A 57,671-nucleotide genomic window follows, 5' to 3' on the forward strand; every position below is an offset into this window, starting at 1 on the left:
TCTATCTTGATTTGTAGAGAAATTGGGATTTTTTATTTAGGGATTTCCAAATCGTTGCAAATCTACAGTTTGCTGATGCTACTCCAATATCAAATAATATATAAAATGAAATTAGTTAACATATGACGGATTATCGGAAGCATTAAAGTTATGAAATGCAGAAATGCAGAAAAGGAAGAAGGTACATTGAAAAGTACCTTCTTCCTTTTTGTTATCAGGTGCCTACATCAGAAAAATTGATGTTCCAATTTCCTTCTAATCCACATTTTTAATGATTTTAGAGCGTAAGAGATAGATAGTGGCGATTACAAGAATCAGCATACCGCACAGCAGCATGACATCGGAAATGGTGAACTGCATAACAAGAGCCAGCGATACAAACGCATAAGATAAAGGGACCAGCCCATTCGATGAGGCATTGACCAAGCTCATAACACGCCCAATTTTATTCGGGTCGGATTGTGCCTGTATCGTTGAAATCAGTGTGACATTGATAAAAGAAGAAAGGATGCCCATCAGCGAAAGCAATAGAATCCCTTGCCATAGAAAACCAATTTGGCCCAGAAAAGTTAAACAAATCCCGAGTACGCCGATCATCACCAGCATGGTCAATCCGCGTTTTTTCCGCAGATTCAGAATGCCTACCAGAATGGCTCCGGCTAGCATCCCTCCTTGATATGAACTTTGCAGGAAACTTAAATCCAGCACTTCCCCTTTGAGGACACTATCCACTAGCAACGGAATGCCCATCAGCAGCGGACCGAAAAAGAAGAAGTTGATAAAGATTAGAATCACTAACATGTTTTTTAGGAAGGGCATTCCCCATACATACGAAAATCCTTCCTTCAACTCCGATTTCGTGGAGGATCGGTCAGCAATTACGGACCTTTTTTCTTCTTTGATGAGGGAAGAGAACAGAAACGTCAGCAGCAAAAAGCCGGCAATGACTCCGAATAACAGGCTGAAAGACCCGAAAGAAAGAACCCATCCGCCTAACATCGGACCGGAAAAAAGAGCGATTTGATTGGAACTTTGAATAAAGGAATTCGACCGGGGAAGCGACTCTTTCGCCACAACCGATGGTAGAAGTGATGTATTTGCCGGTGAAAAGAATGCATCAACGATTCCAAAGCACAAAGCAAAAAGAATAAGTGGCCATAGTTCCAGTAAGCTAAGCTGAAGTAGTAAAATCATGCTCAGCACCAACAGGCAGCGCACCAAACTGGATATTAGCATGATGCGCGAACGACGGAATCGGTCGGCCCAGACACCGCCAATTGTCATGAACAAGACCCGTGGAACCATAGTCGCCATCATAACGATTCCCAACAGGCTCTCTTTTTCCAGAACGGTGATGATATACCACTGTTCAGCAAACAGGTATGTCGATAAAGCCAGAAAAGATGCGGTACTGGAAAGCCAGAGGAAAATAAACGAACGGTTGCTGAACAAACTTGGAACCGATTTTTCCTGTACAGGTACTTCTGTTACTTGGTCGAATGCCATGGAATTCCTTCTTTCACAAGTCTACTTATCCTTCTTAAACAGTAACTCTTCGATCTGGAAAGCTGTGGACATCAGGTAATAATGCTGTTTGTCGGGATGATCGTCCTCTTCTTTCAACGTCTCCAAGAGTTCGCGGTATTTTTGGGTGAATTCCACAAATTTTTTCTGGCTCACCGTAAATTCGGTTTGAAGCGACAGGTTGTTCCAATCTTCCACGTTGGAGGAATGCAGTTCGAATGATTCATCTGGAGCTGTCAATACTCGGGTTTTCGCTCGGTCGATGACTTCCAGATACGATTGGCGCGTAGCTTCCTTGGATTCGACATACGTGAGCAGATGGTCGGCCGGAATAAATCCTCTGGCGACCGCCTGATAGAATTTCAGGATATTTCCTCCACGTTCTTCTTTTCGGACCAGCTGAATGATTCCGTACTTCTCTAATTCTCGGAGATGATAGAGAACTTTAGCACGTGAAAGGTTGAGTTCCTGAGCTAGCATTTGTCCCGTATGAGGCTGTTCCACTAAATAAATGAGCATTTTGGTGCGCAGCGGATCGCTGATAACTTTCAGTTGTTCGTACGTTTCTAGAATGAAAATCGATTGTTGGTTCATTTATAAAACTCCTTTCTTAACCGGTTAACTTTTGTTAACTAGATTATACACATAGATACTTTATAAGTGCAACTTCTCTAAAGATAGTTATTAATTATCGACCATATTTTAATTAATTTGGGTTAACATATGACCATTATCGGAAGCTGCATAAATAGAAAGGAGAGTAGCTGCATTTTTGATTCGCCTCTACTCTACCTTTTGTCTACAAAAGTGTACTTTTACGAAGGGTGTTCTGAGAGAATCTGCTAACAGAAATATAATGAAGTAAGATTTCAGAAAGTTCTATTTATAATAGAAAGAGGATGGATATTATTGGTATAATGATAGAAGTCAATAAATCTACTACTTGAAAAGGGTTGGATCACTCATGGAGATATCTTTAAATTTATTACAAGAAGTCGATGCAGAAGCGTTATTTAAGTTTGAGTCTGAAAATCGGTGGTTTTTTGAAGAAATGGTTCCAAGTCGAGGAGACGATTACTATACTTTCGAAACATTTTTAAGAAGACATCAAGAATTGCTGAAGGAACAAAAGAATGGCCTTTCTTATTTTTACTTGATTACCAATGATGCTGGAGAAATTTTAGGAAGAATCAACTTGGTTGATAAGAAAGATAACATTGCAGACATAGGATTTAGAGTAGGGGCTACACACGTGGGAAAGGGAATCGGAAATCAGGCATTAAATCTACTATTGAAAACTGATTTAAGTGTGAAACAAATACGTGGGAAAACGACGACTGTTAACCATGCATCGCAAAAGGTGTTAGAAAGAAATGGGTTTAAGCAAGTTCGAGTAGGCGATGAAGAATTCGAAATGAACGGGGAAATAATGAGGTTTACACATTATTTGTGGGAAAATGAAAACCCTCGTTTGTAAAAGAGAATGAATCGATTTTATTGCTACTCAATTTATGAAAAAAATTAAGAAAGTCTGCCTTACGTTTCAATCAGATTCGAACCTGCTTATTAAAAGTTTGAGACTGGTATAAGGTTAAGAGATTTGCCTAATTGAATGTAACAAAATGCAGTTAAGTTACATTCGCTAATGAAAAACATATTCTTCAAAGTAATAAATAATACAATTCATTAAATTTGAAATGGGGTATTTTAGTGAAAGTTGCTTTTTTTGATCGAGATGGAACAATTATCGAAGATTATCCAGATGCCAAATGGACGTTTATAGATAACCCTTCTTTTTTAGAGGGAGCTGTAGAAACTTTAAAAACTGTAATTAGCAAAGGCTATAGAGTTATTATCATCACAAATCAATATCTTATAAACGAGGAATTTATAACCTTAAATCAATACAATGACATCACAAACAAAATGCTCCATATATTACACAACCATGGCATTGAGATACTCGATATTTTTTACTGTCCTCACTCAAAAAAAGAAGAATGCAGATGCTTTAAACCTAAAACAGGAATGATCGACCAGGCTTTAAAAAAATACGCAGCTATCAATATGGCTGAATCATTTATGATAGGGGATTCACTAGTTGATGTTGAATTAGCAGCTAATGCAAAAATTAAGGGATTTGGAATCGGAGTCGAAAAAACTTCTGAAGACGAGAAAATTTATCAATTAACTTCAATTAAGGATTTACCGCAGCATATTTAACTTTTCTGAAATCGTTTTAAACTTACATTCAAATATTGAAAAATCTTGTCACTAGATATTTAATCACGACAAAGCTAAAGGGATGGGACGATGCTAAAAAATGAATTAGATATTATACGACTGATCCAAAAAGATGAGTGGATGATGGAGCTATTAAAAGCTGTAAAATTAGTAGACCTTCCTGATTGGTGGATATGTGCAGGGTTTGTTCGGTCAAAAATCTGGGATACGTTACATGGGTTTGAAAAGAGAACCCACCTTCCCGATATTGATGTCATTTATTACGATGATAATAATATTTGTGAAGAAGAAGAGAAAATAATGGAAGGTAGACTCAAAGATCTTCTTCCTGACATCCCGTGGTCTGTAAAAAATGAGGCAAGAATGCATATAAGAAATAGCGTGGCAGCTTACACTTCCTCTGTTGATGCAATAGCTAAGTTTCCAGAGACTGCAACAGCGTTAGGAATTAAACTGGACAGTCATAATAACTTGATTTTATCGGCTCCTCATGGAATCCAGGATGTGATTAATTTACAAGTTAAACCAACTCCCTATTTTGCAGTAAATGAAAAGCGGATAGAAGTTTATGAAGAAAGGGTTACAAAGAAAAATTGGGAATTGACTTGGAATCAGCTCAAGGTAACCCGCATAAAAAATTAATCTCAAAAAGTGAAGTACTATCGCATAGGAAAAGCCAAAAACCATCTGATCGTTGTATAGGGTGAAAGAAATGAAATAAGTCCAGTAAAGTTAAAGTAGAAGAAGGGGAAGAATAATGGATAAGTTTATACAAGAACTAGCAAACACAATGAAGGTGACGGACAAAAAACTCATTATTGGAGTATCTGGCCATGGTGCTGCTGGAAAAACTACGTTTACAAACAGGCTCATAAACCTATTGGGTAAAAACGAAATCAATTATATAAACACAGATCCATATATTATAGATTCAGGGGTCCGTAATCATGCAACAATCGATTATATATACCAAAACGAAAATCATAGGTATAAGATGACAGCTTGTCACCCTTCTGCACATCATTTACCTTCTTTGGAAAGAGACGTTCAGATGGTTAGAGAAGGTTTGAATTTCTGTACAATAGATACACACTACATGAGAAGTGAATTGATTTCTTCTGAAAAAAACATAACAATTGTAGAAGGGATGAGCGTCGCTTTTATTGATTCGGCCTTATTTGATTTAACGATTTATTTCTATACCGATGGAGAAACGGAGTTAAGGAGAAGATCTACTCGTGATATTGATGAAAGAGGAAGAAAAATAAATGAGCTTCGGCAGTCTCACGAAGAACGACGCATTCAGTATGAAGTTTTTATGCATCCATATAGTCAAAATTTCGATGTTATTGTCAAAATGGTTAATGAACAGGTTATCTTTGAGAAAGTTAGTTTTGATATTAAGTAAAAACAATCAAATGTTAGTTTACATATCATGAGCTATTGGAAGTAAAGAAGCTTGGCTGTAAGTTTCTTTCCTTCCTTTTAGTTTGTGAAACTATACTCTCACGAATGATCTTAATTGAAATTTAATATGCGTTGAAATCTAGATAGTCAGATTTTTGGATATTTCTGGTGTAATAATATAAGAAGGGATGTGTAGTTTTGAGTAATTATAAAGCCATGATTTTTGATTTAGATGATACCTTACTTGATAGAAACCAAGCAGTAAATAATCTGTTTTCAATTCTTATTGAAGATTTTTATGAAAACGTTAAAGAAATAAATAAAAAAGAGATGCTAAAGAAATTTAAAGAATACGATAAGCGAAACTACGGAAATGGGGATAAAACAAGAGTTTTGGAACCATTCTTTGATGAATTTCCAACAGAGTCTAGATTGCATCGCAATGATATGCTAGATTTTTGGAATACTAATTTTCCTAATTGTTTTTCTGCCAATCAGAATACAATAGATATTGTGAATACGATCAAGAAGCAGGTTAAAATAGCCATTATAACCAACGGTGCTACGAAGAGACAAAAAGCTAAAATGAGCAAGTCGAAGCTGGATAGATGTTTCGATAAAGTTATTATTTCTGAAGAAGTAGGTTTTAGTAAGCCCGACGAACAGATATTTGAAATGGCACTAAAAAATTTGAATGTTAAACCTGAAGAAGCATTATTTGTTGGAGATGACCTTGTAAAAGATATTGGAGGTTGTCAAAACGTAAATATTAAAGGCATATGGTTCAATCCTCAAAGTATCAAGAACAATACAGCTATAAAACCATATGGTGAAATCAACTCTCTTGATAGATTACTAAGCTATCTTACCTAACAAAAAAGTATTGAAAAAGGAAAACTTATTATGAAGGATTTTCATTTTTACTACAAAAGATTAGAGTAGAAGAAAATTAGTTTACATATGACACCTTATCGGAAGCTACTTATTGCGAAAAGGAGAGAAGAGGCTGTACGTAGCGCATCTTTTCTCCTTACTGTTCGTGATACTCCTATTTTACGAACGATTATTCTGCATACTTTTTAGCAGAGGAGTGAAGCAGGAGTTTATTCTTCCTCAAGAGAATTAACTAGATAGTGAACTTACATAAATAAGGCGGTGAATTATGGAACTGAAAAGTAAAGTTAAAGAGTTTATTGATAACCAGTACAGGACGCCAAAGGGCTTAATTGGGACCTATATTGGCGAAAAGATGGTACGGCAACATAAACATGAAACACTATGGACGATTGAATTACTAAATCTGCAACCAGGGGAAAGTGTATTGGAGCTTGGATGTGGTTCAGGTTACGCAATGAAACTTATTTTAGAAAAAAATGTGGTCAAAGAAATAGTAGGTCTGGATCTTTCTCTTGCTGTTATTCGGTCAGCTACGATTAGAAACAAAAAAGCACTGCAAGATAAAAAAGCGAAATTGATACAAGGAAATGTGAAAAGTCTGCCTTGTAGAGACGATCAATTTGAAAAAGTATTCAGTATTCACACCATATATTTTTGGGATGACTTACCTGCCACAATAAAAGAAATATTTAGGGTCTTAAAACCTGGCGGTGATTGTATAATTACGCTTTGTAATGGGAAGAATGAGGAAAAGTGGGATGGAATAACTAGCTTAATCGATAATCAGTTAATTCCGCTTATGAAAGACAATGGATTTTTTGACGTAGCATTCGTAGAGGGTCCAAATTCAAGAGGGTTTCATACGGTGGCAGTCTCCGGTACAAAGAGTCTTTAGTCAATAGCCAACATATTTTTTAAAAACCGCAGATAGGATCAAGCTTTTTTGAAGCAATCAGATTCTCAAAAAAGGTTTACATATTCCGGATTATCAGAAGTAGTAATTATTCTAATAGCAACATACAAAGGGGGTAGAGCGCTGCTAATCAGCAAGGCTTTTCCCCTTTAGTCTGCAAAAGTGTACTTTTACGAACGCTTATCATAAGCAAATGGAAATGAGATATCCAATTTCCTATATCTAGAATATACTTGTTTTATTCTTTCAAATGAGGTGAATGGAATGTCTTATCCGATTGTTCGAAGTAATTAGTTCTCGGGCTGGAAAAAAACGCGTACCAGCTATCAAGGGGGTAGTGTGTGGATTTTTAGCAGAGAAGCTTTACTTAGAACGAAATCGATAAGCATTTCTAAATTTGAAAGGTGGAAACACAATGACTGAGTGGGATTATGAGGAATTTTATGAGAACGTTGGGAATTTAAACGGATGGGACTTTAGCCAAATACAAGTTGTAGTTGATGAACCAGAATGGAATTTTTACGATGAAGTAAAGAAAAAATCCAAAAAAACCGACGTCCTTTTGGATATTGGAACAGGCGGAGGAGAAAACGTCTTAACCGTCGCTTCTTCAGTTCTTTTTACAGTTGGAATTGATCTGTCACACAGGATGATTAAAACAGCAAAAGAAAACCTTGAAAAATCCAACATACCTAATGTGAGGGTTTTTCAAATGTCTTCAGAGAACTTACAATTTCCTGCTGGTTTTTTTGATATTGTATTGAGTCGCCATGCACCATTCGATGCAATAGAAGTGGCCAACGTTTTGAAGACGGATGGCGTGTTTTTGACTCAGCAAGTCAGTGAAGCCGATAAATTGAATATTAAAACTGCATTTGGACGAGGGCAATCCTTTGAAGAAGTGGATGGCACATCAAAAGAAAAGTACGTGCGCGAACTACAAAAAGCTGGATTTTCCAATGTACAGGCTTATGAATACAACGTTATGGAATATTATCGAAGCCCGGAAGATGTAATCTTCTTGCTGCAACACACGCCTATTATTCCAAATTTCGGGAAGGAACAAGAGGACTTCTCCCGTTTGGTCACTTTTATTGAAAACAACCAGACTCCCAAAGGGATTTGCACAAATTCGAAACGATTTTTGATTATAGCAAAAAAATAATGCCTTTCTATAAACTTAAAGCGAGCGAAACCGTCTATTCTAAGATGGTTTCTTTTTCTATAAAGGAGTACTTTTACGAACGGTTATCCATTATTAAAATTTCGGATTCACTAATGGGGATTATTGATATGATAAAAGCAGATATGAAATAGGAACTGGAATTCATTATGAGGAGGAAGCATACTATTGAATGAACAAAGCGGAATTAATAAAAGTGCTTGGGAATATCGTGCCTATGAATTTTGGAATAAGCGAGATGGTTCTCCCAAAAATAAGGCGAAGGAAATTTTGGGAAATCCAAAAGCGAGTTTGAAGAAACACTAAGAATATTTTAATGAAATTGATGGAATGACTGTGGCAAATATCTGCGGATCAAATGGTAGAAAAGCTGTTCCCCTATCTTTATTAGGTGCCGATGTCACAGTTTTTGATATATCAGAGGAAAATAGAAGATACGCTTTAGAATTAGCCAATTGCGCAAACACGGTTATCAACTACATCGTGGGAGATGTCTATGATATTGATGTAAATAAATACAGAAATCATTTTGATATTCTTTATTTGGAAGGCGGAGTTTTGCACTATTTTAATGATATTGATAAATTGCTGGGGATTTTTTTTCAATGCTGAAGAATGGGGGCAGAATGATTTTAAGTGATTATCATCCCGTAAAAAGATGTATAAGTGAGGATCTCAAATACATCCCTAACTATTTTGATAAAGAACTGCAAAATGAAAACATATCTTATAAACAATTCTTTAATGAACAAGAACAACACGATTTCCCCGACGTATCGCTTAGGTTCTACACATTAAGCGAAATCATCAATTCCGTTATTTCAACTGGTTTTAATTTTGATCGATTTGACGAACATCGCGGTTGGAGTGGTGAAAATATCCCTTGGGAGTTCACTTTATTGGCTTCTAAATAACAGTTATTCAGTGGCAGCTGTAATTCTCTACTTAAAGCCTGGATTCACGTATCAGGAATTATAGAAAGATACAGGTGAAATGCTGCTGCTGGATTATATGCAAGTAGAAGATGTGAAAATAGTTTGGAGGGTAATATCATGGAAGAAGCCAGAAAACCTACGGTAATTGCAATCGCCAGTATTTCAGGGGGAGGAAAGACAACGGTAACTGAAAAGTTGAATGAGGTTTTGCCCAATTCTAAGGCACTTTTCTTCGATGATTACGATTTAGAAGGTCCTGAAGATGTCGTGGATTGGTTGAACCGAGGAAATAACTATAATGAATGGAATCTAAATCCTTTTGTGAAGGATTTAGAAGAATTGCTTAGCGAATCTCTTGAATATGTCCTTTTGGATTTTCCATTTTCCTACAAGCATGACCAAACAAGCGCTTATATAAACTTTTCCATCTTTATTAATACGCCATTGGATATTGCATTAGCCCGTCGAATAATCAGAGATTTTCAAGATGAATCTGCAGCCAATATCGTTGAAAATATGAAATACTATAATTCGCATGGAAGAAGGGCTTATCTTGAAATGCTGCATACCATCCAACCAAATTCCGATTTCATTGTAGATGGCTCTTTACCCGTAGCTAAAATCGTAAATACCATTCTAGAAAAAGTGCAATGAATTTTTCTTAGGCAAAACTAGTTTACATATCATAACTTATCGGAAGAGAAGAAGCTCAAGTATGAGTTTCTTTTTTTGTATTTGCAAGAGTGTATTTTTACAAAAGGTTATTTAATTGAGAAATGTTCTATCTGATATCGTTTTTATCTAAGTAGCAGTTGTTGACAAATATTCTATAATAATTTAATCTTTATTTACATATTCAAACGATTATTAGAGTGTTATTTGGAAAGTTAAAAAATAAAAGTGCTGTTCCAATTATGAAGTAGATTAAATCGATTTTTTATCAGTAATTTTATGACTTCTAACAACTGAAAAATAGAGATCTTATCATTTCGTATGGGTACTAAATTTCTCTTTCAATGAGAAGAAGCAGATAGGAGAGATGGAATGAAAGTTACAGAAAAACAAGCAGAGACAAGCTGTTGTACAGACACTTCTTGTACAAGTTCAAAACAATCGATGACAGTTCTGGAAAAAAATATTCCATGTTGTGAAACTGATAATGATAGGATCAATAACATAGGAACCGAACCGAAAGAACAAAAGCCGACTGAACAATCAATTGAAACATTTACGTATCTGGTCCAGGGAATGGATTGTCCCTCTTGTGCGGCAACCATTGAAAAGAGCCTCAATACTGTAAAAGGGATTGAGACGGTAAATATTAATTACAGTGCTGGAAAAATGAGGGTTGGTGTAAGCGATTCTTCAATTGCCGATCAAATTCCAATGCAAGTGAAAAAATTAGGTTTTGAGACAAATATAGTTGAAACGAAAAAAAATGGACAGGTCTATCGAGTAGATGGGATGGACTGTGGAGCTTGTGCTGTGACGATTGAAAAGCATCTTACAAGGAACCCGGCAGTCCAGGAAGTGAAGGTGAATTTCTCTACCGGAAAAATGCAAATTCTTCACACCGCCCAGGACAAAGAAATTATCAAAGAAGTTGAAAGAGCCGGTTTCCATGCCTCTCTAGTTTCAAAAGAAAGAAAAATCGAAGAAAAGAACAAAAACAGAATAACCACTGCAACCCTATCAGGTTTGCTTTTAGCTATTGGTTTCTTTGGTTCTCTTGCTGGCGTTTCTGAAACACTGGTTATCATACTATATGCTGTAACCATTATCATTGGAGGCTATAAGCCGGCCAGAAGTGCTTTTTATGCTGTGAAAAGTAAATCTCTGGATATGAATGTTTTAATGGTTTCTGCAGCTATCGGGGCAGCTTTAATTGGAGAATGGTTCGAAGGTGCAACGGTTGTTTGGCTTTTTGCTTTAGGGAACGCGTTGCAAAATCGTTCGATTGAACGGACAAGAGAATCAATCCGGAATTTAATCAATCTGGCTCCTTCTGAAGCGCTAGTAAAAGTAGGAAGTCAGCTGATTTCCAAACCGGTAGAAGAAGTGGCTATTGGGGATGCCATCGTTGTCAAGCCAGGTGAAAAAATTCCACTTGATGGAGAGATTATTTCAGGCGCTTCAAGTGTCAATCAAGCGCCAATCACAGGGGAATCAATGCCGGTTGATAAAGAAAAAGACGATCCTGTATATGCCGGAACGATCAATGAAAGTGGTTCCTTGGAAGTTCGGGTTACAAAACTTGTCGAAGATACGACCATCGCAAAAATAATTCATCTAGTCGAGGAGGCGCAAGAACAAAAAGCGCCCACGCAAGACTTTGTAGATCGGTTTGCACGTATTTACACACCGATTGTTTTTGTCCTTGCGCTAGTAATTATGGTAGTGCCTCCTCTAGCTGGTTTTGGGACATGGGAAGAATGGCTTTATAAAGGACTGACTTTATTGGTAGTTGCTTGTCCTTGCGCACTTGTCATCTCGACACCCGTTGCTATTGTATCGGCTATCGGAAATGCAGCTAAAAATGGCGTGTTGATCAAGGGAGGAACGTTCCTTGAGAAAGCTGGGGCGATAAATGCCATTGCCTTTGATAAGACCGGTACGTTAACAGAGGGGAAACCGAAAGTTTCAGAAATAGTCGCGGTAAACGGAACCGAGACTGAATTGATCAGCATTGCACGGACTATTGAAGAACACTCAATCCATCCAATTGCCAAAGCCATTATCTCGTATGCCGATGAACAACAGATTTCCGTGAAAACCGGAGAGTCGTTCAAAGCAATCCCTGGAAAAGGCGCACAGGCGACCATCAATGGAGTAGAATATTTCGCGGGCAATCCCAAGTTGTATCAGGAAATGGGCGTCTCATTGTCATCTGTGACAGATCGTATTCAGACCTTGCAAAACGAAGGACATACGCTAATTGTCATTGGAACTTGTTCAGAAATTATAGGGGTGATTGGGGTAGCTGATACAATTCGGTCTATTACTGTTACAGCTATTCAGAAGCTTAAAAGTGTTGGCATGGAAGAAATGGTCATGTTGACGGGCGATAATAATGGAACAGCGAAAAAAATTGCAGCCCAAACCGGTGTAGATCGGTACTTTGCTGAATTGATGCCTGAAGATAAAGTTAAGGCAGTTAAAAAACTGCAGCAAGAGGGAAGAAAAGTAGCAATGGTCGGGGACGGGATTAATGATGCTCCGGCACTCGCAACGGCAGATCTCGGAATAGCCATGGGCGGTGCAGGAACAGATACGGCAATGGAGACAGCCGATATTGTCTTAATGGCCGACAACTTAGAGAAGCTTCCACATACCATTAACTTAAGTAGAAAAGCACTAACTATCATCAAACAGAACGTCTGGTTTTCGCTCCTTACGAAAGTGGTTGCTTTGCTCTTAATTTTCCCAGGACTTTTAACCTTATGGATGGCCGTCTTGGCTGACACAGGTGCTGCTTTATTGGTCATACTCAATAGCATGAGATTACTAAGACAAAAGTAGCCGAAGGTTCTTCTTTAGTAAGTGCATCACTTAACTGGTGGTTAAATGAAATCAGGATAGATAAAAAATAAGAGAGTAATTGATTGAGCACTGGAAATACAGCTGTTAATAGTAATAGTAAACAAGCCTTTTCTTAAATCGAAAAGGCTTGTTTACTAATTAAAGGCACTTAAATTGTGAAAGATAGATCTGCTTTGAAGACAAAGTAAATCCATGCAAATTGCTGACTTGTGGCTTCATCGCTTTTATTTTTACTGGCCTGCCATGTTATATTCTGCTGCTAGTTGCACCAGTTTACGAATATGGTCATGTGGCAAAGAGTAAAATACCAGCTTCCCTCGTTTTTCATATTTTGCTAGTCCCATATTTCGCAAATAACGCAGATGATGGGAAGCAGTAGCAGTGGTAGTGTTTAAAATGTTGGCAACATCGCATACACAGAGCTCTTCTTCCAAAGTCAAAGCGTAGGCAACCTTCAAACGGGTAGCATCAGACAGCGCTTTAAAAATCAATTCGGCTCCGCCAATATTTTCAAGTGTAGGCTGCACTCTCTCTACGACTTCTTCGTCGTAACAAAACGTCTGGCACGTATCCATCTTTTTGGTGGATTCAACTTCGATCATGTTCTCACCTCTTTTATGAATTTGTTGATTAAACTTAGTGTAGGGAGAATTCAAAAAGTTGTCAATTCTTATATTCAAATGACTATGTTAATGTTGGAGTTAACTGTTAGGATAAAGTGGTCATGCATTTACTTTATCAATAAAAGAAAGAGGGTTCTTATGAAGAATAAAAACAACAAATCAGGGATGAAATTTGTGGTTCTCCTGACAACTTTAGCAGTTATAATTTTGGTCGCGATTGTGATTTTTACTAATCAACAGGAAACACCGGCAGTGGAAACAGCAGAAATTAATACCAGTGGACAGCCGACGCTAGGCGAAGAAGAAGCTCCGGTAACTGTCGTGGAATTTGGGGACTTTAAATGTCCGTCTTGCAAAGTATGGGGAGAAACGGTTTATTCACAATTGGTTGAAGATTACATCGATAAAGGAGATGTGAAGTTTTCTTATATCAATGTTCTTTTTCATGGAGAGGAATCCACGTTAGCTTCCTTAGCGGCAGAATCCGTCTATCAGCAAAGCCCGGAGGCGTATTGGGATTTTCATAAAGCTTTATTTGCCGCACAGCCAGAAGTAAACCATGATGCAGCTTGGGTCACACCGAAAAAAGTTTTAGAAGTGGCAGCAGCTTATCCATCAATCGATCAAACGAAATTGAAAGAAGATATGGAACAGCAAGCCACAATGGACGCTGTGGAAATTGATACGGCTTTAGTGGAAGAAGCTGGAGTTGCGCAAACACCGACCATTGTTATCAATGGGCAGACAGTAGAAGATCCGTTTGACTATGAAGCGATTAAAGAGTTGATTGAGCAAGAATTGACGGGTAAACAGTAATGGAAAATGGAAGAAAGCAATCCAGTCAAAATGCGATTTTGTTGTACGGTGCTTGGTTTTTAGCATTAATTGCGACGCTTGGCAGCCTATACTTCAGTGAAATCCGAGGATTCGTCCCTTGTGAACTTTGTTGGTATCAACGAATTGCCGTATATCCGCTGATTCTGATTTTAGGAATTGCAACATTCCGTAACGATATAAAGGTATTTATCTACGTCCTGCCTTTATCGCTCTTAGGAGGAATTATCTCAATTCTCCACTATCTAGAGCAGAAAGTGCCAGGATTTGCAGGAATAAAACCCTGTGTCAGTGGTATTCCATGCAGTTCAGAGTACATCAACTGGATAGGATTTGTGACGATTCCTTTCTTAGCGTTCATTGCTTTTGCGTTGATTTCAATTTTAATGATCGTATTAATGGTCAAAAATAAGTAATAGGTTTTCTTGCTTCGGTTTATCTAGTAAATTCTCTAGAAACTAGTATTGAGTATGAAATTTTAAACTGGAGTGTATCCTAAGAAGTTATCCACGTGGCAGAAGTCAGTTTATTTCTTGCGTTTGGCGCAGGACTGTTATCATTTATTTCTCCCTGTTCCTTACCGCTGTATCCAGCGTTTCTGTCGTATATTACCGGTGTGTCGGTAAATGACTTGAAAACCCGGAAAGGCGTGATGAGGCGCAATGCGTTGATTCACACCATTCTCTTCTCAATTGGCTTTTCTATTATCTTTTTAGCATTAGGATTATCCACTTCGTTCATGGGGTCATTTTTCTTGGGAAATCAGGCTCTTTTATGACAATTGGGAGCAATTCTGATGGTGTTTTTTGGTTTGGTACTAACCAGAATTTTGAAGTTTGATTTTTTACTATCAGATAAAAAAGTCTATTTTCAAAAAAGACCTTCTGGATATGCCGGTTCTGTGCTCATTGGCATTGGAATTGCGGGAGGCTGGACGCCTTGTACCGGATCGATTTTGGCACGGGTCATTGTACTTGGCGTAGCCGATTCAGATAGAGGGCTCCTCTATATGTTGTTTTATGTGCTAGGTTTTGCGATTCTCTTTCTTGTGATATCCCTGTTTATAGAGAAAATGAGCTTTCTAAAGAAAAAAGTGCGCTTTTCATGTCAATTGGTGGCTCCTTGATGATTCTGATGGGTGTTTTATTGTATTTTGATATAATGACAGAAATTATCGCGTTCCTTTCCTAATTCACTGGCGGATTTACAGGCTTCTAACGAGATAGATAGAAATGGAAGTATTTTATGTGGCAGTAAAACAGAAAAATCGAACGTCTATGCGGGTAGCTATCTTACTAGTGATGATAGAAGCCATCATCTTTACGATTTATAACAGCTTTGTAGGTGAAAAAATGAACTACTGCAAGTCGGAGATGAAGCTCAAGACTCTACCTTAGTGGACCTTAAAGGTAACAAACATCCATTATCGGAATACCGAGGCCAATGCGTGTTTGTGAACATCTGGGGAACCTGGTGCAAACCGTGTGAAAAAGAATTTCCGTTGATGGAAGACCACTATTAGGTGTACAAGGAACAAGGCGTTCAAATTTTGGCCGCTAACATTGCCTAGTCTGATTACGAAGTAAGACAGTTTGCGGAACAACGGAATTTAACGTTTCCGATTGTGATTGATAAAACCAAGAGTGTGATGGAAGCTTATAATATTCGTCCTCTATCTACTACGTTACTGGTTAATTCTGAAGAAAAGATTATAAAAATTATTACTGGTGAGATGTCTGAAGAGGACATTGCTAGTTATATACAGCAAATTAAAACAAGTTAAGAATGGGATGAATCGAGCTAAAATCCAATGGATTCCTCTCACAGTTGCCATTACATGAAACAAATGTGTGTAGAGAGGCTATAGAATAACGTTGAATAGAAAAGTTGACTCGAAAAGAAAAAAGTAGTAGTGGGTTTCATTGGAAAAGTAAAAAGATTTCAGGTTTACATGTCATAAGTTATCGGAAGAGAAGAAGCTAAGATAGCGGTTCTCTTTTGGAGGTTTGCGTAAGCATGCTTTTGTGAACGGAAGGTAAAGGGCGAAGAACAGTTAACTAAAACATAAAAAAAGCGCTACCTAAAGGCAGCGTCACTAAATATCTTCATTCATTTCTGCAAGTAAGTCATCCTTATCTAGAAATTGCAGCTTCTCAATTTTTCCTTCTTCAGAAGCAATGGCTTCACCTTCGAAAGAGTAGGACTGGACTTCTCCGTTTGCGTTTTCATAGTCCACTTGAAAAGTGAATTGAAACATGTTCAAATTGTTTTTATTCTGGCTGATGTTAATATCCGAAGCTGTCAGGTTGTAGTCGCCATCAAAATCACTGTATATAAAAGCAGGTGTTGCGGTTAAAAAAAGGTCATAGCCATTCTCGGTGAAATAAGAAGCGTACGTATCGACCATATAGTCCGTATAGTCTTGCCATATGGGTGTTTCCTGCAAAGCATCAAACTCTTCTTGAGTTTCTATATTGTTTTGGGCTTCCATGGCAGCTTCCGATAATTCTTTATACTTCTTGTCTGGTCCGTTGAACTCTTCTTCTATAACTGCTTGAATGGTTTCTTTGGTTTTTTCGACATCTATCTCTTCACTTGCTACCAAAGTAGTTTCTTCACCCGTGTTAGTTCCTGTCGTCAAACCACTATCATTTTGAAGAATGTTTTGTGAAAGAAACAGAACTCCGGCAACTAAAAGGATCGAGCAAAGGACTAAACTAGAGGTGAATTTAAAGCCAGTGAAAAATCGGTTTCGAGATTCTTGCTTGTCCAAATTCAATAATAGTTGAGTATGCAATTTTGCTTTGTGCTTTTGGTTCCAACTAGTATCCTGTTCCAATTGTTTCAACTGATTGTCTAATGAAGTATGCGTACCCTCAGTGTTTTTCATGGATAATTCCCTCCTTGTTTAATTGCTTTTCCAGTGCAGAAAGTGCACGAGAAAGCGTATTTTTCACTTTACTTTCTGACCAATTCAAAATTTCTCCGGTTTCTTCTATAGTGAACTCCTTAATTTTTCTCAGGATAATGACTTCGCGGTAAGCAGGTTTTAACAGACCTAACGCATGGTAAATTTCTGTTGAGCTTTCTTTTATCTCCACCAGTTCTTCAGGCAAAGTACTCGTGTTTTTTCCAAGAAATACAAGGTCTTTTAACAATTCCAAGGGCTTTTGTTTTCGTAAAAAATCGATGGTGAGATTATGGGCAATGCGAAAAAGCCAAGTTTTCGCATTTGCCTTGCGTTCAAAGGTATCATAATATCGAAATCCTTTAATAAACGTTTCTTGTGTTAAATCCTCCGCCTGTTGATAATCACGGACCATGAACAATATGTACCTGAATATCGAATCACTGTGCTGCTGGTACCAATCAGTGACTTCGTTTTTCCTCTCTCTAGTCAAAGAATCTCTCCCCCTCATTTATGATTTCTACTTGTTAGACGTAATGAAAAAGCAAAAGTCGTGTTTTTTTGAAATTTATTTTCATTTTTTTCCTGTACTAGAAAAGTATACAAGAAGAGGTTTGCATATGACCCCTTATCAGCAGAGAAGAAGCTTAACTTTGAGCTTGTTCTTTTTTGTTGAGAGCGTAAAATCTTGTGTGAATGAAAAAGAAGTTAATTTAAAGGGAATTAGATTTTCCTATGAAAGAGTATTAGAAAATCCTTAAAATGAAGGCATAACTATTGTATGTCAATAAGAAATGACAAAGTTTTAATAGGAAATTAAAATAAACGAAACGTTTCAACGTATAGATGTATCTAATAAGTAAAGGGAGGATGAGGTGGATGCAGCATGATGAAGAGATGGTTTCAGCAGCGATTCAAGGAGACCGCTTGGCGCTTCAGCACTTATTAAAAAATGAAAAAGAAAAACTGTACCGGACGGCTTATACATACGTGAAGAACGAAGAAGATTCGCTCGAGGTTTTTCAGCAGACGGTTCTTCAGGCTATTGAATCAGTGCATCAAGTAAAAGAACCATCCTACTTTTCGACTTGGTTGACGCGGATATGCATCAATAAAGCATTAGCAGTTATCAAGAAAAAGAAAAAGTTGATTGTGATAAGTGAAGCAGAAGAACAAAGAACAGAAAATATTATTTCTATTGATGTTGCCCAGCAACTTGATGTGGCAAATGCTTTGAATTTGTTGCCAGAGAAATATAAAACCGCTTTGATGCTACGTTTTTTTCAGGATTTTACGGTGAAGACAAATATTCATCGGGGAATGGCATTATTGAAAAAAACTTGAAGGGAGTGTATGTAGATGAAAGACAAAGAGATTCTAATTAAAAAAGCGATTGAGCAAATAGAAGTGCCAGAAGATCAATTGGATTTGATTATTAGCAACGCATTCTTTGATCTAGCTCGGACAAAAGCAAGAAAGCGACGGAAGTGGCTAATTCCTGCTATAGCAGCATCTATCCTTTTTACTGGCATTTCAGTAGCAACTCTTACTGCATCTCCGACCCTCGCAAATTATATGACAGAGTTGCCAATCATCGGCAGTGTATTTTCAATTTTTTCGGAGAAAGAAGAAGGATTATTACAATATGAACGATTCAGCGAAAAAGTGGGATTGTCGAAAACGAGTAACGGAGTGACGATTTCTATTGACCAGGCAGTTTATGATGGAACCAATGTAACCTTTACGTATACGGTCATGGGTGATGTGGAATTGGATGACTCGACTCATATTACTGGATTTCCAACATTATTGGAAGCAGAAGACGTAAGCACTTCAATGGAGTGGGAGATGAAACAAGATATACTGGTTGGCATAAACAGTATTCCACATCTTAACGAAGAGGCTGCCCAAGTCAATGTACTTTGGGAGCCAGCAAGCCTTTATACTAAAAAAGGAGAGATTGAAGGAGATTGGAAGTTTGAGTTTGCGGTGGACCAACTGAAGAAGGATCCTATCGTTCTGGATGAAAAAGTTTTGGGAAGTGGCGTGACGGTTCATTTTACTGAAGTTACTTTTACGGATATTGCGGTGAATATTGCTTATCAGCAATTAGTTGATCCATCGTTATTAAAAGAGTCGGGAGCTGTAGAAGCCGAATTAATTGCTCAAGATAATTTAGGGAATGTCTATAAAGTTCCGCACAACGGGGGGACTGCTTACGGAGGAGCAAATACACAGGAGGACCTTTTCTGGACAGCAACAATGAGAGGCTTAAATCCCGAAGCGACGGTACTGACGTTTTATCCGTTTGCACATGTTAGCCATATGAACGGAGAAACCCCAGAATCATACCGGATCGAGTTTGATGCTTTAGAAATTAATATGCTTGAAGGTACCCATAAAATTAATAATAATCCTATTTTTCCTGTTTTAAAAGAAAACGAAGAGAATGAAAGCAATTAGAATGCACAAGTGAATTTTTTACTTGCCTTTGATGAACAAGGATGAGCATCACACCAAAAATTCTCGGAAAATAAATTACCACTTTTGATTCTTTTAGCTAAACCCCAAACAGATCACTTACTTTGAAGTGATCTGTTTGGGGTTTAGTGTATTTTGATGAAGGTTTTTCTTTTTTATATACAAAGTTTCTCATTTCAATATTTTTTTTGATGCAAAAACTAACCAATAGAAAAGGATTTAGTGGTCAATCAAGTCAGTTTTACAAAAGCCACAAGTGTTCCTTTGTCACAAGAATCAAAGCCGTTTTTTTTATAAAAGTGACGAATATTTGGAGCTTCTTCAGTTAACAGCACTTTTTGACGCACAGCCTTAAATTTGTCAAGAATACGATCCATCAATTTAGTTGCAATACCGTGGTTTTGGTAGCTATTCAATACTAGGATATCTTGTATATAGATAATTGTAAGGCCATCGCCAATAATTCTTATTAAGCCAATTAAACATTCTTCATCCCAGGCAGATAATACGTATAATGAGTTTGATATTGCTTGTTCTAACTGATTGATATCTTTAGTGTAGGCGTACCATTCCACATCTTCGTAAAGTACTAGTAAATTTTTCTGATCAATTTGCTTGGTTTCTTTGAACACTATAGTCATTATTTGTCCTCCTCAAAATTGTTATTTTGAAGAGTACTTACGTAATTTATCCACTGTCTTATACCTCCTTTAACAATACGATATAAGGATTAAGTTAATTTCTAAAATAATAAAATAAAATTAAAAGTGGAGTAACTGTTTCATCGAGATATAGAAGCGTTGTTTCCATTATTTTATAAATATAATATATTATTCAAACTATTTAAACTTTTTTGGTCGGTACAACTGTTTTTATGAAACGGATCATAGCTGTGATTATGTGACATGAATTAAAATATAAAATTTTCACTAGACAAGGATGTCATGTATTCAATAGAACTTCCTTCGTTTTTCTCCAGATACCACTTCACGAGATAGTATCCAATGGAATAACCGCCCCAGAAAGGCAATTTTTCTTCCTTGCTTCCGAACATGTAGACATCGGTTCTTCCACCTAGTTCGGTGCGACATAATTTATATGTACTTTCCCATAAATCTTTGGCTTGTTGTTCGGTTAGTGCATCTTTATAGGGACCAAGATAGGCATCGCCTAATCTGATTTCCACAAAATGTTCTGCTAAACCTTCTAAAATCAACCGGTCCATTAACGTTTGATTCTGTTTGGTAATAGTCAATGCGTGCATTCGCCAATGATGATGGTATTCATGGTTAATGACTGACCTTAGGGTTGAACGAACTTGAGCGTCAGGAAAAACTGCGAAAAATAGCTTGCCATTCCAGTCAGTGAATGCTGAAACTCCTCCAAGTTTTTCTCTGACAAATTGATCCTGTTCATCAAGAATGAACAACTCAAACTCTATCGCTTTTGAAACCGGGAATTCTTTACAGAGAAGCGTTAATTCATCCTTTATAAAATTCTCATAAGTAAGGCTGTGCATCTTATTTAATTGCGATTCAAGTATCCCAATCTCACTTTCTAAATGAAATATGCCAAAAAACGATCTTGTTTCGAATTCCTCTTCTGAAAGATTGAATATTTCAAGGAATAGATCTTTCCTGCTGGTTCCTGGATATGAGGCTATTGCTTTAAGAAAAGTTTCCATATGAGTAAGGCGAGGAACCACTTTAACCACTCTATTTTCCGCACTAATTTTCAATCACTCCTATCCAGAATGTAATTTAAATTCCTATTAGATTACCATAAATGTAAATCAATAAATATTTGAATTGTTGTTTCGAAAGATGGACTAAAGCTTAGATTCTTGCTACATATGCGAGCATAAGGCGAAGAAAGAAACTAGGAATACCTTCGTTCTTAGATTATATTCTGTTCATTACTTAAACTTAACTATTTTACATATTCCGAATTATAGACAGTAATTTACCACCTATAAAAAACTGAAAATGATGTTAAAAACAAAGAGGGAAAACAGAAGCTAGTTATAAGTGCTTTTGCCTTCCTCTTATTCGTAAAGAGTGTCCATTTTAGAATTCTTAAAACCACAATGTGTTTGTCTTTTTTTGTTATACGTAAATTTCTGATAAGTAAACAGCTTTCTATAACGCCATTCTAAAAAACAACTTTTAATCTTTTATAAATTCGATGGGCCTATCTTTATCTAATTTAAAGGCTAGATTCTGGAAATGACTTATTTTATCAGAATCAGTAATCTGATAATCAAGGTCATTGATTAATGCGTAATACTCACTAAAATCTTTATCACTTTCTGCAACACCAATTGTTATTTCTAAAGACTCATTTTCATTTTCATAAAAAAGGACAAGGTTATCGTCGGTTAACTCATAGGTTCCTTCTCCGTAGACAGGACTCGTTATCGTATTTTCGTTTAAAAATTCTAGTGTCAAAATAGAGCTATACCTATCTGGACTGTCAATATCCTCTTCGAGTACTGGCACATAAGCAACATCGAAAGTTTTCCCAACTAAATCATTAGTATCGCTACAAGCTGAGAGTAGTAGTACAGAAGAGAGTAATAAAAAAGCAAACCACTTATTCATGATGCGTAGCCCCTTTCTTGAAATAAATTATATTTAATCTATATGTTACTTACGTAAGTGAAGTACAAAAGTTTCGGGATATTCGATAAACTAAAATTAAAACAGGCTCTTATGATAGCTTGTTTAGAACAGACGCTATCGGACAAATGAATAGCTCTTTAGAAAACATCCCGAAAGTCATGAACAAAACTTTTAATGAAACGTTAAAAAGATTTGAGTAAATAAGTATAAATTTAAAAGTAAAAATATCGAATTATTTTAGTTAACATATTCCTGTTTATCAAAAGCAGATTTAGAGGAGAAAAGAAAAGAAGCCGGACGTAGCGTATCTTTTCTCCTTTTCTGTTCGTGATACCGTACTTTTAAGAACGCTTTTATTTCCAAAATTATCTAGCTAATGTGTGGAGGTCAAAATATATTTAATGTATGAGTTTCGATTTTAATTAGATTAGATAAAATCTGAACATATCCTCAATAATATCCAAAAGAAGTCAGTGGGTTGACACTAGGATTTGAATGTAACAAAAGTGAAATTAAGTTGCATTCAAAATATGTTAAGGCATAGTATGTTTATTCATACAAAATTTAATGATTGAAAAAGGTTGAGACGGAGTGAAAATATGGAGTTAGTAATGGCAACACCTAAAGAACAACAGAATGGCCTTCCTAATTTTTATCTGCTCAAAAATAATTCTGGAGAAATTGTAGGTAGGGTTAACTTAGTCGATATTGATAAACGAAATAATATAGCGGATATTGGATTTAGAATAGGCGCAGAATACGTGGGAAAAGGAATTGGGAATCAGGCATTGAAGCTGCTTTTAAAAACCGATTTAAGTGTAAAACAAATACGCGGAAAAACGACGACTGTTAACCAAGCGTCTCAAAAGGTATTGGAGAAAAACGATTTCAAACAAGTGGGGGGGATTGATAATGAAGAATTTGAAATGAATGGCCAGAAGCTGAGGTTTGTACATTACTTATGGGGGTAAGTTGGATTCGGTTTTAAGAAATGAAAACAATAATAGGAGGATAATTTATGAAAAAATGGACTGTAGTTTGGATAGTGATCTTCGCCGCAATTTTAGAAAGAGCTGCCCATCATTTGTTTTTAACAGACAGTTTTGCAGTTCGTTTAGTTACAGCATCCATATTCATAGCAATTGGTGTTGGGGGTGGATTGATTGTGCAGAAAAAGAGCTATCATAAGGAAGTTTAAATTATCTTTTAAACAGCAGATGAGACTCGTTTTGAGGTGCCGTAGTGCTAATTGTACTAAATTTATAAGAATGATGTTGAAGGGATTTTTTGAGTTTTTCAATGTAATAAGATGCACACAATTCACTGTTGTTTAAGGATTAGCAATAAATGTTCTAATAAAACGATCACGTTACACACATAACCTTTAGCCAAAATTAAGCTAGGCGATAGATTGAGAACGCAAAAAACCGAATGCGCAAAGGCGCCGACGGTTTTAACAGTCCAGTTATTAAAATGAATTGATGTATGCGTTGAGTTTTTTTTGTATCGAAACATAATTGGTTGTAAACAAAATATACATATTCTCCTTTGTGATGATAACCACTCTATCTGTCGTGCCATAGGGCATTCCAAGTCTTATTGCCTGCTTTTCTTTTCCGCCATAAGTATCATCTGTACTAATGGCTACAATATCAGAGATTGGAATTGTTACTTTTGAGAAAAGCCATTTAATGACGATGTCAGAATTAACTTTTTTTACAAATATCTCAAACAAAATATTCGACCTCCTTATTAATCAGTTTTATATATAGTAAGGTAAATTCCATTGTTAAATTCACGTATTCAGCTTGCAAATATAACTTTTCAAAAGTAGTTCACTGTTTAAAGAATGAAGTAAAAAGAAGGAGAGCAGCTAATACGAACTTTTCCTTTCTTTTTTGAAGTTCTCAAATGGGAATGAGGTGTAAAGTGATTTGGGGCTAGTTCATTCACTTTATCGTTCACTCTTGCATTCTTCATTTGTGTAAAAGAAGATGCTTGCATCTATTTTTTTTGAGCAAATTGTTTTGCAATTGTCGTAAAGCAATAGATCAGGACCATTAAATCAATAATGGAGGCACAATCATCCAGTACAGGATACGGCGAATGCATTTAATAGCGTACTCCTTCAAAAAGATCGATAAAATTCCTAAGTGAACAAACATTGGCAGAAAATGCATACCGTCTGCAATGAAATTAATTGTTTTCAAGACTTTTGTATTAAGCAATAAGAATAAATAGAAAAGTTAGCAAAGTACTCGTTAGTGTTTTCATTTCACTCCTTTTTGTATTTTTTGAAATAAATGTTAGGTTACTTCTATTATTGTATACGCTAAAATAAGAGTGAAGTTTCATAAAGGTGGAATATTCACTCTTTTTAAAAGGGACTTCTAAAGTCATTTGTTGGGAAATGTACTTGTCATGAAGTTATTTTATGAGTTAAGCTGACTAAAAATAGTTACATAATGCAACTTGGCGGAAGGAATGATGCTAAAAAGAAGCTCTTTTAAACCTTATGTACAGATTAAGTAAATTCCGAAAAAATGATTCGAAGTAGTTAAAGCTATGGCTTTTTGCTTTATGGAATATTAGCTAAGAGTGGCATACAAAGAGTTTTCTTTTAATGGCCGTTTAACATGGTAAAATTAAAGGGAAACAGTAGGAAGAAAATCGAGAGTTTAGCTAGATTTACGCTGATTTATAATTATCTGGGTCAATTAGATAGTCAGTTAACAGTTGACCAATTATTGGAAGAGCCACAGCGGAAGACAGCTTTTTCTCTTTATTGTTTATAGCCAAGTGAACTTTTAAGCGATTCTGAAGATGGCATAGATTTGATTTTCTTTATTTAATGGAAGGAGATACAATACCTGAGTAAATTAACGAATAGCACAAAAAGAATAAGCTATAGGTTTTGAGGTTGTATCATTAGAAGATGTTAAATCAATAAGTAATTACAGCAGTATATAAAATGATAGGAAAAAAGTGTACATACTTGAATTGGCCATAGAGAAAATTAGACATTTTTACACTATAGAGGAGAGTCCAAAAATGGAGAATAAGGATAGATGATAAAAAATAAATTAGCACTCTTTAGTTCGTTTATTATTCTAGCTATATGCATGTATTTATTTTTTCCTTTTCCAAATAATGTAATGATAGACGCACGTATTACGTTCATGTCGTTTCCAATCCTCAATCAAGATGGTTATATTTTACTTGGAATAATAGGATCGATTTTGTTTATCGCCGCTTTAACTTTACTTTTCAAAGGCTTAAAAAAATATCAATTTCGAATACTATTTCTAGTTGTCGTTGCATATGCAATTTCACCCAGTTTTCTTATCGCGGCGTATCAAGAAACGTTAGCAAGTGGGGTTGCAGCAATATCTTATGACAATAATGGCCAATGTAATTTGGAGTTGGTAGATAAAAAAATGAGTGGTAAGTGCAATTTTATCTTGCATAATCGGAGTGACGAGGCAGTATCATTTGAATTAGAGTTTATAGATACTATTTTTATGGAAGAGACTGTAGAATTGGAGTCGCTTATGAATTTAGCCGGTCCGTATCGTATCACTATAGAAGCTAATCAAGAAAAAACTGTGCATTTAAATGAATTACTCGACGTAACAGATGTCCAAGAACATATTGGTGGAGGAACATCGACTGATATCCATTTCAAATTGATAGATAATGAAGGGGAACGTGTATTGTAGAAGGTCATGGTGAAGACGCATATTGAATTCCAATAAATTGGGATTTACATATCGCAGTCGATTGGAAGCTATTCGAATAGAAAGAAAAAAATAGACTTTGATCAGCATCTTCTTTCTCTTTTGTCTGCAAAGTATATTTTACGAAAAATCTTTTAGTATTACAGTGAAGACCAATACAAAAGCGTATTCGATTTTCTTCGAATACGCTTTTGTTGCTCCAGTAATGAGCCTATTATGAAGAAAATAGAACTTACTCTCCACCGCTAGTATAATTATTATCGCCCATTTTAAAATTTGTACTTTCTCCAGGTCGCGTGTGGGGATTGCTCACTTTATGAGTGAAATCATTTCTTCTCTTACGTTTCCATTCTATAAATCCTCCGAAAGCCAATAGAGAAGTTATCGGAATGACAAAAATCCACATCCGTTAAGCACGTCCTTTCAGTGAATTGGTTGAATAATTGTATTTTAATTTACAAAAAGCAGTACTCTCAAGCTCAATTAGTTGATTAATTTGAATTTTAACACAAATATTCAAATCTTTCATTAATGTCAAAATTAACGAATAATAATTTTATAGAGAATCGGATTTTAAACGGTGAAAATCGCAAGTTTTTTAACAAAGTCATTGACGAAAAGAACGCTCCATCAGTTCCTTTACAAAATTTGGTTTTCACTTTTATCTTCATGAAAACGACCTTTGAAGATATATGTTAGCGTAATAAAGATATAAATGCTTAATGTAACACCTGTAATGACTATAGGAGTTGTGGCAACAATTCCAATAAGAATAGCGCTCAAAGCGATGATGGCTGCCCAGGTTGTGTAGGGGAACCATTTTACTGCGTAGGCACTCGTTTTTTCTGGATGTATTTTTCGGGATTTTAGGTGTGCAACCGCAATGATTAGCCAAATAAATAATACGGTATAGCCAAGTGAACCCATTAAGAACTCAAAGGTTTTACTGCCTGCAAATAAAGAAATAATGACACCCGCATATAAAGCAACTGTACACATGAATATGGCGTAGACAGGTACTTTCCTTTTTGATAAATGTGCAAAGATTTTAGGAATACGACCATCTGCAGCTTGCGTATACAGGACGCGCGATGAGCCATACAAGCCCGAATTCATAGATGAAATAATAGCGAGTATGACAACGGCATTCATAATATGATCAGCGCCTGGTACACCAATCATCTTAAATACCATAACAAACGGACTTTCCGGTACTCCGTTTACTTCATTCCAAGGAATTAAGCTGACAATAATAAAAAATGGAAGTAAATAAAAGGAAATGATGCGTACAAGTGTGCCACCTACAGCTTTTGGTACAGCTTTTTCTGGATTTTTGGTTTCGGCTAATGTAATACCAATAATTTCAGTTCCTCCATAAGAATAAATCACAACAAGCATAGCGGCGACTAAACCGGAGGGTCCATTCGGCAAAAAACCACCATGGTCTGTTAAGTTAGAAAAACCAATAGCTGTGTGGTTACCAAATGTGACGAGTAACAGGATTAACCCGGCTACAATGAACACTACGATAACAGCAATTTTGATTAATGCCAGCCAGTATTCTGTTTCCGCGAAAACTTTTACGGATAACAAGTTTATGACTGTAACCAATATGGAAACAGATAATGCGAGTATCCAAATCGGATAATTAGGTAACCAATATTGAATGAAAATAGCTGCAACTACTGATTCAGCTGCGATATTTAATACCCACATCTTCCAATAGATCCAGTCCAGAAAATAAGCAGGATATTTTCCTAAAATCGATTGCACCAAATCTCTAAAAGTTCTTGCTTCGCTGTTGCGGACGGCCATTTCTGCTAAGCCCTGCATAACAAATAATAGAATAATACCACCTATTAAATACGCAATAAGTACGGCTGGACCTGCCATATCAATGGCTGCACTGCTCCCTTTAAATAATCCGGCGCCAATAGCACCACCCAATGCCATCATCATGATATGACGTGATGTCATCGTTCTCTGCAATTTCTCGTTATTGTTTTCCATTTTCTTACCTCCTAAAATATAAAAGGCATGCCGTCAGTTCCTTCATGAGTACATGAAAGAAGAGACGACATGCCTTGTGCAAACCGCGGTACCACTCTAATTGGTTCTTTATGAACCCTACTTGACACCTTGTAACGGGGGTGAATCGTTAAAGCGTATAGATAGCTCTATGTGCTTTACCACTCCTAGGCAAGTTCAAAGGATTAGTGGACTGCGTTGCACCAACCCGCAGCTCTCTTGACCAACTAATACACTTTTACTACTCCTACTCATCGCGTTTCTTTAAAATTATCTTTTAGTTTAAGTACTCGTGCTCGTTTAAATGCCCTTGACCCTTCATTTCAAAATATCTCCAAAATACAAAATCAAAAAAGGCATGTCGTCTGTTCCTTCATGAGTACATGAAAGAAGAGACGACATGCCTTGTGCAAACCGCGGTACCACTCTAATTGGTTCTTTATGAACCCTACTTGACCACCTTGTAACGGAGGTGAATCGTTAAAGCGTATAGATAGCTCTATGTGCTTTACCACTCCTAGGCAAGTTCAAAGGATTAGTGGACTGCGTTGCACCAACCCGCAGCTCTCTTGACCAACTAATACACTTTTAATACTCCTACTCATCGCGTTTCTTTAAACTATATAAGAAAAGTTTTAACTGTTATTCAACACTATACTTACAGCTTCTAATCTTGTCAATCATTTATTTTGAAATAATTTTAAACAAAGACATCATGTGAATTTCAGAGATGTTTTTTAAGCGTTGAATATAAAAAAGGTAACCTACTTTCTAGTTTTTGTGACAAATTACGCAATTTAAAAACTACCTTATTTATAAAGAAAGAATAGTGAGGACTGTTAGAGAAATACACAACAGATGGGTATATGTGTATCTAGCGCTATTTACTGAATTGCTGTATGCGACAGCGGTTTGATTTAATATGGCCGTACTCGTATTCTGATAATAGGGAAGTTTTTTCAATTTGTCGATTGCTGATTCAGTTTTCTAGCTGATCGAAAAGCTATAAAGACAATCCAGTACCTGATCTTTACTACTTTTTTGATGGGAGTGGACGTGCGATGCATTATGACGTAATTGTAATTGGAGCAGGATCGATGGGAATGGCAGCAGGTTATTTTTTAGCAAAGAGTGGAAAGAAAACGTTATTACTAGATTCTTTTAGCCCTCCGCACAATAAAGGAAGTCATCACGGGGAAACAAGAATCATTCGGCATGCATATGGAGAAGGTGGAGAATACGTCCCTTTGGCACTTCAGGCTCAAAAATTATGGAACGACTTAGAGGAAATGACGGGAATATCATTATTTTCTGCCACTGGTGTGTTAAACGTTGGCCATGAAAAAACTGATTTTATCCAGAACATCATCTCGAGTTCAAAAACCTATTCGTTACCACTTGAGACTCTAGCCTCACCTGAAGTGAACAAACGTTGGCCCGGCATAACGATACCTGCCAAGTACATCGGATGTTTTGAACCTGCATCCGGCATACTAAAATGCGAGTCGTGTATTAGAGCATATAGAACACTTGCAGAGCAGCACGGTGCTACACTTTTGATGGATAGTAAAGTGAACGAATTATCGGTTCATGATCAAAGAGTTACCGTCAAAACTGAGGCTCAGACTTTTAGCTCGGATGCTTTGGTGATTTCAGCAGGCGCATGGTCTCGAGACCTTCTTTCCATGTTGGGGTTAAATCTGCCGTTAAATCCAGTAAGAAAAACATTTGCTTGGTTTGATGCTGGCGAAAATCTATACAATCATACGAATTTTCCAGCTTTTACGTTTGCGACATCTCAAGGATTCTATTATGGTTTTCCGAGCATTGATGGTTCCGGATTAAAAGTTGGCCGCCACGATGGAGGACAATCAATTGATCCAGACAAATCCATCCCAGAATTTGGACAGCTAGATGAAGACAGAACAGATCTAAGAAACTTTTTAAATCATTATATGCCTTCAGTAAAACAACTAAAGTATGGAAAAACATGTATGTATACATTGACTCCTGATGAAGATTTTATTATCGATTTACATCCAGACTACTCAAACGTCGCTATTGCTGCAGGCTTCTCTGGACACGGCTTTAAATTCAGCAGTGCCGTTGGTCAAATTTTGAGTGAATTGATCAGTTCTGGGAAGACTGAACAAAACATTGCACCATTTTCACTGGATCGATTCAACTAAATTTTTGAACTATGCAACCGTAGTTCGTGTTTAGGCGCAAAGAGAGGAGCTAAGCGCATTCTTAATTACTTATAAGTTTGGGAAAATCTATTCAAATAAATCATGCCAATTGACGAATAGAGTCTGTGCTTCAATCCATTCAAAAGAGTGAGTTATTTTTTAAAAAAAGGAGAATTTGTGGCGAGTTGTATAAATGGTCATGTTAAATGGAGTTTGACAGAAATAGGATAACTTGATTTCGTAAATGGAAAAGACTATCCAAATTAGGATGACAAAGAATGTATATCGTTTTGATCATAAGCTTTGTTCGGCTTGAGTTACTTGTGTTTAATAGTTATTCTAATTCTTATTTTCAAGGTTCAATTGAGTGATAAAGATGAGCCTTTTTTCTGTTTAACTTGAGACGTAAAGTGAGACAATAGTTATCTCCTTTTAGACGGTATTTCTCAAAGTGACAATTAGCATTGTAAATTTTACCATTAGTGATATGCTAAAATCATCTATTCGATAAGTGGAGGATTTGTATGAAAGCGATGAATAAGTTATTTTTGGTTTTTTCCCCCTTTGTACTCTTTCTATTGGTAAGTGGATGTTCAAATACGAATGTCTCAAAAACGCTCGTTATTGAAAATCCAAAAGGTTACGAGGGAATTTTGGTTTCCGATGCTTCTTCACTGGTCAAAACGGATGGCTATGAAGAGGTTTTCGTCAAAAGTGAAGATAAGGCTAATGAGTTGATTGACCTGTTAAATGGGAAAGAATTGTTTGAACCAAACGAAAAAGAGATTCAAAAAAGAACCGCTACACTAGAACAGTCAGGCAGTTACCGTGTGTTGCTTTACAACAAACCAAGTGTCAACAGTAAAAGTGAGGATATTCTGCCTTTTCTCTTTTATCAAGATGGAACGATTCAAGTAGACAAAGAAGGAACTTCGTATTTTATCAAAAATCCGCCAAAGGATTTGCTAACTCAATTAAAAACCGATTGGAATATTAAGTTTTGATAGTGAACGTACTCCGAAATATGCCAAGGAATGTCGTAGGAGTAGGAAGCAAACTTTTAAATACAGAACCGATTCCATACGGAAGAGCACCTAAAGCAAGTAGAGACATTCTGATGACTTAAAAAAATTCAACGGTGGAGGAAGCTTCATAGGAAAGTTGCTGCTTTTTTTAAAATTCATTGACTTTTATTTTACTGCTATTAATCTGCTACGTAATAGGTGCTGGATAGAGTATTTATAGCGAACGGAGAAAGAATACAGTTCGCTTATAGAAGTTGAGCGCAACTGAAAGAAGTAGCTCAGTCTCTGTCGGCATTTCAGTAGGTTATGCTCATTTAAACAAACATACAATAAGGGAAAGCTGTCGAAAGCTCGACATCTTTTCCTTTTTTCTTTTGAACACCTGCTTTTTTTATTTTTTATTGCTAAAATTAAAAAGAAAGTGAGACCGTTTTCTATGGTACGCGGTTAGTATTAAAATAAGAGTCGAATCGACAATAACTGTGCGATTAAAATAGAGAGGAAGTAAAGCGTGTTAACCATTTATAAATCCTCACCGGATGGAATATTAAAAACAATAAAAAAATTCGAAAGCAATTGCTGGATCAATATTACCGCACCGTCAAAAGAAGAACTTGAGGAAGTATCTCGTTCTTGTAAGATCCCAATGGATTTTTTAGAAGATCCATTAGATTTGGAAGAAAGTGCTCGTATTGAATATGACGAAGAAACGAATAGCACGTTGCTGATTAATGACTTTCCAATCGTCGATGTGACCAACGACCAGTTTAATTCGTATATCACTATTCCCATCGGCATTATCTTAGGGAGCGACTACATCGTCACGGTTTGTCAGCAGCCAAGTAACTTTTTAAACGGACTCATTAAGAAAAACGTCAGCACCTTAATGAAAAGTCGATTTGCCTTAGAAGTATTATTGTCCATATCAACCCAGTATTTGGACAACTTAAAACACCTTAATAAGCATCGCCTTAAAATAGAAAGTAACTTGCGTGACTCATTAACAAACAAGCAACTTTATGACCTAATGGAAATTGAGAAAAGTTTGGTGTATTTTCTCACCTCGTTAAAGTCAAATGCAACCGTCATAACCAAACTGTTTCGTATCCATTCGATCAAGTTGTACGAAGACGATAAAGATCTTTTAGAAGATGTGAAAATAGAAAACAATCAAGGGATTGAAACGACCGAATTGTATACGAGAATTTTGGACAGCATCACAAGTTCATATTCTTCGCTCATATCAAACGAATTGAACAATACGATGAAAACGCTAACGCTATTTACTGTGTTTTTAACTCTTCCAACATTAGTATTTAGTTTTTACGGGATGAATGTAGATTTGCCTGCAATGGGTACTGACTCGACTTCATGGGTTAGTACACTTTTAATAGCGTTGATCTTGGTTGTCTTAATTGGGGGGGCATTGTGGAAAAGAAGAATCTTCTAATAACGACACATAGCGAACAAAACAGCCGATTTTTAAAAATCAGGCTGTTTTTTAGATGAAGAGATCTTTTTAACGGAAGTTTTGTCATCTTGCAATAATACTGAAGCCTATCCATTAGAAATTACTTTTCTAGTTTTTATTAGGATGACTCTGGCAATCATTGAGTATGCTGATTGATATTTAAATTCAGGAGTTGTTAAATTAAAAACAATTGATACAATATATAGGAACTTAGTAATAGGTTTAAATAACTAATTAGAATCGAGGAGAAGTCAAATTGAAAAAAGTATTAAGTGTTATCGTCATACTGTTTATCCTATTCCCTTTGTTTTCATCCGTAACAGAAGCCACTACTGTTCGTGAGGCAAAGAAAACACAAGTTACGACACAATTCAGGACATCTGCAAGTCCAAAGGCAAGTGTCATAAGTACTTTGCCAAAAGGATCTTTAGTAACGCATTTAAATACGGTAAAAGGCGGATGGTCTTACGTTCAAACAAATAATAAAAAAGGGTATGTAGCGACAAGTTCCCTTACTGTTCCAAACAGTAAAACTAAAATCGTGAGCTCAAAAAGTGGGTTAATCATAAAAGACACGGAATCATCAAATTCAAAAACCATCTCTACTCTTAAACAACATGTAATTGTAGAAGATTTTGGTGTAGTTGGAGGTGGTTGGTCCCTCATAAAGTCGGGGAATGTGATAGGCTATGCTAACTCCAAGTCCATTACTGATACAAAGCCGGTTAAAAAGTATACGAATACTAACGTGACACTCCGAGATGCTGCGACCACAAGTGGGAAGAAGACAGGTTCTCTAAATAACAACAAAGAAGTCTATGTTCATTCACAAGTATCCAACTGGTCGTATGTAACAAGTGGTTCCATAAAGGGTTATGCACCAACTAGTCAATTTTCTGCAAAAAAACAAGAAACAAGCCTACAAACATTGAATTCATTTACTGACTTACGCCCGTCAAAAATCAAATGGATGAACTATTATTTTGATGGAGATGTGTTACAAGGGAATATTCGAAGTTTTGTTGAAAATAAAGAGTATAGCTATACAGTTCCTTCTATTTACACATCATTTTCACCAAAAAGTTTTCAGATTGGGACACCAGAATCTGACTTTATTTGGATCAATATTCCGGCGCCATTAACTCAAAACAAAGCTGCTGCTCTCTATGATTTTGACTGGAATTCGTATAAAGATGTTCAGATTGGAAATGCGTACCTACGCAGTACAAAGGAAACAATCACGACACCTGCAGGAACATTTAAAAATGTTGTACACATTGAAACAAAAATGACTAATATATCTTTTACGATTCACTATTATTTTGCGCCAGGATATGGATTGATTAAAGTAAAAGATTCTAAAAATCGTCTATCCTATGAATTGCGGAGTTATAAATAATAAGAGCGTTGATTGGGATTCAAATAGATTGAGATAGAGAATAAACTGATTACTAGTTATGTATAGCTTATCTTTCAGTTTTCTCTAATTAATAGGACTGTTTATTAAGTAACGCTCGTTCAATATTACATTGAACGAGCGTTACTTAATTTTTTTGTCAAAGGATTGCTTAAATATTTTTGGGTTTATTAATTTGTTTGAATAAACGAAACTTTCTCACTTCTGATTACGTATATAGAGGTATATTGAATTAGGTGTTACTAATGAAAGGCAGGAGAGTTTTATGAAGCGATTTTTCTACTATTTCATCTGGACATTAGTTATTGGATTTTTAATCTATTTAGGACTGTACTTTCAAGAACAATTAGTTACAAAATCGCAAACGACGTTTACTCTTTATCCACTTCGAGCTTACATTATTTTATTTCCAATAATGATTGGTTTACTTTTGCGTACACCCAAATTTATTCTCGAGATAAAAGAACGGCAGAATCACTCATTCGATTGGATTAAATTTATTGCTGTGGGTTTGCCGGTGTTTGTTATTTTAGTCTTTTCTTTTATGCCTTACTTACCAAATAGCGAAAGCTGGACTCCGGTAGTTAATATGAATATCAATCTCATTCTTTACAGTGGCACGACGCTACCTACTATTGCCGGACTGATTTTTGGTTATGTGCTGTTGGATAGTTTTAAAAATAAAGATTCTGTGAGATTTTATAAGTGAATCTATGGGAATCTAAACTAATAGTTAGTTGCAAGATCTATGCTTTCTATCAAAAAATAACATGTCTTATAAGGAGGAGTCGTAAAAATGAGCGGAAAAGAAATTCTGTATGCTTTCAGAAATGATTTAAGCAAATACTCGCCTGAACAACTGAAGAAAATTTCAGGGAAAGGCGTTTGGTCGATCGGACAAATGTATGATCATATCATCTTAGTAGCACACGAGTATCTCGATCATGTCGAGACCTGTGCCGAACAAAAGCAAGAACAACTACTAGGAAAAACTCCTTTTGGTGAGCAATTAGTTCAAAGAGGTGGATTTCCCCCTATTAAAATCAAACTTCCAGATGAAGTAAATGCACCGCCCAACAATTCTGATAGCCAAAAAGAGCTTATAAATAGAATTAATGAGCTGATTGAAAGACTAGAACAATGGGAGGTGAAAGTAGATTTGATTAACCCCAATTACAAAGTTGAACACGGAGGATTTGGCTGGCTGAATGCCAAAGAATGGTATGCATTAGTCGGTATGCACAGTCACCACCATTTACGCCAACAAGAGGAATTAGAAAGATCTTTATAGAGCTAAGTAAGGAGTAAATTACTTCTAGCAATAAAAAGCAAATCCCCAGTGGAATAAATTCCGCTGGGGGTTTCTAAAATAATAGTGTTTTAAAATTAGTTAACTCCTACAGCTGTAAACGCAGCTTTGACACTTGTAACTTCTGTACTTGAAGCTCCATAGAGGTCAGTTGCAGCTTGGATTGTTGCAGCGCGGTAATGACTATAGTTTGAATTTGGTGTTAAATACTGTGTTAATGTGCGGTAATAAATAGCGCCCGACTTATTATTGCCAATACCAGTTACAGTAACGCCATAATGCGTTCCACCATTCGCTAATAAGTAAGCAGCCTTATTGCTTATTCCCGAGTTGATATGAACACCGCCGTTGTCACCTGCACCTGTGTAACGCTTCGAATAATGATCAGGATCACCACTTAATGTAGGATCTTTCAATGAGCGTAAGGCGTCACCCGCAACATTCGGCGTATAAATATCTTCACCAACTTGCCAATCGGGGTTGTTATTAAAATGATATTCAACAAGTGTTCCAAAAATGTCAGACATCGACTCATTAATCGCACCGGACTCGTTCTGATAAATCAAATCAGCAGTTGTGTTTGTTACGGCATGTGTCAGTTCGTGAGCGACAACATCAAGCGCTCCAGATAATGGAATGAAAGTGTTGCCATCTCCGTCACCATAGACCATTTGAGAACCACTCCAGAAAGCATTATTGTAGCTGCGACCGTAATGGACCGTGGAAATTACTTGTGCTCCGTTACCATCGTAACTATTGCGGCCATGAACGTTTTTAAAATAGTCATAAGTATTGCCTGCATAGGCGTGAGCATCAACTGCAGCTCCGTCATACACGGCGTTATAAATATTGTCGCTATCCAACCACAAAGTTCCTGGAGTCTGCGTCCGGTTTTTAGCATCGTAAGTTAAAATGCCGTTTCCTCGTGTTCCATCAACCAAGTAAGAGCCATTGCTGTTAGTCAAAGTATTGAACGTTTTAGCATCTCTTAGAACGCCCTTTCCGCTACCCATCGTATTACTGCCAGTTATACCAGGTCCACCAGATGATGGTTTTGCAGCATGAATTTGGTTGTAGGATTCCACTATTTGTCCAGTTTTAGCATCAACAAAATATTGATAATTTCCGGGCTCTGGATATAAGAATTCAAATTCTATACGATAAGCGAAACTCGCTTGTCCATCTTTGGCATAAACAACCAATTCTGGTGTTGTTTCAGATTCAAGCTCTGGTGAATTGCCAATTTTTTTGGCTAAGTCTGCTTTAGCGTTTTTAAGCGCTGTATCTGCTTTTAGCGTAGCTCCTTTTTTCAACGATTTTTTATCAAATAATTCAGGTGTTAAGTTACCTGAAATTGAAGTAAGAACACCATCCTGATCGACGTGCGCATTTATTTCAGATCCAAAAACAGGAACTCCTTTGAATTTTTGCTGTAATTTTAAGTTTGTAAATCCAAGCTCGTCTTTTTCCTCGGAAAGGGTTTTAAAACTTGAAAATTCCTTTTTACCAATTTTATATATTTCCTGATTTTCTTCTAAATAGGCAAATACAATTTCTTTTGCTGATTTAGTAGAAGGCATTGTAAGTTCGCCAGCAATAAAATCAGGCATTTGTGTTTCTTTATTGATGTGAACTTTTTCTGCTGTTTGTTGCTGAGTTAACGTACTTGCGGAAACCGCTGTTGCTGATAACGCTAGTGATGCTGCCAAACTTAAAGTCAGTAATTTTTTCTTATTCATCAAATTCACTCCTTCTCGTTTTACCGGCATCGAAGCTCGGTGTAAATAGCATAACTTTTTAACTTTTCTGAATATATAGGGTAGATTATGTGTTTTAAACATCACAAAAAAGTGATAATTATACTTCCAAAAGTTAAAGAAAAACGAATTATGTATAATTTGTAGGACTATGTAAGTTGGAAATTAGGGAAGTATTCGATAAGTTAATGTAAAATAATGAAACAGGCAGTAAAGACTGAAAAATCTATTTTTTAACTCATGTATATAAAGCCTACACTGTACATTACGAGATAAATTTTAAAAAAGAGGAGAAACAAGATGTCTATGAATTTTATTGGCTTGATGGCAAGGAAAAAATCGTTAAGTATTGGCATGCTATTCAAAAAATTCTGCATGAATCGAAATCAGGGAATTTGCTGTACGACTGTGTTCGTGGTTGGAGATATTGTTTCAGGCACAATAAATTTTGAGAGTGTACGATTTGGTTCAACAAAAGTTAATTTCAGTAAACTACATCGCAATTTGTAAAAGTTTGGATAGTAATTTATACGAGTACTACGAAGGGAAATAACATTTTGTGACTTTGAAGAGAGCTTATTTATACAGAAAAAGTAATAGAACAAACCAGGTACGCGTCGCTTACTAATGAAAGCGGATCGTAAACGAAAAAAAGAAGGATAGCAGCTCACTTATGAGCCATTCTATCCTTTTTTCTATAAGCCTTTTAAAGTCGTAAATATAGTAAGAAGGAGTAGAGATGTCTACAACGGGTGTCCTTTTTTTAATTTATGAACGGATACATTTAGTCAAGTCAAGAAATACTCTCGGTACGTATAGAAAGTAAATCCGAGTGCCAATACGAAGTATAAGACTGAACCAATAAAAATATAAGACCTTTCTGATACGTGAACTTTCTGTTCCATTCGAATTCCTGTTTGTCCTTGAATTGACATATCTAATCGACGACTCGTCATCCCACCCTTAGATTTAAAAAAGTAAACGAGGGCTAAGGCCAACCCTGCGAATGGGATTGCAATATCTAAGAAAGCTAGTTGTAGAGCAAAGGCACTTGCCCAATTGCCAAATGCGATAGTCGAAAGGGTTAAAAGAATTATGAATATTTTTTTCATAGCTACCTCCATTTTATATTTTTTGTAATAAATGTTAATCTATTTAGTTATTCTTTACGTTACAATAGAAAAAAGGTTTCAAGAAAACAGAATATTAAGCAGATTAACTAGAACCTCTAGCAATGCCGTGAAAAAAAGAAAGGAAGAGAAGAAATGATTGAAGTTAAATTACAAGCAGCATTGGTGCATGCTGGAGTCAACCGAGCGAGTTTTCTCGGTGAAGGAGCCTGGCATTATGCCTGGAAAGTATGTAGAGAAGAAAAAAAAATAGTGCTTCGAATTCCAAAAGCGATTGCTTATGGAAAATCTGTCTCGTTTGATGAAGAGGCATTTAAAGCAGAGTATGCAGGCACTGAACTCTACTACTGGGCTGTAAATAAAGCTCAAAAAGGGGCGGCACCGGATTTTTTTAAATTCCATGTGTCGACTGAGCTGACTTACACGTTAGAAACATATAGAGGAAAACAAATTGATTTACACAGTATGACAGAAAAAGCGGCTTTTCAGATAGGCAGTAAAGTCGGATCAATCCATCGTAAAACAGAAGATGTTCCACATGGATTGAGTGGTTTTGGTTATCTAACTTGGTCAGAAGAAAATGGACTAAAAGGCACATTAAATGGAGATGTACACGAATTTTTGAAAGAAGAAAGCAAGGAGCATTTAACAGATTATCAAACGCTTTGCCTTGCACATCCGAAGTTTGAAGACAGTGTGGTTAGTAAAGCACTTCAATTAGCTGTGACTAGTAGAAAAAAAGCATTTACGAAACCGCAACTTGTTAATCAAGATGCTTCGCCAGAAAATATTTTGATTGATGAAAATGGGTTATGTCTAATTGACCCTTATCCTAGTATCTATTATTCAAGAGGAATGGCCGGCAACTTTATGAATCTCTACGAGACATTTTTTATCGCTCTTTCGGATACACCTCGTTACAGCAGACATCAATTTTCAACATGTGCGGCTAAATTAAAGTTGGTTGCGCAAGGATATATAACCGGTTATAGTGCCGGCAATCGACAAATTGCTAGTGAAGTGAGAGGAGAGCAGTTGCTTCAATTACTGGAAACCGCTTATAGCCATTTTTGTTTGCTTTCAGAGGATCTTGCTGAGGAAACAAAAATTCGATATGGCAGTAAGGAAGAAATCGAAGCGAGGTTACCGGTATTTTGTGAAGAGCTAAAGGATTTAGCCTCTTCTCAAATTGATGAACTTTTGTATTTTCAACCAAAGAAATAATTTATTTTAGTAGAAAATTATGTTCACGTTGCATGTCTAATTTGTTAATAGATTTAGATTGCGTAGAAAGAAGGTGTTCAGACAATGAAGAAGGATCATAAAGAGAATCCAATTAACGCAGCTAAGCAATTTGTGAAAAAGAATCATCCCTCCTGTGATGCAGCATTGCTCGCAGGAAGTGTAATTCGTGGTGAGGCAACAGCAACATCTGATCTTGATATTGTGGTATTCGATCATCAGTTACGCTCTTCTTACCGAGAATCATTTATCGATTTTGGTTGGAATATTGAAGTATTTGTTCATAATTTGACTTCGTATAAGGAGTACTTTTCAAGTGATTGCGAAAGAGCTAGACCTTCAATGCCTAGGATGGTAGCCGAAGGGGTGGTTTTAAAAGACAATGGAATTATTGAGCGAGTAAAAGCAGAAGCGGAGGTATTACTAGATAGGGGTCCGAAAGAGTGGCCAACCCAAATCATCGATACTAAACGATACGTTATTACCGATTTACTCGATGACTTTATCGGATGTCATGACCGAGCCGAAGCGATCTTTACTGCTGGCGCTATAGCTGAACTCATAAGTGAATTTGTACTACGAACAAACAAGCAATGGAGTGGTTCGTCAAAATGGATAATTCGATCGTTGAGACACTATGATTGTGAATTTGCTAATTATTTTATTGAAGCTTTTGAGGAATTTTATAAAAATAACAACAAACAAAAAATTATTCAACTGGTTGACGAAGTCTTACTGCCTTATGGAGGACGGTTATTTGAAGGTTTTTCTTCGGGTAAAAGTTAATGAGAATGACAGAGGTGTTGAAGGTGAAATTAGACCATGTAGCCATGAATGGGAAAATAGCGGTTGAAATATTGAAATGGGAGTATGATTCTCCTTATGATTTTTACAACAATAAGTTAACGCAAGAGACACTGGCTGAAATGATGGATGGTTCATACTTTGTTATCACCAATGATTTAAGCGAGTTAATCGGTTTCTTCTGTACCGGTAAAAGCGCCCAAGTTCCAAGTGGGAAAAAGTTCAAAGTATACGTAGAACCCCTTTTTGATATGGGATTAGGGATGAATCCTCAACTAGTAGGAAGAGGTAACGGATATGAGTTCTGCTCATATATTGTTAAAGTCATCGAAGAATATTATCATAGTCACTACTCTATTCGATTGACTGTAGCGAAATTTAACCAGAGAGCCATTTACTTATACAAAAAGCTTGGGTTTATTCAAGTTAATGAATTTAGTGCAAATTTTACAGATTTTATTACGATGGTGAAAAAACCTAGCTTTTACAAAGGCTTGTCTGATACTCGAGATAATGATAAAGCTTAACGAGTAAAGGGATGGATACAGAAGCTATTGAGATTAATATGTCTAACATCCAAAAGGAGTATAGAGAATAAAAATCACAAGAGTTATTGTTAATTTATCCAAAGAGAGAAACGATTAAACGTTGGAATTTAGATTCTTTATACGAGGACGGGAGCCAATCAATTGAACTAAGAAAATCATTAAATCATTTGGCGTAGAACAGTAAGACGCTGGCAATGATATCGGAATTTATAGAGTTGTACCAAAGAAAAAAGATTTCCAAGCACTTCTTAATAAGATTGAGCGATTCCAAAAAATCCTTAGTGAATGGACGCAAATGAATGAATTTTTGACTTGCATATGTGCTAAAAACGTGGAGCTAGAAAATACTCATCTACAGAAGAAAAATGTACTATAGAAACGGAGAAGAGGCGTCATTCGACACCTCCTCTCCGTTCGTTATTTCTGAATCATCTACGATAGGTAACTTAAAGCTTACTTAACAAACTAATCGATGCTGTCTGTTTGATTTTTCATAATTTGCTCATCCATCGGGCCAATAATTTTTTGAGCAATTTCGCCTTTTGTATTCAAGATATATGTTGTTGGTACAGTGCGAATTTGATAAGTTTGAGCGACGCTACCTGTCTCATCCATAGGCATTGTGAAGGTTAAGCCAAATTCATCAATAAACGAACCGATTGCTTGTTCGCCATTATCTTGCTCTGTCAAATTGACGGCCAGTATTTCGACATCGCCATCTAGATTGTTTTCATGAAATTGCTGCATGTGTGGCATTTCTGCACGACACGGAGGACACCAAGTAGCCCAGAAATTGAGAATAACTTTTTTGCCGTGATAATCGGATAACTGAACTGTTTGACCATGTTGGTCGGTCAAAGTGAAATCGGGTGCTTTTGCTCCTAGAGAGAGTCCTGTTGAAGTAGGTGTAATGGTTTCTGATTGCTTAGTTGATTCACTCTTCGTAAAGAAATTGAGCGCCATGATGCCAATAGCAGCTAAAAGCAGAATTCCAAAAAGTATTTTTTTAATCATAGAGTCTGTCCTTTCTGTTCAAAGCGGATGTACATGATGCTAGTGACAATCGCTAGTAAAATGAATGTTGCGTTTTGCCATGACCAAAGCGAACCAAATGCACTTGAAATTAGCAACTCTAATGTTAATAATGCGGCAAGCAATAATACGTTCGGGACGTCAGTACGTTTTGCGAGAAAGCGAATAGCCAGAATGCTTATAATCAGAAGCAAAGTATGTAAAATTGCTTCAACCACATTTTTTTCAAAGCTTTGCAGAATTGCTTGATAAGATAAAAAGAACAAAAGCCAGGCAAATGCGGATTGCTTCGCTACCTTCCATTGTTTTTTCTGCACCATAATTAAATAGATACTAACGACAACAATTCCAAGGAAATGTCCATATAAACCGCCGTTAAAATAAAGGATGGATAAAGGCATATTACGAAAGTTTTCGAAATGAAACAGGCTGTAACTGAGTTTCCAGGTAAGGATATAGAACGTCAGCGCATTCCAATACCATTCTCCAATTTTTTCTCCGGTAAAAAAACGCATGAAAAGCTTAGCTACGGCAGCTGCTAACAAAACAGCAATCCATATAGCGGGAATGGTCAGATGAAAAATAGGAATGTAGCTCATGATTGCTCTTCTGATCGGATAGTATTCATTACAAAAGTACCTCCATCTGTATTGGAATTTAACTACTCAACGTGTCCCATTATAGCTGAATGCACATTTTTTTCATCTTTTTTGTTTTGCAGTTAAGCTAAAACAAGATGATTATAAGAGGCACAGTATGATGTCATGGCAGGAACGCTTTGAAACAGAGGAATAGTTGTATAGACAGTGCCAAATGAATTCATCGAAATGATTTATCCGAAATTCATACCTAGTACAGTTACTTTTTTATACAGAGTATCCTATAGATTACCATAGAAATTCACCCTATGAAGACGATTTCACAAATTCGTCTTAACTACAGAAGTAAGTGAGCAGACTTTTATCAGTGATTATGAAAAAAGCTAGAAAGTGACAGTTGTCAACTGAGATAAATACGCTCTTTTTTAAGCAACAAAAAGACGTCTAGCTAGCACCTATTTTCAAGTGCTGGCTAGACGTCTTTTACTTGAATAAATCATTTAGTTTGTCATTGAGGCAAAGGGACCAAATTACAATAGTTTTAGCTTGTTACTGCTTCTTCACTTCTTAATAGGCTTGTTGTCTAAAGGCTTTTCCGACAAGGCAGAAAGTAATTGTGCTTCTTGTTTTTCTTTTAACTTTAAATGAGTTTTTGTATAGCTCGGATTAATCGTGCCGCTGCCTAGTCCTTCATTAATCATCTGGTCAATCGCATGAAAGCGATCAAGTGCTGTTTGTTGTGGATCTTTCATGTTACTTCCTCCTTATTGTCGTTTTAGATTTATCTGGGACAGCATATCGATTCGAATTCCTCATACTTTGCATCATTTTCATTTAGTATACCACATTATCTCAATTTTCTGATAAATATGTTAAGATAGAGTTAATCTTTTGAGTATGAAATAGAGAAAAAGGAATTGGGGTTTATAGAAAAGTCAATAACGTTTAGTTTACACAATAAAACTATTGCTACGCTGATTAAAAGGAGATGAGAATCGTGGGAAATGTGCAGAAGACCGTTATTTTTGAAATCGAACGAAGAAACACGCCGGGAGAAAGTTCTTACTGGGAAGAATTTGAATTACCCTATGTGATGAACATGAACGTCATTTCTGCTTTGATGGAGATTCGACGAAATCCTGTCAACATGAAAGGAGAAAAAACGACGCCTGTCACATGGGATATGAACTGCTTAGAAGAAGTATGTGGAGCCTGTTCGATGGTTATCAATGGCTATGCTCGCCAATCATGCACAGCTTTAGTTGACCAATTAAAACATCCTATACGGCTACAGCCTATGAAAACATTTCCAGTTGTTCGTGATCTGATTGTTGATCGCAGTTCGATGTTTGATACGTTGAAAAAACTCAAAGTGTGGATTCCGATTGATGGAACTTATGATCTTGGCGAAGGTCCGCGCATGCCAGAACGCAAACGCCAGTGGGCATATGAGTTGTCCAAGTGTATGACGTGCGGTGTTTGTTTAGAAGCTTGTCCAAACGTCAACGACAAAACCAATTATATTGGGGCAGCTCCTATTTCACAAGTACGCTTGATGAATGCCCATCCAACGGGTGCGATGAACAAAGATGAACGGTTGACCTTACTCATGGGACCGAGCGGCATTCAAGAATGCGGCATGGCGCAAAACTGTGTAGAGGTTTGTCCGAAAGGAATCCCGTTAACCACGTCGATTGCCTCGATGAATCGCGACATAACAGTCCAAATGTTTCGTAATTTTTTTGGGAGTGATCATATGGTTAACTAGAATAGACTAGTGCTTTTTCTCAAACGAATTATAGTCGAAATCTATTTTTTAGTAGATGTGGGATGTTGACCGAATAGATAATTTTGAGTAATTCGTCTTAGGATTAAATTATTAAAGCTATTGATTGTATATTCGCAGGGGTTGAGATGAGGCTACAGTCTGTAGTTTTTCGTCTCAAACCTGAGCCAAGAAATGTATAAGTATTTACGTGAGACAGGATGAAATCCGTTATGATATATGCAATAATATCTTCTGAATAAGATAAGATCTTTTTCAGTTTTTGTAGCTGAATAAAGGTCTTTTTTTTTCACATAAAGGTAACTCAAAATAGTAATTTGCAAACTACAAACCCCTCATAGGTGCAATAAGGAATTTTAGCATTATAATGATGGATATAGCTTTTGGAATGTACAGCTTTCCAATCGAACAATCTAGCTAAACGTAGCAGTAGGAGGAATACATATGAATAATCCAGTCATCATTATAGGTGCAGGATTAAGCGGTTTGCGCGCGGCATTACTACTTACAAAACAAGGAATAACTTGTAAAGTGCTTGAAGCACGAGATAGAATTGGTGGCAGAATTTTAAGTGAGTCTGTTCCAAATCAAGAGGATCTCGGAAGATTTGATCTGGGGCCAACGTGGTTTTGGCCGCAACACGAGCGCAAAATTTCGGCTCTAGTAGAAGAATTAGGGTTGGTGAACTTCGTTCAGCAGAACGAAGGAGACATGCTAATGGAACGGTTTCAAACAAAGCCTCCAGAGCGCTGTGTTATGGAAGAACACATTGACGCCAGAGGAGTTCGGTTAACCGGGGGAATGCGGTCCTTAATAGATGCATTGGCAGAGCAAATCCCTGCAGAAATGATTGAGTTAGAAACTCGTGTTAAAGAAATCTGTATGGACGAGCCTGGAAAAATTATGGTTACAGTAGAAAGAGCAGGTGGAAAGTTAGAAAATATGCGTGCAGCTTCGGTTATTTTGGCATTACCACCGCGTCTTGTAGCACGTCATATTAGATTTTCCCCAGCACTTCCGACAGAACTTTTAACTGATATTGCAGAAAAGCCGACATGGATGGGCTCACAAGCAAAAGTGGTTGTGGTTTTTGATCGTCCATTTTGGAGAGAATCTGGATTGTCAGGTTTGGTGTTGAGTTCGGTTGGTCCCTTGCAAGAAATCTACGATGCTTCGCCTACTAATGGGGCAGGTGCGCTCTTCGGATTTTTCGGGATTTCTTCTGAAGTGCGTCAACATATGGGACCAGAAAAAGTAAAAGAATTGGTCGCTAATCAATTAGTTAAACTGTTTGGCAGAGACGCTGAAAATCCCCAAGCAATTCTTTATAAAGATTGGTCTAGCGATTTTAATACTGCAGTTGAAGAAGATTCAAGCCCATTCAAAAATTATGCGAGTTATGGTCAACCGCCATCAGCTGGTGACTGGGAAGAAAAAGTGTTTTTTTCAGGAACTGAGACAAATTCACAGTATAGTGGCCATTTAGAAGGAGCGCTTCAGTCAGCTGAATATGTCGTAAGTAAAATTCTTACATTAACTAGTAAGTAAGCTAAAATCAGATACGTTGTTTTATTTGAATGCAGGCCCCATCGCCACAAAAACCTTCAAGCATTTAGTTGCTTGAAGGTTTTTGTGTTGGAGTTATTTTACTCGTTCGCCTTGGACGAACACCGAGATAATATTGCGACGTTGCGTCATATAGATGAGCTTCTGAAAAATATCTTGGAGAGAGTTCATGCCTTCGAAAATTGGCATGGATGAGTCTTTTATCTTGGTATCGATAATTTGTGCGTCAAAAGCATAATTTTTCGCAAGTCGACCAACTGGCAGACTAATGCTTTCACCGCCACCTGCTGTAGCAAAATTAAACGCTTCATTGACCGTGATACGCGAATCAGCACGTCCGCGAGAATCAGCGTTTTTAGAAGGATCTACCCCATCTTCTAGCATGCGAGAAGAAATAACGGCTTGGCGAATGGCGGAATAAATTCCAGGGTCATAACCTGCCGACAAATCCGTACCGAGTCCAATTTCAACACCCATGTCAGCAAAATGTTTGACCGGAATTACACTATTGGCAAAATAAGCATTGGAAATAGGGCAGTGAGCGATTGCAGTTCCTTGTTCGATATACGTTTTTGCATCATCATCGCTCAAGAAATTAGCATGCGCCATAATCGCTTTTTCAGTCAATAAGCCGAAATCATTTAATACTTGTGCGTCATTTTTGCCGAAACGCTCTTTCACATGATTGTGTGCCCAGTCACTCTCGCTACAATGCGAAGTGATATAAACATCGTGTTTAGCCGCAATTTTCCCTAATCCTTCTAACGCTTCAGATGTACAACTTGGTACAAAACGCGGCGTTACTACTGGGTAGACACCTTGCTTTGTTGTTTTATTCAACTCTTTTACTCGTTGAATAAAGCGTTCTGTGCCTGTTAATGCTTCTTCTAGGCTAGCATCTCTGTAGAAATCCGGGTTTTCAGCCGGGTCATCCATCACGACTTTTCCAACGAGTCCGCGTTGTCCTTTTTCGGCACAAATTTTTGCTAGCAAAAAACTTGCTTCTTCGTGGATGGTCGCAAAGTAAAGAGCGGTTGTTGTTCCGTTTCCAAGCAATGTATCGACTAAGTGGCTATAAGTTTCTTCGGCAAAAGTTATATCTGAAAACTTAGCTTCTAGTGGGAATGTGTACGTATTAAGCCATTCATAAAGTGGCAAATCAAGTGCTGTGCCGGTTTGAGCCCATTGAGGAGCATGAATATGCAAATCGATAAACCCAGGAAGCAAATACTGACCTTCTGTTAGTTCCATCAGCGTTTCTTCACTGCGGGCTTGTTTCAATACCATGTTGTAATCTTGATCATTCGGTGAAAGACGTTTAGCAATAAAGCCATCATCATTTATACAGAAAAGATAGTCTTCCAATATTTCGATTTCCTGTAGGTTAATACTTGAAAAGCCTGTTCCTTTAATAATTTTATTCATAACAGCCGATGCCTCCATAGTTGTTTTGTATAGGTAGATTAAAAGTTCTCATGTGTGTTGACTTATTTTTCATGATGACCATACGTTTCCGACGAGTGTGATTTTTCTTTTGGTTACTTTCAACAATATCAAAACAAGATAGAATAACAAAAGAGTGGGACCGGTATGGGTCAACACTCTTTTTAAAATTGAAACTTTATTTTGCTACCGTTTCCAGCGCCACTTCAATCATGTCATTAAACGTCGTTTGTCTTTCTTGTGAAGTCGTATGTTCCCCAGTAAGAATATGATCGCTAACCGTTAACAACGTTAATCCTCTTACACCAAATTTAGCAGATAGGTAATAAAGAGCAGCTGCTTCCATTTCAACAGCTAATACACCGTGCTGACCAAGCTTGTTAGTTGTTGCTTGGTCATCAGAGTAGAAACTATCAGAAGAAAATACATTTCCTACATGAAGCGTAAGTCCTTTATCTGTAGCAATATCATAAGCATTTTTGATTAAATTAAAGTTTCCAATTTGAGGAAGATCAATTCCTGGGAAATCTTTGCGGATCATCGCAGAATCCGTTGCAGCAGCTTGTGCAATAATCACATCGCGAATGTTCACGTCTTGCTGAATTGCACCACATGTTCCGATTCTCACAAGATTTTTTACCTGATAGTCATTGATTAACTCATGAATGTAAATGGATGCTGAGGGCATACCCATTCCGGTTCCTTGAACAGAAACGCGGTTTCCTTTATAGGTGCCTGTATACCCCAACATGCCACGCACATTATTGTAGCAACTTACATCTTCAAGAAAAGTTTCTGCAATATAGGTTGCGCGTAACGGATCTCCGGGAAGTAACACTGACTCTGCTATTTCTCCTGCTTTTGCTTCAATATGAAAACTCATTAGAAAAACCTCCATTGTCGTTGTTGTTCTTTTGCATGTAACTGCATCTTTAAAGCATCATAACATGACAGAAAGAAGTGAGCTGTGAAGACAACTACCTTATTATTGTGAACTTGTTCACAAAAAAAGCAGAGGATAAGGTAGCTGTTTTTTGATTACATACTATTCCACTTGCGAAGCATTTGTATTTCTTCTGCTTGATTGCAAATAGACTCGAGTTTTTTCATATCTACTATATAAATATTCTTTTCACGAATCTCAATTATCTTTTCGTCTTGAAATTCGTTCAAAGTTTTAGACATGGATTCTCGTGTAATCCCAAGCATCGTTGCGAGGAAGGATTGATTGATTTTTAAGTCCACTTTGTAGCCGTCATTACTTTGATCGCCAAAATTGAAATAGAAATCGACGAGTAAATTCGCGACTTTTGTTCGGACATCATGCAAGCTTAAATAACGAATCAAGCGATTTAGTATACGCGTGCGTTCAACAAGGATCTTGTAGGCATTTCTTAAAATCGCTGGGTATTGTTCCACAAGCTCCAAGAAGTCTGTCTTCTTAATTTGCCAGGCTGCAACATTTTCGAGTGCTTCAATAGAAGAAATTCGGTAATTAACAAGAGATAAAGCTTCAACTTCTCCTAAAATTTCTCCAGGTAATGCAAAGCTGAGCACAATTTCTTTGTCTTCGTGCAAACGAAAAATTTTCAGTTTTCCAGAACGGATAATGTAAATATCTTCGCTTTCATCATTTTCAAACATGAGCATATGATTTTTCTTGAATTGACGCTCTTTGAGCAGTAGAAGAATCTGCTGCAAATCGTTTTCTGAGATACCTGAGAAGATAGGGATATCTGAGAGGTTTGTCATCATGTGAATCCGTCCTTTCGATTCGGTAAGTTTCATTGCGTATCCGCCGCTGTTTTTCTAATACCGTAATCCCTTATTGAAAGTCACATGTAATCAACTAGCAATCGTCTATGCTAACTTGAATGTAAGGGAACTTTATTTTTTATTATACAGCACAAACTGAAAATCATATGATGGCGGCTGAATTACACTAATTCTTTTATTTTTCCAACTTACAATGCATAGTATCAATAAATAGAAGCGAGCGAAAAAGTGAGATTGAAAATTTAGAAAAAGGGTATTCGAAAAGAGACGATATAAATGCGAGTTAGAAAAAATAGATATTTGACTTGCTTGATCGTTTAAAAGTAGTTGATTTTTACTGAAAAATAGGGGGTATGAATATGAATAAAAAAGTAGTCGGGATGTCGATCATTGCTTCAATCGCTTTGGTCGGGTGTAGTTCGGGAGAAGATGCAAAAGAGCCAATTATTATTGGAGGAAAGCCTTGGACTGAGCAGTATATTTTGCCTTATATTTTAGGTGAGTACATAGAGTCCAAATCAGAGTATACGGTTGAGTATGAAGATGGCCTAGGAGAAGTGTCAATTTTAACACCTGCTTTGGAAAAAGGTGATATTGATATGTATGTTGAGTATACCGGTACAGGATTAAAAGATGTGCTGAAACGTGATTCAGAACCAGGTCAATCATCTGAAGAAGTGCTCGAGGCAGTTAGAGAAGGGTATGAAGAAGAACTAGGAGCGACATGGTTAGAGCCGCTGGGTTTTGAAAATGGCTATACGTTAGCTTATTCTAAAGATAGCGGCTTTAATGCTGAAACTTACTCTGATTTAGCTGCGATTTCTGCTTCTGAGGATGTCACTTTCGGTGGACCACACTCTATTTATGAACGACAGGGTGATGGCTATGAAGATTTAAAAGCTACTTATGATTTTAAATTTTCGGCTACCGAAAGTTTTGATCCCTCTATTATGTACGAAGCTGTGAAAAATGGAGATGTAGACGTTATTCCGGCATTTACAACAGATAGCAGAATTGAGTTGTTCGACCTAGCGACGACAAAAGATGATTTAAACTTCTTTCCAAAATACGATGCAGCTCCAGTTGTTCGATTAGAAACACTTGAAGAATATCCTGAGTTGAAAGATGTCTTAAACGAGCTTGCTGGGCAAATCAGCGAAGAAGAAATGTTGGCGATGAATTCTAAAGTAGATGTTGATAAAGAGCAACCGCAAGACGTAGCTCGAGAATTTCTAATCGAAAAAGAATTGATTGAAGAATAGAGAAACTTATTAACATGTAAAGTAAGTAGGAAATTTTTAGTAGGTAAGGGGAGTTATTCGATGAAAGCAGTAGAAAATACGTCTATAGCAGAGCGCTTTGCAGAAATTAGAGGCGTTACGATGAAACTAATTGAGCCTTTAGAAACGGAAGATTTTATCATTCAATCCCACGAAGATGTGAGTCCAGCAAAGTGGCATATTGCCCATACCACCTGGTTTTTCGAGCGTATGATTTTAAAAGAATTCAAATCGGATTATGAAGAGTTCAATCCAGCTTTTGATTTTTTGTTTAATTCGTATTACAACACGATTGGACCTTATCAACCACGCCACCAACGCGGCGTGCTATCACGACCGACTGTAAATCAAGTTATTGAATATCGCAATTATGTGGATCAGCAAGTAACTAACTTACTTGCTGAATCAGCTAGTGAAACAAAGGAAGAAATAGAAGCTTTAATATACATGGGCCTTCAACACGAACAACAGCATCAGGAATTGATCTTAATGGATATAAAATACAACTTTTTTGTTAATCCACTTTTTCCTACGTATACAGAAACTGAAAAACGTCCAGTAAGTAAACAGCAGGAATCGCAGTTTGTTGAGTTTGAGGGAGGATTGGTCGAAATCGGTCACGACGGGAATGGCTTTGCGTTTGATAACGAAAGTCCGCGTCACAAGGTTTGGCTTGAACCTTTCAAATTGGCAACAAAACCTGTAACCAATGGAGAATTTCTTGAATTTATAAATTCCGGAGGCTATGAAAAACCGGAATATTGGCTTTCTGATGGTTGGAGTATAGTCAAAGAACACAATTGGAAAGCACCACTTTATTGGCTGAAAGACAAACAACAGCACTGGCAAATCTTTACCTTAGCGGGCATACAGGACCTAGAACTCGATGAACCGGTTAGTCATATTAGTTTTTACGAAGCAGATGCTTTTAGTAGATGGAAAGGCAAAAGGTTACCTACTGAAGCTGAATGGGAATATGCTTCTCAAAGCGTTGCTATTCATGGAAATACGTTGGATGAGGGAGTTTACCATCCTGTAGCAAGCAGTAGCGATTCACAAAGTGAATTGTTGTCTAGGATGTTCGGAGATGTATGGGAATGGACTGCCAGTGCCTATTCACCGTATCCAGGGAGTAAACCGTTAGAAGGTGCATTAGGTGAATACAATGCAAAATTCATGTGCAACCAAATGATTCTTCGCGGAGGTTCATGCGCAACGCCGCTAAAACATATCCGAGAAACATACCGAAATTTTTTTCCGCCAGAAAAAAGATGGCAATTTAGTGGGTTTAGACTAGCACAAGACCAAAATTAATCATTTAAGAGAAGTACAACTGTTTTATGCGAAAAAGCAGACAACCGATTCTACTCGGGTTGTCTGCTTTTTTCTGTAAAAAAAGAATGATATTTCGACTTACTTATTGCAATTTCGTCAAAAAAGAGTAATATACCTAAATAGACATTGCATATCCACAATGGATATTGCAAATAGCTACTTAACATTGAAAATAACTGTTAACTTATATTAGACAGAAAAGGAGTGCAGATTATGCAGCTAACAAAGGGTGTCGAGCAGGCTATTTGTATTATTGTGTTGCTGGCGACGCAAGAAAGCAGCGCGCCGCTTGCTTCAGATGAAATTAGCAAAAGGCTGGGCGTTTCACCGTCTTATATGAAGAAAATAACGAGGAAATTAGTCGTTCAAGGAATTGCTGTTTCGGTACCTGGCAATAATGGCGGCGTTTCACTAGCAAAATCGGCAACGCATATTACAATGCTTGACGTTATTGAAGCAATGGAAGGACCAATACAACTTTACCCAGATACAGGGTTAATCCGTCTCGCTTTTAAAGATGGAGAGTATGCACAAAAAGGACAAGAAATTCTTAAAAATGTTTTTTCACAAGGAGATCGGTTATTGATTGAATATTTATCTAAAGTTACGGCTGCAGATCTCTTGAAAGAAGGATTAGGGATGTCGAATTTACCAACATTAAACTGGAATAGAGAAACGTTAAGTGATGTATTGAAAAAAGAACAGGATGATTTAAAATGAAAATGTTTAAACAGGAATGGAAGCAATTATTTTCCAAACCACTTTTGTTAGGAACCATGGTTGTTATGATGTTTATCCCGATTATTTATAGTGGTTTTTTCTTAGGCTCGTCGTGGGACCCTTACGGAAAAACAGAACGCTTACCGGTAGCGGTCGTTAATGAAGATGTACCATCAGAATATGAAGGCAAGACACTTGATATCGGTTCAGAGTTAGTTGGAAATTTAAAAGAGAATGATGCATTGGATTGGCAGTTTACCGATGCAAAAAAAGCAGAGCAAGGAATGGACGATGGGAAATACTTTATGGTTTTGACCATTCCAAACAATTTCTCGGAACATGCAGCATCTGTAATGAGTGATGATCCAAAACCGATGGATTTGCAGTATGAAACCAATCCCGGTCGCGGATTTTTTATAAAATCAATAAGTAAACAAGCGACTACGACGATTAAAGAGGAAATTGCAGAAAGTGTGACAAAAGAATACGTAAAAGCAGTATTTGAACAAATTGATACATTGGGTGAAGGTTTAGGAGATGCAGCAGAAGGTGCGGAACAACTTGATGATGGAACTGTCAAATTACAAAAAGGCAATGCAGAATTAATCGTAGGGCTTGGCACACTTTCAGAAGGAAGTTTAACTTTTCAGGAAGGCGCAGAGCAATTAGAAATTGGTGCCGGACAGTTTGCTACAGGAGCCGCAGATTTAAATCAAGGAGCGAACCTGTTGAATAAAGGGATTATTTCTTATACAGCAGGAGTAGGCAAGTTGCAAAGCGGTGTGGTTGGACTTGCTGAAGGAACCGCAGAGCTAAATAATAATGGTCCAAAACTTGTTGAAGGATCACAAAAGTTAGAACAAGGTCTAAATTCTCTCGTTCCAGGAGCAGAACAACTGAGTCAAGGTCTGACAGCTACTGAAGCTGGTAGTGCACAGCTAAATAATGGCTTACATGAGCTTCAAACACAAACAAGCGAGTTAACAGGGAGTTCTTCTGGCATTCAACAGTTGGTAGTAGGTCAAGCTGCGCTTGGTGAGGGTCTTGCTAAACTGGCTAATGGCAGTACCACTCTTCAAGAGGGACTTGGTGCATTAAATAACCAACTTCCAACACCAGATCAACTCAACAATTTGCAACAAGGTTTATTAGCTATTCAAGAAAACGTTAACCAATTAAATGGTGCTGTTTCGGCCAGTAGTGCACAGAATGCATCAAAATTGCAGGCGAATCTAGCGGCGGCACAACAAGCTGTTAGCGAAATGCAGCCAACTTCTTCAACTGCAACAGTGGCAGCTCTTGAAGCAACAGCTACTTATAGCAGTTTAACTGCGGAGCAACAAGCCGAATTATCAGCTGCAGTAACTGGAAGTACACAGCAACAAGCAGCAGCACAACAAAGTTCACTTGAAACGCTCGAGCAAAGTCTTGCTGCTGTATCAGCTAACATAAACGAGCAAATTATTCCCGCATTTCAATCACTCGGATCCATGCCTGAGAAAGTAGCAGAATTGAACAGTGCTGTAGATCAAGTAAATCCTGCAGCCCGAGAAGCTCTTGGTGGATATTCAGCTGTCCGAAATGCACTGAACGATCAACTTATTCCAGGTGTGAAGAATCTCAATGCGGGAGCAGAGCAAGCGGTTGAGACAAGTGGACAACTTCTTGCGGGAATTGAAAAAACAGCAGAAAGTCTACCTCAGCTTGCAGATGCAGTTGACCGGTTAGCAGAAGGAAGCTCTTCACTGAATGACGGTGTATCTTCTCTTGCTTCAGGCTCAATTGGACTTGTTGAAGGTGCGAGCGCGTTGCAACAAGGGTCTATAGAATTAGAAAAAGGAACAACTGAATACACAGCAGGAGTATCAAAAGCAGCACAAGGAGCAGGGCAGCTTCAAGAAGGAACGGCTGAACTTGCGGCTAACTCTGCAGAGCTAAATTCGGGTTCCAGTGATTTGGCAAATGGTGCAAATCAGCTAGCCGAGGGCGTACCAGCGCTTTCAAGTGGTGCAGGTGAACTTGCTGGTGGAGCAACTGATTTACATAGCGGAGCCAGCAAACTAGAAGACGGCTCTGGTGAATTAGGTCAAGGCCTTACAGAGCTAGAGGAAGGAACTTCTGAACTTACTACAAGTTTATCTGATGGCGCAGAAGATGTAGCAAGCAAACAAGTAACAGATGATAATTACGAAATGATCGCTGCACCAGCAACAGCAACAGAAAGTGAACGGAGCGATGTACCGAACTACGGTCATGCATTAGCACCTTATATTTTGTCGCTTGCTCTTTTCGTCGGAGCTTTATCTTTCAATTTAGTATTCCCAATTAACGCACCAGCTGGACGCCCGACTTCAGGAGTTGGCTGGTGGTTTAGTAAGTTTTCACTTGGTTTTATCCAAGCAACAGCAGCAGCACTCATTGTTGATGCAATTATGCTGTTCGGTTTCCATCTTCAAGTCGATCACATCGGAGAGTTTATTGCGGTCTCAGTCATCACTTCACTTACCTACATGTTCTTAATTATGTTCTTAGGTATTACTTTTGGAAATCCAGGACGATTTGTGGCAATGATTATTCTCGTTCTCCAATTGGGTGCAAGTGGTGGTACATTTCCTGTAGAATTAACAAATACATTTTTCCAGACGGTGCATGATTTTGTTCCCATGAGCTATGCCATCCTCGGATTCCGAGAATCGATGTCTTCGGCATATGGAACACATACTTTCATTACGAGTATTTTAGTGCTTGGCGCTTTTATTGTCATCTTTAATCTGCTGTTATGGCTAGTACTTAGCTTGCGAAGTCGTAAAGCATATAGATTAGCAGAAGAAAATTAAGTACAAGGGGCTGTCTCAAAAGGTCATAAACAATGACTTTTTGAGTACAGCTCCTTTTTTATTTTGTATGAAAGGTCTTTCGCTTTTTTAAAGGACTTTTGCATTGAAAAGAGAAAGTACGAGTAGCGTAAAAATTACACCGAACAAAACTACGTGAATAGTAGGAAGGAGGGAAATCGAAAGTGCCATACATTCAGACAAGTAGATTGACCTTAATCACATTTACTGTGGCAATGATGAAAGCCGCAATTTCTAATAAGGCTGATCTGGAAAAGATCACAACATACCGAGTAGCTGACGGCTACCCGATGACTGCTTACAAAGAAATCATCCCATATAAAATAAAACAATTTAGCGAATATCCACACGAAAATAAATGGGAAGGCATACTTGTACATAATCAGACGCGAACCATTATAGGAGATATGGGTTTTCGGTACCGAGACGGCAAGCAAGATGAATTGGAACTAGGCTATAGCATCGTCCCGAGTTATCAAGGCCATGGCTATGCAACCGAAATGGCACAAGCTTTAGTAGCATGGGGGAAAACGCAGTCAGGTATCAACAGAATAATTGCCAGTTGCGATTACGACAACTTTGCATCTATTCGTGTGCTAGAAAAAGCTGGATTGAGAAGAGTTGAGAAAAAGGATAGTAAAATTTATTGGTCAACTTGAAAGGGATAAAAAATAAACCTTCATTGACTGATACGCAGTCAATGAAGGTTTAGACAAAGTGTTTATTCGACTGGAATTTTAGTGGCTTCTTTTCTGACAAAGTCACTAAATTCGTCGCCCCAATTACAAATAGATGTAACTACAGGCTCTAGACGAAGACCGATATCACTCAATTGATACTCTACTCTAGGTGGCACAACCGGATAAACAAAACGAGTTATGATTTGGTCTTCTTCTAATTCTCTTAGTTGCCTAATTAACATGCGCTGATTGGCTTGGGGAAGTTTTTTCTGTATTTCACTCAGTCGTAGTGGAGAATCATGTAATAGACACCAGATAACAGCTATTTTCCAACGGCCGCCAATAGCTGACAATGCCAAATCTTTTCCAGAGAAATAGGTTTTTTCTTTATAATGAATTTCCAAGTGTTCTCACTCCTTTATGTTTATACTAACCTGTAATGACAAAAAAGTCAGTACTGTTCAAAAGGACTTTGGTAAAAGATAAGTCTCGGCTAAAAAACAGGAGAAAGAGGGAGATGGCATGAATAAAAGAGCGGCGATTGCATTTAGATCAGAAAAAGTCCTTAATATGAAAAAGTGTGAAACTGAAAAATTAAAAACAAAAAAGTCATTATCAAATAATGACACTGATGAAACAATAGCTGAAGTTGACTGGAAGATTATTGGACTTAGACATTTCTTTTTGTATCTCGCTTAAACATTTGCAAAAGGAGTAGCCGTGTATAGTGACAAAATCGTCAGTATTGTTTAAAGGATTTTTGTATGTAATGATAGATACATAGTATAAAACAAACAAAAAGAAAGAAGGCATAAATATGAAAAGTAGAGCAGCAGTCGCGTTTAAAGCAGGAGAACCTCTTCAACTCGTTGAAATCGATGTAGAAGAACCAAAAGCAAAAGAAGTCATGGTAAAAATACTCTATACATCGGTTTGTCATACGGATGCGTTTACGTTATCAGGCAATGACCCAGAAGGCGTTTTTCCAGCTGTTTTAGGACATGAAGGCGGCGGTGTCGTGGTATCTGTCGGAGAAGGTGTAACGTCTGTAAAACCAGGAGATCACGTGATTCCACTTTACACAGCGGAATGTGGCGAGTGTAAATTCTGCTTGTCAGGTAAAACAAACTTGTGTAGTGCAGTGCGCGAAACACAAGGTAAAGGCTTAATGACAGACGGCACAACGCGTTTTTCTTATAACGGAGAGCCGGTTTATCATTACATGGGCACGAGCACATTTAGTGAATACACGGTTGTGAACGAAGTGAGCTTAGCAAAAGTGGATGAAGATGCTCCATTAGATAAAGTTTGCTTGCTTGGTTGTGGTGTTACGACAGGCATGGGCGCAGTGAAAAATACGGCGAAAGTTGAAGAAGGTGCTGTAGCGGCAGTCTTTGGAGTAGGCGCAATTGGGCTAGCGGTCGTTCAAGGATTGGTAAAAGCAAATGCCAGCCGTATTATTGTGATCGACTTGAACGAAGATAAATTTGAACTAGCGAAGAAAATGGGTGCGACTGATTTTATTAACCCGTCGAAATTCGATAAGCCGATTCAAGAAGTAATTGTTGAAATGACCGATGGCGGCGTTGATTATAGCTTTGAGTGTATCGGAAACGTTGAGGTTATGCGTTCAGCTCTTGAATGTTGTCATAAAGGCTGGGGCGAAAGCATTATCTTAGGTGTCGCAGGTGCGGGCAAAGAAATTAGCACACGTCCATTCCAATTGGTGACAGGACGCGTATGGCGTGGATCGGCATTTGGTGGTGTTAAAGGACGTACGGAATTGCCTGGCATGGTCAAAGACTTTATGAACGGGGACATTGATTTGGATT

Annotated in this window: 58 protein-coding genes, 2 pseudogenes and 2 other annotated features (1 of these 62 running past the window's edge); of the genes and pseudogenes, 41 read left to right on the forward strand and 19 right to left on the reverse strand. The window is 37.3% G+C overall.

Annotation, left to right across the window (positions count from 1 at the left end):
* Positions 1-255 precede the first annotated feature (255 nt).
* On the reverse strand, positions 256-1,506 hold the full coding sequence (locus tag QMF37_RS14270; protein WP_283478617.1) for an MFS transporter: 1,251 nt from the start codon (positions 1,504-1,506) through the stop codon (positions 256-258).
* Positions 1,507-1,527: 21 nt separating this feature from the next.
* Complete coding sequence (locus QMF37_RS14275) at positions 1,528-2,118, reverse strand: ArsR/SmtB family transcription factor (protein WP_283478619.1); 591 nt, start codon at positions 2,116-2,118, stop codon at positions 1,528-1,530.
* A 370-nt stretch (positions 2,119-2,488) separates the two neighbouring features.
* On the opposite strand from QMF37_RS14275, the gene QMF37_RS14280 reads away from it, so the two are divergent.
* The 12 genes from QMF37_RS14280 (at position 2,489) to QMF37_RS14335 (ending at position 12,622) form a co-directional block, all read left to right on the forward strand.
* The gene (locus QMF37_RS14280) at positions 2,489-3,001 is read left to right on the forward strand and encodes a GNAT family N-acetyltransferase (protein WP_283478620.1); all 513 of its coding nucleotides are present in this window, start codon (positions 2,489-2,491) and stop codon (positions 2,999-3,001) included.
* Positions 3,002-3,234: 233 nt separating this feature from the next.
* Positions 3,235-3,747 carry a D-glycero-alpha-D-manno-heptose-1,7-bisphosphate 7-phosphatase gene (locus QMF37_RS14285; protein WP_283478621.1) on the forward strand — a complete coding sequence of 171 codons (513 nt, stop codon included), beginning with the start codon at positions 3,235-3,237 and terminating at the stop codon, positions 3,745-3,747.
* 90 nt (positions 3,748-3,837) lie between these two features.
* Positions 3,838-4,410: a nucleotidyltransferase family protein gene (locus QMF37_RS14290; RefSeq protein WP_283478622.1), complete on the forward strand. Its 573-nt coding sequence runs from the start codon at positions 3,838-3,840 to the stop codon at positions 4,408-4,410.
* 115 nt (positions 4,411-4,525) lie between these two features.
* Positions 4,526-5,176, forward strand: coding sequence for a uridine kinase family protein (locus tag QMF37_RS14295; RefSeq protein WP_283478624.1), 651 nt, complete (start codon positions 4,526-4,528; stop codon positions 5,174-5,176).
* Between the two features lie 215 nt (positions 5,177-5,391).
* Positions 5,392-6,048 (forward strand): HAD family hydrolase, encoded by a 657-nt coding sequence (locus QMF37_RS14300; protein ID WP_283478655.1) that lies wholly within the window; start codon positions 5,392-5,394, stop codon positions 6,046-6,048.
* A 289-nt stretch (positions 6,049-6,337) separates the two neighbouring features.
* The gene (locus tag QMF37_RS14305) at positions 6,338-6,967 is read left to right on the forward strand and encodes a class I SAM-dependent methyltransferase (protein ID WP_283478625.1); all 630 of its coding nucleotides are present in this window, start codon (positions 6,338-6,340) and stop codon (positions 6,965-6,967) included.
* A 433-nt stretch (positions 6,968-7,400) separates the two neighbouring features.
* The gene (locus QMF37_RS14310) at positions 7,401-8,150 is read left to right on the forward strand and encodes a class I SAM-dependent methyltransferase (RefSeq protein ID WP_283478626.1); all 750 of its coding nucleotides are present in this window, start codon (positions 7,401-7,403) and stop codon (positions 8,148-8,150) included.
* A 186-nt stretch (positions 8,151-8,336) separates the two neighbouring features.
* Positions 8,337-8,474, forward strand: a complete 138-nt coding sequence (locus QMF37_RS14315) for a hypothetical protein (protein WP_283478627.1) — start codon at positions 8,337-8,339, stop codon at positions 8,472-8,474.
* Between the two features lie 24 nt (positions 8,475-8,498).
* Positions 8,499-8,780: a class I SAM-dependent methyltransferase gene (locus QMF37_RS14320; RefSeq protein ID WP_283478629.1), complete on the forward strand. Its 282-nt coding sequence runs from the start codon at positions 8,499-8,501 to the stop codon at positions 8,778-8,780.
* The gene (locus QMF37_RS14325; protein ID WP_283478630.1) at positions 8,774-9,082 is read left to right on the forward strand and encodes a hypothetical protein; all 309 of its coding nucleotides are present in this window, start codon (positions 8,774-8,776) and stop codon (positions 9,080-9,082) included. The genes QMF37_RS14320 and QMF37_RS14325 overlap by 7 nt, the downstream gene beginning before the upstream one ends.
* Positions 9,083-9,220: 138 nt before the next feature.
* Positions 9,221-9,757, forward strand: a complete 537-nt coding sequence (locus tag QMF37_RS14330) for a nucleoside/nucleotide kinase family protein (protein ID WP_283478631.1) — start codon at positions 9,221-9,223, stop codon at positions 9,755-9,757.
* A gap of 390 nt (positions 9,758-10,147) precedes the next feature.
* Positions 10,148-12,622 carry a heavy metal translocating P-type ATPase gene (locus QMF37_RS14335; protein ID WP_283478632.1) on the forward strand — a complete coding sequence of 825 codons (2,475 nt, stop codon included), beginning with the start codon at positions 10,148-10,150 and terminating at the stop codon, positions 12,620-12,622.
* 251 nt (positions 12,623-12,873) lie between these two features.
* Here QMF37_RS14335 and QMF37_RS14340 read toward each other — a convergent pair whose 3' ends face one another.
* Positions 12,874-13,245: an ArsR/SmtB family transcription factor gene (locus QMF37_RS14340; RefSeq protein ID WP_283478633.1), complete on the reverse strand. Its 372-nt coding sequence runs from the start codon at positions 13,243-13,245 to the stop codon at positions 12,874-12,876.
* A gap of 159 nt (positions 13,246-13,404) precedes the next feature.
* Between QMF37_RS14340 and QMF37_RS14345 the strand changes: the two genes are divergently transcribed.
* The 4 genes and pseudogenes from QMF37_RS14345 (at position 13,405) to resA (ending at position 15,883) form a co-directional block, all read left to right on the forward strand.
* Positions 13,405-14,082, forward strand: a complete 678-nt coding sequence (locus QMF37_RS14345; protein ID WP_283478634.1) for a DsbA family protein — start codon at positions 13,405-13,407, stop codon at positions 14,080-14,082.
* Complete coding sequence (locus QMF37_RS14350; protein ID WP_071154270.1) at positions 14,082-14,516, forward strand: disulfide oxidoreductase; 435 nt, start codon at positions 14,082-14,084, stop codon at positions 14,514-14,516. Before QMF37_RS14345 ends, QMF37_RS14350 begins: the two co-directional genes overlap by 1 nt.
* A gap of 95 nt (positions 14,517-14,611) precedes the next feature.
* Positions 14,612-15,291, forward strand: a pseudogene (locus QMF37_RS14355) (cytochrome c biogenesis CcdA family protein).
* Positions 15,292-15,377: 86 nt separating this feature from the next.
* A pseudogene (resA, locus tag QMF37_RS14360) lies at positions 15,378-15,883 on the forward strand (thiol-disulfide oxidoreductase ResA).
* Positions 15,884-16,195: 312 nt separating this feature from the next.
* On the opposite strand, the gene QMF37_RS14365 reads toward resA, so the two are convergent.
* A complete protein-coding gene (locus QMF37_RS14365) occupies positions 16,196-16,990 on the reverse strand; it encodes a hypothetical protein (protein WP_283478635.1) in 795 nt (264 codons plus the stop codon).
* Positions 16,977-17,501, reverse strand: coding sequence for an RNA polymerase sigma factor (locus tag QMF37_RS14370; RefSeq protein WP_283478636.1), 525 nt, complete (start codon positions 17,499-17,501; stop codon positions 16,977-16,979). The genes QMF37_RS14365 and QMF37_RS14370 overlap by 14 nt, the downstream gene beginning before the upstream one ends.
* A 127-nt stretch (positions 17,502-17,628) precedes the next feature.
* Here QMF37_RS14370 and QMF37_RS14375 point away from each other — a divergent pair, with 127 nt between their 5' ends.
* The 3 genes from QMF37_RS14375 to QMF37_RS14385 all read left to right on the forward strand — a co-directional run bounded on the left by QMF37_RS14375 (position 17,629) and on the right by QMF37_RS14385 (position 19,471).
* Positions 17,629-17,769: a hypothetical protein gene (locus QMF37_RS14375; protein ID WP_283478637.1), complete on the forward strand. Its 141-nt coding sequence runs from the start codon at positions 17,629-17,631 to the stop codon at positions 17,767-17,769.
* 118 nt (positions 17,770-17,887) lie between these two features.
* Entirely contained in the window at positions 17,888-18,352 is a 465-nt protein-coding gene (locus QMF37_RS14380) for a sigma-70 family RNA polymerase sigma factor (RefSeq protein WP_245830161.1), read from the forward strand.
* 15 nt (positions 18,353-18,367) lie between these two features.
* Positions 18,368-19,471: a DUF4179 domain-containing protein gene (locus tag QMF37_RS14385; RefSeq protein ID WP_078080470.1), complete on the forward strand. Its 1,104-nt coding sequence runs from the start codon at positions 18,368-18,370 to the stop codon at positions 19,469-19,471.
* Positions 19,472-19,719: 248 nt separating this feature from the next.
* Here QMF37_RS14385 and QMF37_RS14390 read toward each other — a convergent pair whose 3' ends face one another.
* The 3 genes from QMF37_RS14390 to QMF37_RS14400 form a co-directional block, all read right to left on the reverse strand.
* Positions 19,720-20,130 (reverse strand): GNAT family N-acetyltransferase, encoded by a 411-nt coding sequence (locus QMF37_RS14390; RefSeq protein ID WP_283478638.1) that lies wholly within the window; start codon positions 20,128-20,130, stop codon positions 19,720-19,722.
* Between the two features lie 269 nt (positions 20,131-20,399).
* Entirely contained in the window at positions 20,400-21,227 is an 828-nt protein-coding gene (locus QMF37_RS14395) for a DUF2268 domain-containing putative Zn-dependent protease (RefSeq protein ID WP_283478639.1), read from the reverse strand.
* A gap of 427 nt (positions 21,228-21,654) precedes the next feature.
* Positions 21,655-22,089, reverse strand: coding sequence for a hypothetical protein (locus tag QMF37_RS14400; RefSeq protein WP_071154275.1), 435 nt, complete (start codon positions 22,087-22,089; stop codon positions 21,655-21,657).
* A gap of 620 nt (positions 22,090-22,709) precedes the next feature.
* Between QMF37_RS14400 and QMF37_RS14405 the strand changes: the two genes are divergently transcribed.
* Together QMF37_RS14405 and QMF37_RS14410 are read left to right on the forward strand one after the other, a co-directional pair.
* A complete protein-coding gene (locus tag QMF37_RS14405) occupies positions 22,710-23,081 on the forward strand; it encodes a GNAT family N-acetyltransferase (RefSeq protein WP_078080468.1) in 372 nt (123 codons plus the stop codon).
* A 47-nt stretch (positions 23,082-23,128) separates the two neighbouring features.
* The gene (locus tag QMF37_RS14410) at positions 23,129-23,308 is read left to right on the forward strand and encodes an ABC transporter permease (RefSeq protein WP_149456768.1); all 180 of its coding nucleotides are present in this window, start codon (positions 23,129-23,131) and stop codon (positions 23,306-23,308) included.
* A gap of 270 nt (positions 23,309-23,578) precedes the next feature.
* Here QMF37_RS14410 and QMF37_RS14415 read toward each other — a convergent pair whose 3' ends face one another.
* Positions 23,579-23,845: a SunI/YnzG family protein gene (locus QMF37_RS14415; RefSeq protein WP_071154278.1), complete on the reverse strand. Its 267-nt coding sequence runs from the start codon at positions 23,843-23,845 to the stop codon at positions 23,579-23,581.
* Positions 23,846-25,178: 1,333 nt separating this feature from the next.
* Here QMF37_RS14415 and QMF37_RS14420 point away from each other — a divergent pair.
* Entirely contained in the window at positions 25,179-25,829 is a 651-nt protein-coding gene (locus QMF37_RS14420; RefSeq protein ID WP_071154279.1) for a hypothetical protein, read from the forward strand.
* Positions 25,830-26,486: 657 nt separating this feature from the next.
* Here QMF37_RS14420 and QMF37_RS14425 read toward each other — a convergent pair.
* Complete coding sequence (locus QMF37_RS14425; RefSeq protein WP_149456771.1) at positions 26,487-27,857, reverse strand: amino acid permease; 1,371 nt, start codon at positions 27,855-27,857, stop codon at positions 26,487-26,489.
* Between the two features lie 57 nt (positions 27,858-27,914).
* Positions 27,915-28,139: a binding site (T-box leader), on the reverse strand.
* 124 nt (positions 28,140-28,263) lie between these two features.
* Positions 28,264-28,489 (reverse strand) — a binding site (T-box leader).
* A 447-nt stretch (positions 28,490-28,936) separates the two neighbouring features.
* Between QMF37_RS14425 and solA the strand changes: the two genes are divergently transcribed.
* From solA to QMF37_RS14455, 6 genes are all read left to right on the forward strand, one after another.
* Positions 28,937-30,064, forward strand: coding sequence for an N-methyl-L-tryptophan oxidase (gene solA / locus QMF37_RS14430; protein WP_283478641.1), 1,128 nt, complete (start codon positions 28,937-28,939; stop codon positions 30,062-30,064).
* A 524-nt stretch (positions 30,065-30,588) separates the two neighbouring features.
* Complete coding sequence (locus QMF37_RS14435; protein ID WP_071154282.1) at positions 30,589-31,068, forward strand: hypothetical protein; 480 nt, start codon at positions 30,589-30,591, stop codon at positions 31,066-31,068.
* Positions 31,069-31,600: 532 nt separating this feature from the next.
* Positions 31,601-32,539, forward strand: a complete 939-nt coding sequence (locus QMF37_RS14440; RefSeq protein WP_058385157.1) for a magnesium transporter CorA family protein — start codon at positions 31,601-31,603, stop codon at positions 32,537-32,539.
* Between the two features lie 277 nt (positions 32,540-32,816).
* Complete coding sequence (locus QMF37_RS14445) at positions 32,817-33,959, forward strand: SH3 domain-containing protein (protein ID WP_283478642.1); 1,143 nt, start codon at positions 32,817-32,819, stop codon at positions 33,957-33,959.
* Positions 33,960-34,242: 283 nt separating this feature from the next.
* Positions 34,243-34,686 carry a hypothetical protein gene (locus QMF37_RS14450; RefSeq protein WP_283478643.1) on the forward strand — a complete coding sequence of 148 codons (444 nt, stop codon included), beginning with the start codon at positions 34,243-34,245 and terminating at the stop codon, positions 34,684-34,686.
* Between the two features lie 87 nt (positions 34,687-34,773).
* Entirely contained in the window at positions 34,774-35,268 is a 495-nt protein-coding gene (locus QMF37_RS14455) for a DinB family protein (protein WP_283478644.1), read from the forward strand.
* Positions 35,269-35,363: 95 nt separating this feature from the next.
* On the opposite strand, the gene QMF37_RS14460 is transcribed toward QMF37_RS14455, so the two are convergent.
* The gene (locus tag QMF37_RS14460) at positions 35,364-37,025 is read right to left on the reverse strand and encodes a M4 family metallopeptidase (RefSeq protein WP_283478645.1); all 1,662 of its coding nucleotides are present in this window, start codon (positions 37,023-37,025) and stop codon (positions 35,364-35,366) included.
* A 318-nt stretch (positions 37,026-37,343) separates the two neighbouring features.
* Here QMF37_RS14460 and QMF37_RS14465 point away from each other — a divergent pair, with 318 nt between their 5' ends.
* The gene (locus tag QMF37_RS14465; RefSeq protein WP_283478646.1) at positions 37,344-37,553 is read left to right on the forward strand and encodes a hypothetical protein; all 210 of its coding nucleotides are present in this window, start codon (positions 37,344-37,346) and stop codon (positions 37,551-37,553) included.
* A gap of 278 nt (positions 37,554-37,831) precedes the next feature.
* Here the strand turns inward: QMF37_RS14465 and QMF37_RS14470 are convergent, their stop codons facing one another.
* Positions 37,832-38,155 carry a hypothetical protein gene (locus QMF37_RS14470; protein ID WP_058385159.1) on the reverse strand — a complete coding sequence of 108 codons (324 nt, stop codon included), beginning with the start codon at positions 38,153-38,155 and terminating at the stop codon, positions 37,832-37,834.
* A 153-nt stretch (positions 38,156-38,308) separates the two neighbouring features.
* Between QMF37_RS14470 and QMF37_RS14475 the strand changes: the two genes are divergently transcribed.
* From QMF37_RS14475 to QMF37_RS14485, 3 genes are all read left to right on the forward strand, one after another.
* Positions 38,309-39,397: a hypothetical protein gene (locus QMF37_RS14475; protein WP_283478647.1), complete on the forward strand. Its 1,089-nt coding sequence runs from the start codon at positions 38,309-38,311 to the stop codon at positions 39,395-39,397.
* Between the two features lie 84 nt (positions 39,398-39,481).
* Complete coding sequence (locus tag QMF37_RS14480; RefSeq protein WP_283478648.1) at positions 39,482-40,201, forward strand: nucleotidyltransferase domain-containing protein; 720 nt, start codon at positions 39,482-39,484, stop codon at positions 40,199-40,201.
* Between the two features lie 23 nt (positions 40,202-40,224).
* Positions 40,225-40,746, forward strand: coding sequence for a GNAT family N-acetyltransferase (locus QMF37_RS14485; protein ID WP_349307307.1), 522 nt, complete (start codon positions 40,225-40,227; stop codon positions 40,744-40,746).
* A gap of 486 nt (positions 40,747-41,232) precedes the next feature.
* Here the strand turns inward: QMF37_RS14485 and QMF37_RS14490 are convergent, their stop codons facing one another.
* The 3 genes from QMF37_RS14490 to QMF37_RS14500 form a co-directional block, all read right to left on the reverse strand.
* On the reverse strand, positions 41,233-41,781 hold the full coding sequence (locus QMF37_RS14490) for a peroxiredoxin family protein (RefSeq protein WP_058385162.1): 549 nt from the start codon (positions 41,779-41,781) through the stop codon (positions 41,233-41,235).
* On the reverse strand, positions 41,778-42,398 hold the full coding sequence (locus QMF37_RS14495) for a hypothetical protein (RefSeq protein WP_071154285.1): 621 nt from the start codon (positions 42,396-42,398) through the stop codon (positions 41,778-41,780). The genes QMF37_RS14490 and QMF37_RS14495 overlap by 4 nt, the downstream gene beginning before the upstream one ends.
* 560 nt (positions 42,399-42,958) lie before the next feature.
* Positions 42,959-43,150: a hypothetical protein gene (locus QMF37_RS14500; RefSeq protein ID WP_058385164.1), complete on the reverse strand. Its 192-nt coding sequence runs from the start codon at positions 43,148-43,150 to the stop codon at positions 42,959-42,961.
* A gap of 236 nt (positions 43,151-43,386) precedes the next feature.
* On the opposite strand from QMF37_RS14500, the gene sdhB reads away from it, so the two are divergent.
* Both sdhB and QMF37_RS14510 read left to right on the forward strand, forming a co-directional pair.
* Entirely contained in the window at positions 43,387-44,166 is a 780-nt protein-coding gene (gene sdhB, locus QMF37_RS14505; protein WP_283478649.1) for a succinate dehydrogenase iron-sulfur subunit, read from the forward strand.
* 462 nt (positions 44,167-44,628) lie between these two features.
* On the forward strand, positions 44,629-45,732 hold the full coding sequence (locus QMF37_RS14510; protein ID WP_071154287.1) for a flavin monoamine oxidase family protein: 1,104 nt from the start codon (positions 44,629-44,631) through the stop codon (positions 45,730-45,732).
* A 93-nt stretch (positions 45,733-45,825) separates the two neighbouring features.
* Here the strand turns inward: QMF37_RS14510 and guaD are convergent, their stop codons facing one another.
* From guaD to QMF37_RS14525, 3 genes are all read right to left on the reverse strand, one after another.
* The gene (guaD, locus tag QMF37_RS14515; protein ID WP_283478650.1) at positions 45,826-47,175 is read right to left on the reverse strand and encodes a guanine deaminase; all 1,350 of its coding nucleotides are present in this window, start codon (positions 47,173-47,175) and stop codon (positions 45,826-45,828) included.
* 196 nt (positions 47,176-47,371) lie between these two features.
* Positions 47,372-48,076 carry a purine-nucleoside phosphorylase gene (deoD, locus tag QMF37_RS14520; protein WP_065524529.1) on the reverse strand — a complete coding sequence of 235 codons (705 nt, stop codon included), beginning with the start codon at positions 48,074-48,076 and terminating at the stop codon, positions 47,372-47,374.
* A gap of 155 nt (positions 48,077-48,231) precedes the next feature.
* Positions 48,232-48,948 carry a Crp/Fnr family transcriptional regulator gene (locus QMF37_RS14525; protein ID WP_078080836.1) on the reverse strand — a complete coding sequence of 239 codons (717 nt, stop codon included), beginning with the start codon at positions 48,946-48,948 and terminating at the stop codon, positions 48,232-48,234.
* Between the two features lie 380 nt (positions 48,949-49,328).
* Here QMF37_RS14525 and QMF37_RS14530 point away from each other — a divergent pair, with 380 nt between their 5' ends.
* The 5 genes from QMF37_RS14530 to QMF37_RS14550 all read left to right on the forward strand — a co-directional run bounded on the left by QMF37_RS14530 (position 49,329) and on the right by QMF37_RS14550 (position 55,818).
* On the forward strand, positions 49,329-50,231 hold the full coding sequence (locus tag QMF37_RS14530) for a glycine betaine ABC transporter substrate-binding protein (protein WP_078080466.1): 903 nt from the start codon (positions 49,329-49,331) through the stop codon (positions 50,229-50,231).
* A gap of 60 nt (positions 50,232-50,291) precedes the next feature.
* Positions 50,292-51,563 carry an ergothioneine biosynthesis protein EgtB gene (gene egtB / locus QMF37_RS14535; RefSeq protein ID WP_078080465.1) on the forward strand — a complete coding sequence of 424 codons (1,272 nt, stop codon included), beginning with the start codon at positions 50,292-50,294 and terminating at the stop codon, positions 51,561-51,563.
* Positions 51,564-51,797: 234 nt separating this feature from the next.
* The gene (locus QMF37_RS14540) at positions 51,798-52,304 is read left to right on the forward strand and encodes an RrF2 family transcriptional regulator (RefSeq protein WP_071154701.1); all 507 of its coding nucleotides are present in this window, start codon (positions 51,798-51,800) and stop codon (positions 52,302-52,304) included.
* Positions 52,301-55,141 carry a YhgE/Pip domain-containing protein gene (locus tag QMF37_RS14545; protein ID WP_078080464.1) on the forward strand — a complete coding sequence of 947 codons (2,841 nt, stop codon included), beginning with the start codon at positions 52,301-52,303 and terminating at the stop codon, positions 55,139-55,141. The genes QMF37_RS14540 and QMF37_RS14545 overlap by 4 nt, the downstream gene beginning before the upstream one ends.
* 182 nt (positions 55,142-55,323) lie before the next feature.
* Positions 55,324-55,818: a GNAT family N-acetyltransferase gene (locus tag QMF37_RS14550; protein WP_078080463.1), complete on the forward strand. Its 495-nt coding sequence runs from the start codon at positions 55,324-55,326 to the stop codon at positions 55,816-55,818.
* 62 nt (positions 55,819-55,880) lie between these two features.
* Here the strand turns inward: QMF37_RS14550 and QMF37_RS14555 are convergent, their stop codons facing one another.
* A complete protein-coding gene (locus QMF37_RS14555; RefSeq protein ID WP_071154702.1) occupies positions 55,881-56,243 on the reverse strand; it encodes a winged helix-turn-helix transcriptional regulator in 363 nt (120 codons plus the stop codon).
* 118 nt (positions 56,244-56,361) lie between these two features.
* On the opposite strand from QMF37_RS14555, the gene QMF37_RS14560 reads away from it, so the two are divergent.
* Complete coding sequence (locus QMF37_RS14560) at positions 56,362-56,538, forward strand: hypothetical protein (protein ID WP_169835267.1); 177 nt, start codon at positions 56,362-56,364, stop codon at positions 56,536-56,538.
* A gap of 118 nt (positions 56,539-56,656) precedes the next feature.
* Positions 56,657-57,671, forward strand: partial view of an S-(hydroxymethyl)glutathione dehydrogenase/class III alcohol dehydrogenase gene (locus tag QMF37_RS14565; RefSeq protein ID WP_078080462.1) — the 5' portion only. The gene runs 101 nt beyond the window's last position; only the first 1,015 of its 1,116 coding nucleotides appear in the window; it begins with the start codon at positions 56,657-56,659; the stop codon falls past the right edge of the window.

It is taken from the genome of Planococcus sp. S3-L1 (assembly GCF_030063085.1).
GTDB classification, from domain to species: domain Bacteria; phylum Bacillota; class Bacilli; order Bacillales_A; family Planococcaceae; genus Planococcus; species Planococcus kocurii.

What these genes read in the sequence shown, in the direction of transcription:
- QMF37_RS14530 (WP_078080466.1), top strand. Translation starts at nt 49,329, where the DNA reads ATGAATAAAAAAGTAGTCGGGATGTCGATCATTGCTTCAATCGCTTTG.
- QMF37_RS14345 (WP_283478634.1), top strand. Translation starts at nt 13,405, where the DNA reads ATGAAGAATAAAAACAACAAATCAGGGATGAAATTTGTGGTTCTCCTG.
- QMF37_RS14475 (WP_283478647.1), top strand. Translation starts at nt 38,309, where the DNA reads ATGATTGAAGTTAAATTACAAGCAGCATTGGTGCATGCTGGAGTCAAC.
- QMF37_RS14465 (WP_283478646.1), top strand. Translation starts at nt 37,344, where the DNA reads ATGTCTATGAATTTTATTGGCTTGATGGCAAGGAAAAAATCGTTAAGT.
- sdhB (WP_283478649.1), top strand. Translation starts at nt 43,387, where the DNA reads ATGAGAATCGTGGGAAATGTGCAGAAGACCGTTATTTTTGAAATCGAA.
- QMF37_RS14480 (WP_283478648.1), top strand. Translation starts at nt 39,482, where the DNA reads ATGAAGAAGGATCATAAAGAGAATCCAATTAACGCAGCTAAGCAATTT.
- QMF37_RS14270 (WP_283478617.1), bottom strand. Translation starts at nt 1,506, where the DNA reads ATGGCATTCGACCAAGTAACAGAAGTACCTGTACAGGAAAAATCGGTT.
- QMF37_RS14295 (WP_283478624.1), top strand. Translation starts at nt 4,526, where the DNA reads ATGGATAAGTTTATACAAGAACTAGCAAACACAATGAAGGTGACGGAC.
- QMF37_RS14330 (WP_283478631.1), top strand. Translation starts at nt 9,221, where the DNA reads ATGGAAGAAGCCAGAAAACCTACGGTAATTGCAATCGCCAGTATTTCA.
- QMF37_RS14495 (WP_071154285.1), bottom strand. Translation starts at nt 42,398, where the DNA reads ATGAGCTACATTCCTATTTTTCATCTGACCATTCCCGCTATATGGATT.
- QMF37_RS14400 (WP_071154275.1), bottom strand. Translation starts at nt 22,089, where the DNA reads ATGAATAAGTGGTTTGCTTTTTTATTACTCTCTTCTGTACTACTACTC.
- QMF37_RS14435 (WP_071154282.1), top strand. Translation starts at nt 30,589, where the DNA reads ATGAAAGCGATGAATAAGTTATTTTTGGTTTTTTCCCCCTTTGTACTC.
- QMF37_RS14350 (WP_071154270.1), top strand. Translation starts at nt 14,082, where the DNA reads ATGGAAAATGGAAGAAAGCAATCCAGTCAAAATGCGATTTTGTTGTAC.
- QMF37_RS14340 (WP_283478633.1), bottom strand. Translation starts at nt 13,245, where the DNA reads ATGATCGAAGTTGAATCCACCAAAAAGATGGATACGTGCCAGACGTTT.
- QMF37_RS14540 (WP_071154701.1), top strand. Translation starts at nt 51,798, where the DNA reads ATGCAGCTAACAAAGGGTGTCGAGCAGGCTATTTGTATTATTGTGTTG.
- QMF37_RS14380 (WP_245830161.1), top strand. Translation starts at nt 17,888, where the DNA reads ATGCAGCATGATGAAGAGATGGTTTCAGCAGCGATTCAAGGAGACCGC.
- QMF37_RS14460 (WP_283478645.1), bottom strand. Translation starts at nt 37,025, where the DNA reads ATGAATAAGAAAAAATTACTGACTTTAAGTTTGGCAGCATCACTAGCG.
- QMF37_RS14275 (WP_283478619.1), bottom strand. Translation starts at nt 2,118, where the DNA reads ATGAACCAACAATCGATTTTCATTCTAGAAACGTACGAACAACTGAAA.
- QMF37_RS14470 (WP_058385159.1), bottom strand. Translation starts at nt 38,155, where the DNA reads ATGAAAAAAATATTCATAATTCTTTTAACCCTTTCGACTATCGCATTT.
- QMF37_RS14280 (WP_283478620.1), top strand. Translation starts at nt 2,489, where the DNA reads ATGGAGATATCTTTAAATTTATTACAAGAAGTCGATGCAGAAGCGTTA.
- QMF37_RS14375 (WP_283478637.1), top strand. Translation starts at nt 17,629, where the DNA reads ATGACCCCTTATCAGCAGAGAAGAAGCTTAACTTTGAGCTTGTTCTTT.
- egtB (WP_078080465.1), top strand. Translation starts at nt 50,292, where the DNA reads ATGAAAGCAGTAGAAAATACGTCTATAGCAGAGCGCTTTGCAGAAATT.
- deoD (WP_065524529.1), bottom strand. Translation starts at nt 48,076, where the DNA reads ATGAGTTTTCATATTGAAGCAAAAGCAGGAGAAATAGCAGAGTCAGTG.
- QMF37_RS14450 (WP_283478643.1), top strand. Translation starts at nt 34,243, where the DNA reads ATGAAGCGATTTTTCTACTATTTCATCTGGACATTAGTTATTGGATTT.
- QMF37_RS14545 (WP_078080464.1), top strand. Translation starts at nt 52,301, where the DNA reads ATGAAAATGTTTAAACAGGAATGGAAGCAATTATTTTCCAAACCACTT.
- guaD (WP_283478650.1), bottom strand. Translation starts at nt 47,175, where the DNA reads ATGAATAAAATTATTAAAGGAACAGGCTTTTCAAGTATTAACCTACAG.
- QMF37_RS14320 (WP_283478629.1), top strand. Translation starts at nt 8,499, where the DNA reads ATGACTGTGGCAAATATCTGCGGATCAAATGGTAGAAAAGCTGTTCCC.
- QMF37_RS14455 (WP_283478644.1), top strand. Translation starts at nt 34,774, where the DNA reads ATGAGCGGAAAAGAAATTCTGTATGCTTTCAGAAATGATTTAAGCAAA.
- QMF37_RS14500 (WP_058385164.1), bottom strand. Translation starts at nt 43,150, where the DNA reads ATGAAAGATCCACAACAAACAGCACTTGATCGCTTTCATGCGATTGAC.
- QMF37_RS14300 (WP_283478655.1), top strand. Translation starts at nt 5,392, where the DNA reads ATGATTTTTGATTTAGATGATACCTTACTTGATAGAAACCAAGCAGTA.
- QMF37_RS14305 (WP_283478625.1), top strand. Translation starts at nt 6,338, where the DNA reads ATGGAACTGAAAAGTAAAGTTAAAGAGTTTATTGATAACCAGTACAGG.
- QMF37_RS14325 (WP_283478630.1), top strand. Translation starts at nt 8,774, where the DNA reads ATGCTGAAGAATGGGGGCAGAATGATTTTAAGTGATTATCATCCCGTA.
- solA (WP_283478641.1), top strand. Translation starts at nt 28,937, where the DNA reads ATGCATTATGACGTAATTGTAATTGGAGCAGGATCGATGGGAATGGCA.
- QMF37_RS14365 (WP_283478635.1), bottom strand. Translation starts at nt 16,990, where the DNA reads ATGAAAAACACTGAGGGTACGCATACTTCATTAGACAATCAGTTGAAA.
- QMF37_RS14310 (WP_283478626.1), top strand. Translation starts at nt 7,401, where the DNA reads ATGACTGAGTGGGATTATGAGGAATTTTATGAGAACGTTGGGAATTTA.
- QMF37_RS14420 (WP_071154279.1), top strand. Translation starts at nt 25,179, where the DNA reads ATGATAAAAAATAAATTAGCACTCTTTAGTTCGTTTATTATTCTAGCT.
- QMF37_RS14335 (WP_283478632.1), top strand. Translation starts at nt 10,148, where the DNA reads ATGAAAGTTACAGAAAAACAAGCAGAGACAAGCTGTTGTACAGACACT.
- QMF37_RS14510 (WP_071154287.1), top strand. Translation starts at nt 44,629, where the DNA reads ATGAATAATCCAGTCATCATTATAGGTGCAGGATTAAGCGGTTTGCGC.
- QMF37_RS14525 (WP_078080836.1), bottom strand. Translation starts at nt 48,948, where the DNA reads ATGATGACAAACCTCTCAGATATCCCTATCTTCTCAGGTATCTCAGAA.
- QMF37_RS14490 (WP_058385162.1), bottom strand. Translation starts at nt 41,781, where the DNA reads ATGATTAAAAAAATACTTTTTGGAATTCTGCTTTTAGCTGCTATTGGC.
- QMF37_RS14560 (WP_169835267.1), top strand. Translation starts at nt 56,362, where the DNA reads ATGAATAAAAGAGCGGCGATTGCATTTAGATCAGAAAAAGTCCTTAAT.
- QMF37_RS14385 (WP_078080470.1), top strand. Translation starts at nt 18,368, where the DNA reads ATGAAAGACAAAGAGATTCTAATTAAAAAAGCGATTGAGCAAATAGAA.
- QMF37_RS14290 (WP_283478622.1), top strand. Translation starts at nt 3,838, where the DNA reads ATGCTAAAAAATGAATTAGATATTATACGACTGATCCAAAAAGATGAG.
- QMF37_RS14410 (WP_149456768.1), top strand. Translation starts at nt 23,129, where the DNA reads ATGAAAAAATGGACTGTAGTTTGGATAGTGATCTTCGCCGCAATTTTA.
- QMF37_RS14390 (WP_283478638.1), bottom strand. Translation starts at nt 20,130, where the DNA reads ATGACTATAGTGTTCAAAGAAACCAAGCAAATTGATCAGAAAAATTTA.
- QMF37_RS14425 (WP_149456771.1), bottom strand. Translation starts at nt 27,857, where the DNA reads ATGGAAAACAATAACGAGAAATTGCAGAGAACGATGACATCACGTCAT.
- QMF37_RS14405 (WP_078080468.1), top strand. Translation starts at nt 22,710, where the DNA reads ATGGAGTTAGTAATGGCAACACCTAAAGAACAACAGAATGGCCTTCCT.